We start from the raw sequence: 57,412 nt of genomic DNA on the forward strand, positions 1-57,412 counted from the left end.
GCGGATATCCCGGGTGTCGCTTCGCTCACCCGGGCTATGCGTGCCTATCTCAGTGATTATCCCGCGCCACGCCGAACGTGCCGGCGACGTTCTGGTAGCGGGTGGCCAGCTCCATGCAGGCACCGGTCGATTGCTGGCCGACGGTGTTGCGATAGATCTCCTGCCACGGCGTCTGGTTCGGCGGGTGCTTGAAGCCGCCATTGGCCTTGAGCTCGGCGTGACGCTTCTTCAGTTCCTCGTCCGAGATCAGGATGTTGGCGCTGCCCTTGTTGAGGTCGACGCGGACCTTGTCGCCGGTCTTGAGCACCGCAAGGCCGCCATTGGCTGCAGCTTCCGGCGAGGCGTTCAGGATCGAGGGCGAGCCCGAGGTGCCGGACTGGCGGCCGTCGCCGATGCAGGGCAGGGACAGGATGCCGCGTTTGATCAGCGCTGCCGGCGGCTGCATGTTCACGACTTCGGCTCCACCGGGATAGCCGATCGGCCCGGTGCCGCGGATGAACAGCACGCAGCGCTCGTCGATGTCGAGCGAGGCATCATCGATCCGCGCGTGATAGTCCTCGGGTCCCTCGAACACGATGGCGCGGCCCTCGAAGGCGTTCAGGTCCTTCGGATTGCTGAGATAGCGGTCGCGGAATTCCTTGGAGATGACCGAGGTCTTCATGATCGCCGAATCGAACAGATTGCCCTTCAGCACCAGGAAGCCGGCATCCTTCACCAGCGGCTTGTCGTAGGCCCAGATCACGTCGTTGTCGGGCTTCGGCGCATCCTTGCAGTTCTCGCCGATGCCGCGGCCGTTGACGGTGACGGCGTCCTCATGGATGCGCTTGTGCTTCATCAATTCGCGCACCACCGCCGGCACGCCGCCGGCGCGGTGGAATTCCTCGCCGAGATAGAAGCCGGCAGGCTGCATGTTGACCAGCAGCGGCACGTCGTGGCCGACCTTCTGCCAGTCCTCGATGGTGAGCTCGACGCCGATGTGGCGGGCCAGCGCGTTGATGTGGATCGGCGCGTTGGTCGAGCCGCCGATCGCCGAATTGATCACGATGCAGTTCTCGAACGCCTTACGGGTCAGGATGTCCGAGGGTTTGAGGTCTTCCCACACCATCTCGACGGCGCGCTTGCCGGTCTCGTAGGCGATCTGGCCGCGCTCGCGATAGGGCGCGGGGATCGCAGCACATCCCGGCAGCGAGAAGCCGAGCGCTTCGGCAAGACCGTTCATGGTCGACGCCGTGCCCATGGTGTTGCAATGGCCGACCGACGGCGCGGAAGAGGCCACGATCTCCATGAACTCTTCATAGTCGATCTCGCCCGCGGCAAGCCGCTCGCGCGACTTCCAGACGATGGTGCCGGAGCCGGTGCGCTCGCCGGCGTGCCAGCCGTTGAGCATCGGGCCGCCCGACAGCACGATCGCGGGGAGGTTGACGGTCGCAGCCGCCATCATGCAGGCCGGCGTGGTCTTGTCGCAGCCTGTGGTGAGCACGACGCCGTCCAGCGGATAGCCGTAGAGGATCTCGACCAGGCCGAGATAGGCGAGGTTGCGGTCGAGTGCCGCGGTCGGGCGTTTGCCGGTCTCCTGGATCGGATGGGTCGGGAATTCCATCGCGATGCCGCCGGCCTCGCGGATGCCCTCTCGCACGCGATGGGCAAGCTCGATGTGGTGGCGGTTGCAGGGAGAGAGGTCGTTGCCGGTCTGGGCGATGCCGATGATCGGCTTGCCGGACTGCAGCTCGGCACGGGTGAGGCCGTAATTGAGGTAGCGCTCCATGTAGAGCGCGGTCATGCCCGGGTTATGCGGGTTGTTGAACCATTCCTGCGAGCGAAGATGGCGGCGGGAGCCGTTGCCGGCGGGCACATGCCCATTGGTTGGTTTTTTTGTCATTGGTTTCTCCTGCAATGCAAACGCACTGGCGTCCGTCCACTTACATCAGCCTTGGGGCGTCGGCTTGCGCGATGCCCAACGGTGCGAATGACGGATCGCTGGCCCGCTGGCGGGTCGTTTCCTCACAAAAGCGATACTAGTCACGGCTACTTGGTAACGCTACCATTTTGTTCGTCCCGCCCGCGCCTGAAACGGCTGGCCTGCTGTCCGAATGGCGCGGCAACGAGCTTTGCCGTTCGATCACCCTGAAGCCGAGATCGAGCACCGGCTGCTCCGGGCGATGTCCGTCGATCGCCTCGATGAGCATGGTGGCGGCCGTTTTGCCCATCTCGTAGCGGTTGGTGCGCACGCTGGTGAGGGTGGGGACGGCGGAGGCCATGAATTCCAGGTCGTTGAAGCCGACGATCGCGATCTGCTCGGGCACGGCGATCTCGCGGCGCCGGCATTCGAACAGCACGCCGAGCGCGAGGTCGTCATTGGCGCAGAACACCGCATCGAGATCGGGCTCGCGCGCCAGGAGATCGGTGAACAGCGCGCCGCCCAGCGTCACCGAGGTCGGCGTCGCCGTGGTGACGACGAGGCGCTGCTCGAACGACCCGGCGTCCTTCATGGCCGAGACATATCCGTCCAGCCGCCGCTGCACCCTGGGATCCATGCGCGCCCCGACGAAGCCGATCTTGCGGCGGCCCTGTTCGAACAGGTGCGCAACCGCTGCGCGGGCTGCATCATAGTGCGAAAAGCCGATCATCATGTCGACCGGGTCGGGGCCGATCTCCATGATCTGAACGATCGGGCAATCGGCGGCCTCGAGCATGGCGCGCGATTCCGGGGTCTGGTCGATGCCCGTGACGATCAGCCCTGCAGGCTGTTGCGCGAGAAACAGCCGCAGCAGCTTTTCTTCCTGGAGAATGCTGTAGCGCGTGTTGGACAACTGGATCGAGTAGCGGCTGCCTTCGGACGCGTCGTAGATGCCGCGCAGCACGTCCGAGAACACGTTGTTGGTGAGAGAGGGAATCAGGACGCCGATAACTTCGGTACGCTGCGAGGCCAGCGCGCGTGCAGCAAGGTTAGGCACATAGCCGAGCTCCTTGGCCGCGCTCTCCACCCGTGTCCGCTTGCCGATCGACAGGGCCTCCGGATTGCGGAAGAACCGGGACGCCGTGATCGGGCTGACGCCGGCAAGCTCGGCGACTTCGGCCAGCCGGATCTTGCCTGACTTGGTGCGTTTTCGACCCATTTGTTGCTCTTAACACAGTCATTCCTGCAAACAAAGGAACGTTGACAGCGCTACCAGCAACGACTAACCAAAGACAAATTGCCAAAACCGCACAAACTGCCGACAATGTTGCTCGCTAAAAGTGGGCCGTGTTCGGTAAAGTCTGAAAAAACAAGACGGTCGCGGCGCTAAAGGCGTCGGGGACTTTCGAGGAGGGAGCTAGATGTCGTCTGTGCAAATCCGCGACGTGCGGAAATCGTTCGGTAATTTTGAAGTCCTGCACGGCGTAACTGTACCGATCGAGGACGGCCAGTTCGTCGTTCTGGTCGGCCCCTCCGGCTGCGGCAAGTCGACGCTTCTGCGCATGCTCGCCGGTCTCGAGAACATCACCTCCGGCACGATCTCGATCGGTGACCGCGTCGTCAACAATGTCCAGCCCAAGGAGCGGGACATTGCGATGGTCTTCCAGAACTACGCGCTCTATCCGCACATGACGGTCGCCGACAACATGGGTTTCTCGCTGAAGCTGCGGAATGCAGGCGCCGACGAGATCAACAAGCGCGTCAAGCGCGCCGCCGAGATCCTCGCGCTGGGGCCGCTGCTCGATCGCTATCCGCGCCAGCTCTCCGGCGGTCAGCGCCAGCGTGTCGCGATGGGCCGCGCCATCGTGCGTGATCCGCAAGTCTTTCTGTTCGACGAGCCGTTGTCCAATCTCGACGCCAAGCTGCGCGTCGCCATGCGCACCGAGATCAAGGAGCTGCACCAGCGGCTAAAGACGACGACCGTCTACGTCACCCACGACCAGATCGAAGCCATGACCATGGCCGACAAGATCGTCGTCATGCATGACGGCATCGTCGAGCAGATGGGCACGCCGCTCGAGCTCTATGACAAGCCCGACAACCAGTTCGTCGCCGGCTTCATCGGCTCGCCCGCGATGAACTTCCTGAAGGGGCATGTGCGGGTCAACGGCGTTGCGACCTTCGAGGGGCCGAACGGCGTCAAGCTGCCGCTCAAGACCGCGCCCGCGGCATCCGACGGCCGTCCCGCGGTCTACGGCGTGCGGCCCGAGCATTTCACCATCGCCGACGACGGCGCCGAAGCCGAGATCGTGGTGGTCGAGCCGACCGGCTCGGAGACGCAGGTGTTCGCCAAGATCGGCGGCGAGCAGGTCGTCGCGGTGTTCCGCGAACGCCACCAGTTCAATCCGGGCGACAAGATCCGGCTGAAGCCCGAGCCGTCGCTGGTGCATCTGTTCGACGAGACGACGGGAAAGCGCCTGAACGCGTAGCGTAAGACCAAGTCGAGACAATAAAAAAGCATCACAGGGAGGACACCATGCAAGACTTTACCCGCCGGACTCTGCTTCAAGGCGGAACGGCATTGGCTGCGACCGGCATGCTCACCGGGCCGGCACTGTTCGATTTCGCCAAAGCCTGGGCACAGAGCTCGCCTTGGAAGGCGGAGCCCGGCGCCAAGCTGACCGTGATGCGCTGGAAGCGCTTCGTGCCGGCCGAGGACGATGCGTTCAACGCCATGGTCGCCGCGTTCAAGACCGCCACCGGCACCGAGATGAATGTGTTCAGCGAATCCTTCGAGGACGTGCAGCCGAAGGCCTCGGTTGCGGCCAACACCGGCTCCGGACTCGATCTCGCCTGGGGCCTGCACACGCTGCCGCAGCTGTTCCCCACCAAAGTGCTGAAGATGAACGACGTCGCCGATTATCTCGGCAAGAAATACGGCGGCTGGACCGATGCGGCCGCCAAGACCTGCAAGCAGGGCAACGACTGGCTCGGCATTCCCGTCGCGACCAACGGCGGTTACATGACGTACCGCAAGTCCGCGCTCGAAAAGGCCGGGTTCAAGGAATTCCCGAAGGATTTTCCGGGCTTCCTCGAGATGTGCAAGGCGCTGAAGAAGAACAACACGCCGGCCGGCTTCGCGCTCGGGCATGCCTCGGGCGACGGCAATTCGTGGCTGCACTGGGTCCTCTGGGGACACGGCGCCTACACCGTCGACCAGAACGACAAGATCGTCATCAATTCGCCGGAGACGGCGAAGGCGCTGGAATATTGCAAGGCGCTGTACGACGCCTTCATCCCGGGCACGGCGTCCTGGAACGATTCCTCCAACAACAAGGCGTTCCTCGCCGGCGAGCTCTATTGCACGGCGAACGGCATCTCGATCTACGTTGCCGCCAAGACCGATGCGAGCAAGAAGGAGCTGGCCGAGGACACCTATCACGCGCTCTGGCCGGTCGGACCGGTCGGCAAGCCGACCGAGCTGCAGCTTGCGCTGCCGATCCTCGCCTTCAACTTCACCAAATATCCGAATGCGGCAAAGGCTTTCATCGCCTTCATGCTGGAGAAGGAGAACTACGAGAAGTGGCTGGACGGCGCGCAGGGCTATCTGACCCAGACCCTGAACGCCTATGAGTCGGCGCCGATCTGGAAGGCCGATCCCAAGAACGAGGTGTTCTCGCAGGCCTCCAAGCGCACGCTGCCGGCGGCCGGTATCGGCACTGTCGGCGAAAAGGCGGCAACCGCGATCGCCGACTTCATTGTCGTCGACATGTTCGCCAATTACTGCACCGGCACCAAGGATGCGAAGGGCTCGATGGCGGAAGCCGAGCGCCAGCTCAAGCGCATCTATCGCTGATAGTCACGGGGCGGCCGGCCCATCCGGCCGGCCGCTCTTCAACATTTCGATCAGGGATATCGGGCATGGCTGATGTCGCACTTCCCCGGGCCAAGCCTCAGATGATCGAGGACAGCGCCTGGACCCGGCTCAAACACAATCGTAACTGGCTCGGCTTCTGGTTCATGGTGCCGGCCATGGCGTTCCTGATCTTCTTCCTGGCCTATCCGCTGGGGCTCGGCATCTGGCTGTCCTTCACCGACACCCGCATCGGCAGGGTGGGGCAGTTCGTCGGCACCGAGAACTATGAATGGCTGTGGGACGATTCCATCTTCTGGCTGTCGGTGTTCAACACACTGCTCTACACCACCGTCGCCAGCGCCATCAAATTCGCGGTCGGGCTCTATCTGGCGCTGCTGCTGAACGAGAACATGCCGTTCAAGGCGATGCTGCGCGCGATGGTGCTGATCCCCTTCATCGTGCCGACGGTGCTCTCGGCGCTGGCGTTCTGGTGGATCTTCGATTCGCAATTCTCCATCATCTCCTGGTCGCTGAAGCATCTCGGCCTGATCAACCAGAACATCAACTTCCTCGGCGACACGACCTGGGCACGCATCTGCGTGATCTTCGCCAATATCTGGCGCGGCGTGCCGTTCGTGGCGATCACGCTGCTGGCGGGCCTGCAGACGGTGTCGCCGTCGCTCTATGAAGCCGCCACGCTCGACGGTGCCACGCGCTGGCAGAATTTCCGCTTCATCACCTATCCGCTGCTGACGCCGATCATCGCCGTCGTGATGACCTTCTCGGTGCTGTTCACCTTCACCGACTTCCAGCTGATCTGGGCGATGACGCGCGGCGGTCCGGTCAACGCCACCCATCTGATGGCGACGCTGTCCTACCAGCGCGCGATCATCGCCGGGCAGCTCGGGGAGGGGGCTGCGATCTCGAGCGCCATGATTCCGTTCCTGCTCGCCGCGATCATGGTGTCATGGTTCGGCCTGCAGCGTCGCAAGTGGCAGCAGGGGGAGAACAATGACTGATCCCCGCTCCGTTTCCGTCTCTTTTGCGCGAACGGGGCAAGCCCCGCGCGTGCCGTCGCACATGGCAACAGGGAGAGAACAATGACCGATCTTCCTGCCTCGAAAGTCGATCTCAAGTCCGTCCTGGCGACGCCCGCGCGCGTCGATAACAGCGAAGGCATGAGCTATCTGCAGTCGGTGCCGCGCCGGCTCGTGACGCTGTATCTGCCGCTCACGATCATCGTCGTCGTCCTGCTGTTTCCGTTCTACTGGATGGCGCTGACCTCGGTGAAGCCGGACGACCAGCTGCTCGATCTCGACAAGTTCAACCCGTTCTGGACCTGGAATCCGACCTTCAAGCATTTCCACAAGCTGCTGTTCGAGAGCTACTATCCGCACTGGCTCTGGAACACGATGTACGTGGCGATCTGCGCCACGATGCTCTCGATCATCGCATCGGTGTTGGCTGCCTACGCCATCGTGCGCCTGCGCTACAAGGGCGCCAATCTCGTCGGCGGGCTGATCTTCCTCGCTTATCTGGTGCCGCCGTCGATCCTGTTCATCCCGCTCGCCACCGTCGTTTTCCAGTACGGCCTGTTCGATTCGCCGCTGGCGCTGATCCTGACCTATCCGACCATCCTGATCCCGTTCTCGACCTGGCTCTTGATGGGCTATTTCAAGACCATCCCGTTCGAGCTCGAGGAATGCGCGCTGATCGACGGGGCGAGCCGCTGGCAGATCCTGGTCAAGATCGTCCTGCCGCTCGCGATCCCCGGCCTGATCTCCGCGTTCATTTTCTGCTTCACGCTGTGCTGGAACGAGTTCATCTACGCGTTGACCTTCCTGCAGTCGACCAGCAACAAGACGGTGCCGGTCGCGATCGTCAACGAGTTCGTGGACGGTGACATCTACCGCTGGGGCTCGCTGATGGCCGGAGCCCTGGCCGGCTCGCTGCCGCTCGTCATCCTTTACGCTTTCTTCGTGGAGCATTATGTGTCCGCGATGACCGGCGCCGTGAAGGAATAGTCGCGGCCGCTGCCACGGGAGCGCGCTGGAGACGGCGCGTTCCGGCCAATAAGAAGGAGTTGAGCTCTTGCACATTCTGGTTCTCGGCGCCGCCGGCATGGTCGGCCGCAAACTCTGTGAACGGCTGCTGCGTGACGGCCGGCTCGGCAAGAGCGACATCACCAAGCTGACCCTGCATGACGTGGTCGAGCCCAAGCAGCCGGAAAAGGCCGGCTTTCCGGTCGAGACGGTGTCGGGCGATTTCGCCGTGCCGGGCGCGGCCGAGAAGCTGATCGCCGGCCGCCCGGACGTGATCTTCCATCTCGCCGCGATCGTCTCGGGCGAGGCCGAGCTCGATTTCGACAAGGGCTACCGCATCAATCTCGATGGCACGCGGATGCTGCTTGACGCCGTCAGGCTCGTCGGCGGCGGCTACAAGCCACGCGTGGTGTTCACGTCCTCGATCGCGGTGTTCGGCGCGCCGTTTCCGGATGCGATCGGCGACGAGTTCTTCCACACCCCGCTGCTGAGCTACGGCACCCAGAAGGCGATCGGCGAACTCCTGCTGGCCGACTATTCGCGCCGCGGCTTCCTCGACGGCATCGGCATTCGCCTGCCGACCATCTGCATCCGGCCCGGCCTGCCCAACAAGGCGGCATCGGGCTTCTTCTCCAACATCCTGCGCGAGCCGCTGGCCGGCAAGGAGGCGATCCTTCCGGTGTCCGAGGACGTTCGTCACTGGCACGCCACGCCGCGCTCCGCGGTCGGTTTCCTGCTGCACGCCGGCACCATGGACCTCGACAAGGTCGGCCCGCGCCGCAACCTGACCATGCCGGGCCTGTCGGCGACGGTCGGCGAGCAGATCGCCGCCTTGAAGCGGGTTGCGGGCGACAAGGTCGCCGCGCGCATCAAGCGCGAGCCTGATCCGTTCATCGTCGGTATCGTCGGCGGCTGGCCGCGCAATTTCAATGCGAAGCGGTCGCTCGAACTCGGTTTCACCACCGCCGAGAAGACCTTCGACGACATCATCCGCATCCACATCGAAGACGAGCTCGGCGGCAATTTCGTCGCCTGATCTCCGGCAGGGCGGGTCTCCGAGATGGCGAGCGTTGCTTGCATCGGCGAATGCATGGTCGAGCTCAGGCAGGCGCAAAGTGGCGCATCTGCCGGGCAGGGCGGCGGTCTGTACTCGCGCGGCTTCGGCGGTGATACCCTCAACACCGCCGTCTATCTGGCGCGGCTGGAGGTCAAGGTCGACTATCTCACCGCGCTCGGCGACGATGCTCTGAGCGACGAGATGATCGCGGCCTGGACCGCGGAGAACGTCGGCACACGCCGCGTCGTGCGGCTCGCGGGCAAGCTGCCCGGCCTCTACATGATTCAGACGGATGCAAAGGGGGAACGCCAGTTCTTCCACTGGCGCGACAGCGCGGCGGCGCGGCTGCTGATGAGCCTGCCGGAGACCGGCGAGCTGCTCAACTCGCTGATGAGCTACGACATCATCTATCTCTCCGCGATCACGCTCTCGATCTACGACGCTCCCGGGCGCGAGCGCCTGTTCGCGGCGATCAAGCGCGCGCGCCTGCTCGGCACCCGCTTCGTGTTCGACACCAATTTTCGCGCACGCGGCTGGCCTGATCGCGACGTCGCCCGCGAGGTGTTCGATGCGGCCTTCGCGGCCGCCGACATCGTGCTGACCTCGACCGAGGACCTGCTCGCGCTCTATCCCGGCGAAAGCAACGATCAGCTGATGGCGCGCATCCCGACGCCGGAGCTGGTGTTCCGCCTCGCCGAACCCGTCAGCCTGCTGCGTTTTCCGGGGACCACCCATGAGGTCCGCGCCGAACCGATGACCAACCCTGTGGTCGACACCACGGCGGCCGGCGACAGCTTTGCCGCGGCTTATATCGCGGCCCGGCTCGCCGGTTCCGACCCGGTCGAGGCCGCCCAGGCCGGGCATCGCCTCGCCAGCGTCGTGATCTGCTATGCCGGCGCCATCATTCCGGGCTATGCCATGCCGCCGAAGAAACGGCACCGGCCGGGGGCCCCGCGTCAAGCCACCAAGTGAACGACCAAATAAAGATCGAGACCCATGACCACGACCGCCCAACAGAACCACCTTGCCGCGCTGTTCAAGGCGGCGACCGTGATCCCCGTGCTCACCATCGAGCGCATCCAGGATGCCGTCCCGCTGGCGCGTGCGCTGGTCGCCGGCGGCGTCCGCACGCTGGAGGTGACCATGCGCACGCCCGTTGCGATCGAGGCGGCGCGGGCGATGATGGCCGAAGTCCCCGAGGCGGTGGTCGGCATCGGCACGATCCTCAATCCGGCCGATTTCGTCCGTGTCGAGAAGCTCGGCGTCGCCTTCGCCATCAGCCCGGGCCTGACCCCGGATCTCCTCAAGGCCGCAGCCCACAGCTCCCTGCCGTTCGCGCCGGGCATTGCCACGGCGTCCGAGCTGATGATGGCGCTGTCGCACGGCTTCGACGTCGCAAAGTTCTTCCCGGCCGAGCAGGCCGGCGGCATCAAGGGCCTCCGTTCGCTCGGCGGACCGTTCCCGAACGTGCGGTTCTGCCCGACCGGCGGCATCGGCGAGGCCAATGCGGCGAGCTGGCTCGCCGAGTCCAACGTGGTCTGCGTCGGCGGTTCCTGGCTGTGCCCGGCCGCCGAGATCAAGGCCGGGAACTGGGCCGGCATAACTGCCATCTGCCAGCGCACCCTCAAGGCCCTGAAACCCGCGTGAAGTCTTGCCATCCCTGAGCTAAGACTTAGCTCAGGAAGAGACCCCCAGGGAGAGATGACCATGACCGCCAGCATCGTCGGATGGGCGCATACGCCGTTCGGCAAGTTCGACACCGAGACCGTCGAGAGCCTCGTCACCCGCGTCGCCAATGAGGCGATGGCCGATGCCGGCATTTCGGCGTCCGACGTCGACGAGATCGTGCTCGGCCATTTCAACGCCGGCTTCTCGGCGCAGGATTTTACCGCCTCGCTGGTGCTGCAGGCTGACCCGAAGCTGCGCTTCAAGCCGGCGACCCGGGTCGAAAACGCCTGCGCCACCGGCTCCGCCGCCGTGCACCAGGGCCTGCGCGCGATCGCCGCGGGCGCCGCCAAGATCGTCCTGGTCGTCGGCGTCGAGCAGATGACGCGCACGCCGGGCCCCGAGATCGGCAAGAATCTGCTCAAGGCGTCCTACCTGCCCGAGGACAGCGACACCGTCGGCGGCTTTGCCGGCGTGTTCGGCAAGATCGCCAGCTCCTACTTCCAGAAATACGGCGACCAGTCCGACGCGCTGGCGCTGATCGCGGCCAAGAACCACAAGAACGGCGTCGCAAATCCCTTCGCCCAGATGCGCAAGGATTTCGGCTTCGACTTCTGCCGCGCCGAGAGCGAGAAGAATCCTTTCGTTGCCGGTCCCCTGAAGCGCACCGATTGCTCGCTGGTCTCCGACGGCGCTGCGGCGCTGATCCTGGCTGACGCCGAGACCGCCAAGGGCATGACCAAGTCGATCGGTTTCCGCGCCACCGCGCATGCCCAGGACTTCCTGCCGATGTCCAAGCGAGACATCCTCCAGTTCGAGGGCTGCACCGTCGCCTGGCAGCGCGCGCTGGAGCAGGCCGGCGTGACGCTCAACGATCTCTCCTTCGTCGAGACCCATGACTGCTTCACGGTGGCCGAGCTGATCGAATACGAAGCGATGGGCCTGACGCCGAGGGGGCAGGGCGCCCGCGCCATCAAGGAAGGCTGGACGCTCAAGGACGGCAAGCTGCCGGTCAATCCGTCCGGCGGCCTGAAGTCCAAGGGCCATCCGATCGGCGCCACCGGCGTTTCCATGCATGTGATGACCGCAATGCAGCTCGCAGGCCAGGCCCCCGAGGGCATGCAGCTCAAGAACGCCAAGCTCGGCGGCATCTTCAACATGGGCGGCGCCGCAGTCGCCAACTACGTCTCCGTGCTGGAGCCCTTGAAGTAGGCTCTCGTAGCCTTGTAGGGTGGGTTAGCCGCAGGCGTGACCCACCTCTTTCGTCTCTGCGGAGACAGGGTTGGTGGATTACGCCTGCGGCTAATCCATCCTACGATCTTTGCGTTAAATCATGGTGGACCGGCCTCGGCTCGCCTTAATGCTCCTGACTGACTTGCAGGGAATGCATCATGAGCACTGATTACGAAGACTCGCTGTCGATGGACGCCCTCAACGATCGCATCGCGATCCTCGAGGACAATATCAGGCAGCTGATCGAGCAGGCGGCGGCCGCTTCAGGCGAGCAGAACGAGTCGCGTATCGCCGACCGGATCAGCCAGCAGAACGAAGAGCTCGACCGGCTGCTCAAGATCCGCGAATCCCGCCAGAAGAAATAGCGGCCGATATCACCGCGCTACGCATGCGGCCATACGCGGGCCGCCCTTGCGCGTGCGGCACCGCTGCCCTTAGCTGGACCGAAATCGCGGGGCCACGCCTTGGCTCCCGCGCAATCGGGAGTGAACGAATGGGGCCGCTGAAGGGCATCAAGGTCATCGACATGACCACCGTGCTGATGGGGCCTTACGCGACCCAGATGCTCGGGGACTACGGCGCCGATGTCATCAAGGTGGAGTCGCTCGAGGGCGACGTTACCCGCCTGATCGGCCCGATGCGCCACGCCGGCATGGGCCCGGTGTTCCTCAACACCAACCGCAGCAAGCGCTCGATCTGTCTCGATCTCAAGAAGCCCGCGGGCCGCGAGGCCGTGCTGCGGCTACTGAAGGACGCCGACGTATTGGTCTACAACGTCCGTCCGCAGGCGATGGCGCGGCTTCAGCTCGGCTACGACGTCGTCTCCGCGATCAATCCGCGCCTCGTCTATGCCGGCGTGTTCGGCTTCGGCCAGGACGGACCTTATGCGGCAAAGCCCGCTTATGACGATCTGATCCAGGGCGCCACGGCGCTTCCCGCGCTGATGGCGCAGACCGGCGACGGCGTGCCACGCTATGTGCCGAACGCCTTGGTCGACCGCATCGTCGGCCTCACCGCGGTCGGCGCGATCTGCGCCAGCCTGGTGCACCGGGACCGCACCGGCCGCGGCCAGCGTCTGGACATCCCGATGTTCGAGACCATGGCGGGCTTCGTCATGGGCGACCACATGGGCGGGCTCACCTACGAGCCGCCGCTCGACAAGGGCGGCTATGCCCGCCACCTCTCGCGCGACCGCAGGCCCTACAAGACCTCGGACGGCTATCTCAGCGTCATCGTCTACAACGACAAGCAGTGGGAGAATTTCTTCAAGGCGACGGCGCGTGATGATCTGCGCGCCGATCCCAAATTCGCGACCTTCGCCGGCCGCGCCGCCAACATCGATGTCGTCTATGCCGAGCTCGCGCGCATCTTCGAGACGCGCCCCACCGCCGAGTGGATCGACCTGCTCACCAAGGCCGACGTGCCTGTCATGCCGATGCACGATTTACAGGGTGTGCTCCACGACGAGCATCTGGAGGCGACGAAGTTCTTCCCGGTCGTGACCCACCCGACCGAGGGGCCGATCCGCAGCATGAAGGTGACGGCGAGCTGGTCGGAGACGGAGGCCGAGCCGGTGCGGTTGGCGCCGCGGCTGAACGAGCACGGCGCGGAGATTCTTGGTGAGATTGGCTACTCCCCAGGCGAGATCGCCGCCATGGTCCGCGACGGCGTCACGCGATCAGTGCCGGAGTAGGGAATGACTTTAGCTCTCTCATCCGTCATTCCGGGGCGCGACGAAGTCGCGAGCCCGGAATCCATCTATGCTCCGCGCATGCCGCTCGATGGATTCTCAGATGCGCAATTGCGCATCGTAGCTCGACCCTCCGGGCCGCCCCGGAACGACGAGGAGGAGAGAACATGAGCTTCATCACCGGCGTCGGCCTCACGCCGTTCGGCAAGCATGAAGGCTCGTCCTCGCTCGACCTGATGAGCAAGGCGGCACAAGCCGCGCTCGACGACGCAGGCCTGAAGCGCTCCGACATCGACGGCATCCTTTGCGGCTATTCCACCGTCTCGCCCCACATCATGCTGGCGACCGTGTTCGCCGAGCACTTTGGCATTCGCCCGTCTTACGCCCACGTAGTGCAGGTCGGCGGCGCCACAGGCCTTGCGATGACGATGCTCGCGCATCACCTCGTCACATCGGGCGTCGCGCGCAACGTGCTCGTCGTCGCCGGTGAGAACCGCCTGACCGGGCAGAGCCGCGATGCCTCGATCCAGGCGCTCGCACAGGTCGGCCATCCCGATTACGAGGTGCCGCTGGGGCCGACCATCCCCGCCTATTACGGCCTCGTCGCCACGCGCTATATGCACGAATACGGCGTGACCGAAGAGGACCTGGCCGAATTCGCCGTGCTGATGCGCGCCCACGCCTGCACCCATCCCGGCGCGCAATTCCACGATCCCATCACGGTCGCCGAAATCATGGCCTCGAAGCCGGTGGCGTTGCCGCTGAAACTGCTCGATTGCTGCCCGGTGTCCGACGGCGGCGCGGCTTTTATCATCAGCCGCGAGCGGACCGGTGAAGCCGGCGTCCGCATCCGCGGCTGCGCCCAGGCCCACACGCATCAGCATGTCACGGCGGCGCCGGCACTCAGCGAGCCCGGCGCGGAAATCTCCATCGCGCGCGCCAAGGAAGTTTCCGGCCTCGCGATATCCGACGTGCGCTACGCCGCAATCTACGACAGTTTTACCATAACGCTCGCAATGCTGCTGGAAGACCTCGGCCTCGCCGGCCGCGGCGAGGCCGCAGCCCGCGTGCGATCAGGCCATTTCAGCCGCGACGGCGAGATGCCGCTGAACACCCATGGCGGCCTGCTCAGCTATGGCCATTGCGGCGTCGGCGGCGCGATGGCGCATCTGGTCGAGGCGCATTTGCAGATGACGGGGCGGGCGGCGACCCGCCAGGTGCGCGATGCTTCGATCGCGCTGCTGCATGGCGACGGCGGCGTGCTGTCGTCGCATGTGAGCATGTTCCTGGAGCGGGTGCGATGAGTGAGCGGATCGTGGACTGGACCAGGGGCGGGGAGGCCATCACCTACCAGGCCTGCGGCGCCTGCGGCCATGTGCAGTATTTCCACCGCGCCTTCTGCGCGGTGTGTGGCGAATCGAATCCGCGCGACCAGCGCGCCAGCGGCAAGGGCACGGTCTATGCGACCTCGCTGGTCTGCCGGGCCGCGACGCCCGAGACGCGCGCGCACGTGCCGTACAACATCTTGCTGGTCGATTGCGCAGAAGGATTTCGTATGATGGCTCACGGCGAGAATGATCTCGCGATCGGCGATTCGGTCGTGGCGGGCTTCAAGCCGTTTGCCGGCAAGCTCGTGCCGTTCTTCACGAAGGAAACGTAAGTGGATTCGTCATTCGGGGGCGGTCATAGGACCGAGCCTGGAACGGGTATTCTGGGCCTGGCCCGCCAGGCCCGCGCTTTGCGCGGTCCCGGAAGGGCCACCCCGGAATGACGAAAACTTCAAAACTCCAACTCAACGCCCGTAGAACAAGATGCTGGCGATGACGAGCATCGCTGTCACCGCCAGCATATGCGCGAGCGCTCCCGAGGCCGCCCCCTTGGTGGCTTCCTTCATCCATTTTCTCCCTAGACTTGGGCGTGACTCATCGTTGTGCGGCTAGCGCACCCGACGGCCAATTGTTTTACTCGGAACACCCCATTTGCGAGTACTCACCGCGATTTGTCCCCACGCGGCGAATATCGACTGTCTCAGGGTCGATCAGCAATGCGGCGGCATTTTGACTCGATGTTGTTGCTCCCAAGGACGCGCAAGAATAGAGTTTCGTGGAACTTTCGCCGCTGGCGACAAAAAGCATCAAAAGCTCAGGGAAAACTTCAGGAAAATCATGGCCCGCATCAACTACAGCGACCCGTCCAAGGCATCCGATCGCACCCGCGAAATTCTCGACAAGAACCGCAACGCCAACATCTTCCGCATGATGGCGCACTCGCCGAGCTACTTCGAGCAGTACTGCCGCTTGGGCGGCGCCATCCGCCACAAGGGCGAACTCGATCCTGTTGTCCGCGAGCTTGCGATCACCCGCACCGGCATCCTGTGCGAGGCGCCGTATGAGATCGTCGCGCACAAGCGGATCGGCAAGAATGTCGGCGTCACCGACGCGCAGAACGAAGCACTCGAGAACTGGCAGGCCGCGACCTGCTTCGACGAGATCCAGCGCGCCGCGCTCGCCTTCACCGACGAGATCGTCAAGCTGAGGAAGCCGACGGATGCGACCTTCAAGGCGATCGCAGCGAAACTGACGCCGGCCGCGCTGGTCGAGCTGCAGCTCTCGGTCGGCTTCTACATCATGACCTCGAAATTCCTGGAGACGTTCGAGATCGATCACCAGCCCGTCACCGAAGTGGTGGGCTGAACCCAAACATGCGGCGAGGGATGCCGATGACGATCGACGAATATGCGGCCTGGGCCGCAACCATTGCCAAAGTCGACGAACGTCCCTCCAACGAGCTTCTGTCCTATCTCGGGCTCGGCCTTGCCGGTGAATCCGGCGAGGTGGCCGAGCACATCAAGAAGCTGCTGCGCGATGACTGGCTCGACAAGGCGGGACTCGTCGATGAGCTCGGCGATGTCGTCTACTACTGGGCCTGCCTGTGTGCCGCGACCGGCCAGACACCGTCCGAGCTGCTGGAGAAGAGCGCGGCGAAGATCAAGCGGCGGCTCGGCGAAGCGGCGAGCCGCTGAGGCTGGGTAGGGGGCGACCGACCACCTCCCTGTGGGCCATCCTTCGAGACGCCCGCCGGTGGCGGGCCCTCAGGATGAGGACTGGAGTGCGCGGCAGCAATTTCGACGAGCTCCGATGTTCCTTAGCCTCATCCTGAGGAGACCGCGGAGCGGTCGTCTCGAAGGATGAGGCGTGCGCTCACGTCGACGTCAGGATGTCCACCTTCGCATTCGCCACGATCAGGCGATCGGCCAGCAATTGCGCCAAGTTGCGCATGATGCGCTCGCTGGCGCGCGGGTGCTGCTTGCGGAAGCGTTCGAACGCCTTCAGCGGCACTTCGTAGGCGGTCGCTGCCATGTCGGCGAAGACGTCGGCCGAGCGCGTCGACTCCAGCAGCGCCATCTCGCCGAACGCCATGCCTGCCGTCAGCGTCGCGAGCCGCACGCCGTCGGGAAGTGTGACGTGCACGGCACCGCTGCGCAGGAAGAACAGGGAATCGGCGGGATCGCCCGTGGTGAGAATCTTGGTGCCGGACTGATAGGTGCGGATGGTGCAGATCGAGGCGAGGTCCGTCAGTTCGTCCTCGCCGAGGCCTTCGAGCAGCGGCTGCTCGGCAAGCTCGGTGGTCTCGTGGAAGTCGATCGAGCCGCCGTAGCGATAGACGATCTGGTCTTCCGCCCATTCGATCGCGGTGTCGAGCAGATAGAAGTCGCGGACGTTCTTCAGCTCGGCCGTCCATTCCCGCAACGTATCCCACTCCCTGGATGCGCGCCTGACGCCTGACAGCACCACCGTGACGTTGAGTGCGGCGAGCTCCTCGAACGCCTCGGCGACGAGCCGCGCGCCGGCGCGCGTGGTGGAGGTGACGCGGTGCAGATCGAAGATCACGAATTGGGGACGGGGCCGGGCGGCGAGCCGCCGGGAGACGTAGTCGACCGCCGACAGCGACAGCGTGCCGACCAGCTCGATGATCCGCACCTCCTGCTCATGGGCGGCCAGGATCTCGCGCTCCTGCGGCCGGCGTACGCGGCGTGACGGGCTCTTGCCGATGTCGTAGTCGGCGATGACGGCGTTGCGGGCGTCGTCGCTGCGGTTGAGCATGTGCAGGTCGTAATGCGCCGACAACGCCTCGCAGACCTTGATGCCACGCACGCTGTTGCCGTGCTTGTCGAGCTTCGGCGAATAGCTGCCGAGCCCGAGGCGAGCGGGGAGCGCGGCGAGGATGCCGCCGCCGACGCCGCTCTTGGCGGGGATGCCGATCCGGTAGATCCATTCGCCGGCATAGTCGTACATGCCTGACGAGGTCATCACCGACAGCGTGCGGGAGATCGCGTAGGCGCTCAGTACCTGCTCGCCCGTGACCGGATTGACGCCGCGATTGGCGAGCGTTGCCGCCATCACCGCGATGTCGCGCGCGGTGACCAGCACCGCGCATTGCCGGAAATAGACGTCGAGGACACCTGCCACATTGTCGGAGATCACCGCGTTGGTCTTCAGGAGGTAGCCGATGGCGCGGTTTCGGTCGCCGGTCTGGCTCTCAGAGACGTAGACGGCTTCGTCCACGGTGAGATCGCGGCCTGCGAAGCGGCTCAGCGCGAGGCGGATCTGCTCGAAGGCCTCGGGCCCCTTGCTGTCGTAGATCAAGCCCGTACAGGCGATCGCGCCGGCATTGACCATCGGGTTGAACGGATGGTTTTCGGCATTGAGCCGGATCGAATTGAAGGGATCTCCCGACGGCTCGACGCCGATCGCACTCTCGACCAGGCCTGCGCCGAGCAGGTCCAGCGCCAGCGCGAACACGAACGGCTTCGACATCGACTGGATGGTGAAGGGCACCCTGGTGTCGCCGACTTCGTAGACATGGCCGTCCAGTGTCGCGAGGCTGATGCCAAAACAGGCAGGATCAGCCTTGCTCAGTTCGGGAATGTAATCGGCGACGCTGCCTGAAGTTTCAGCAGAGAATTCGTTGAGGCAATTGTCCAGAAACCGCAGCAAAGGCGGCTTCGAGCGGATCCAGGCGGCGGCGGGAGGCGAGAGCGGGGTCATCGCCTCTCTTGTGCAACGCAATCAGGGTATGCGCAACCCGTTCGGCACCATGGTCTGCCGTCGGACCAGCAGCAGGGCGATCAGAACCGTGGGCAGGAGGATGCCAAGGCCGAGCAGCGTCACCTGTATCTGCGACAGCGGCATGATCCCGCCGCCCGGCGTCGCCACCACGAAGCCGCCGATCACCAGCAGCACGCGGATCGGCCATTCCAGGCTGCCTGCGCCGCGCAGATCCCCGACGAAGGGCTGGTAGCCCTGGATGCCGCTGCAGATGAACAGCGTGCCGAACGCAGCGAGTCCCATCAGGCCGAGGCCGGCCAGATACGGGCTCGGTCCTTGCAGCACCAGCGCCGGATTGAGCACGAAGAAGAACGGGATGAAATAGATGATGCTGCCGACCCACATCGACTCCCAGCCCGTCTTCATCGCCGGTGAGCCGGCAATGCCGGCCGCGGCAAAGGAGGCGATCGCGACCGGCGGCGTGATCGACGACAGCATCCCCCAATAGAAGATGAACATGTGCACCGCCATCCTGTTCAGCCCGAGCTTCTCCAGCGCGGGCGCGACCAGGATGGCGAGGAAGATGTAGCAGGCGGTCGTCGTCAGCCCGAGGCCGAGGATCAGGCTGGTGAGAGCGCACATGCCGAGCAGCAGGAAGGGATTGTCGCCAGCAATGTGCAGGAGATCGTTGGCAAGGCTCGACACCACGCCGGTCATCGAGAATGCGCCGATCAGGAGGCCGCATCCGGCGAGAATGCCGACCAGCTCGACGAAGGTGCGGCCGTTGACCTCCAGGAATTTGCCGATGGTCGCAAAGGTCCAGCGCGTGTCCTTGGAGAAGAGCTGGTTGAGCACCAGCAGAAGCGCGGTCGCGTAGAACGGTGCGTGGCTCTCGCGCTTGAAGTAGAGCAGCATCACGATCAGCAAGGCGATGACGAAGACGTAGTACCAGCCGTCCTTGATCGTATCCATGATCCGCGGCAACTCGGCGCGCGGAATGCCCTTCAGCCCGTGGCGCGCGGCGTAGGAATCGACCTGCATGAACAGCCCGATGTAGTAGAGCACGGCCGGAATGATCGCGGCGAGCGCGACGTCGGCGTAGCTGACATTGAGGAACTGCGCGATCACGAAGGCGGTCGCGCCCATCACCGGCGGCGCCAGCACCGCGCCGGTCGAGGCGCAGGCCTCGATCGCGCCGGCATAGGAGGCGCGGAAACCGCTCTTCTTCATCACGGGAATGGTCATGGTGCCCGCGGTCAGCACGTTGGAGATGATCGAGCCCGACATCATGCCGAGCAGGCCGCTGGCGAAGATGCAGACTTTCGCGGCGCCGCCGCGGAAGGTGCCGCACAGCGCGAAAGCGAGGTTGATGAAGAACTTTCCGGCGCCGGTCATCATCAGCGCGGTGCCGAACACCAGAAAGCCGATCACGGTGTCGGCGAAGGCCTGAATGGGGATGCCGAGCAGGCTTTCGCCCGACAGCACGTGATAGGCGGTTGCCTGCTCCAGTGTCGATTGCGTGCCGCGAAACGGCCCGAGCCAGCCGGATTCGGCGAACAGCGGATAGACGGTGAAGGGGAGCACGCTCAACAGCAGGCTCCAGCCGCCGGTGCGCCGCAGCGCCTCCATCAGCATCGCCCACATCACGAGGCCCGCGGCGATCACGTTGTTCGGCGCACCGCCGAATTCCCAGCCGGCCTCCGCCGCCTTGCGTACGCTCGACATCAGGAGCAGCGCCGCGGCGAACGTCGCGACGAACAGGACGAGGTCGTACCAGGGAATCCGGTCGAGCGGGGCGCGCTCGGAGGCCGGAAAGATCACGAACGTGAACGGCAGCATCAACGCGATCAGGAGATAGAAATATTCCGTGTTGAGCTGGGTGTAGCCGATGAAGAATCGCAGCGAGAATTGCTGGTTGATGCAGAGCAGGATCGTCGCCGCGGTCGCCGCCACCAGAGTCCAGCGCCAGGCGCCGCGCAACGTGCGCACGCGCGTGACCTCGGCTTCCTGCATGTTGCCGGCCGCGCCGTGGGGATCGTCGAACACGACCCGCTTGGGCTCGTCCTGCGGGGCGATTGAGGTGGAAACAGAAGACATCATCGATCCCGAGTGTGGGCTGTTGAACGCAGACTAGGCGAATGGCTGTTGTTTGAATTGCTCGCGCCGCGGGCGCCCCCTCTCCCGCCAGCGGGAGAGGGGGCGCACTTCTCGTGCGGCAGACATCAACCCAAGCAACATCGCGTCCTAATCCTCGAACCCGTTCGGCATGTCGGCTTTCGCAAGCGCCGCCGCGCGCGCCTTCATCCAGCCATCGAGGAATGCCTTGTCGTCCGACGGCGGGTTGGACTTGCCGTACTCCGTCCATGCCGCGCCGAGCACCTCTTGCCGTTTGATCAGTCCGTTGTTGTGCGCTTCCTGCGCATCGCTCCATTGCCCGGCTTCCTTCAGCGCTTTCACCGAGCCGGGATGCACGGGCACCACCCAGTTCTTGGTCTGACGATTGGCCGCGAGCCCGCCGGCGCCAGGCGCCGAATCCTTGTAGGCGTCGTAATTCGTGATCATCGCCTTGGTGATCGCATAGACCTGGTCGGCCGGCTGCGATGCGTAGGCGACGAAGATCGGGTAGGGGTAGTTGCCGAGTTCGACCGGCTTGTCCGGCGAGATGCCAGCCCCGCAGGTCGCCGTCTGCGGGAAGAAGAACGAGCCGACCTTCTGCATCCGCGCCCAGCCTTCCTTGTCCTTGGCGGGCAGCGGCGGCCAGATCAGGCCGCGCGGCGAGGACTCGGCTTCCTTGGCGGGGCCGGTGATGGTGGTGCCGAAAGCGGCATCGACGTCGTTGTTGATCAGCCCTTTCCACATCGCGCCGTAGCTTGCGAACTCGACGGCCTTGACGTCCTTCTGCGTCAGCCCGGCGAACGCGAGCACGGCGAGCGAGTTCTGGTTCAGCGCGGGCGAGCCGACCACGAAGCCGACACGCTTGCCCTTGAGGTCCTTCAGCTCCTTCACGCCGGTGTCGGCGGCGACGCCGAGCGAGCCGCAATTGCAGTCGACGGTCGACAGCAGGATCTGGAGCGGCTGCGGGCCCCATTCCTTCGCGCCGAACTCGAACATGCCCTCCTGCGCGAAGTAGGTGCCGGATCCCATCGCCGAGGAGGCGGCGCGCTTGGCGCGCAGCGGCGCGAGGCGGGCGACGTCGTTGCCTGCGGGCAGCACGCGCACGTCGGTGCCGTATTTGTCCTTCATCATCTTGCCGACGCCGACGGCGATGTTAAAGCCGGCAGTTCCGGTGTCATAGGCGGTGAACGTCAACGTCGCCGGCAGCTTGATGTCCTCGGCGAACGAATAGCGTGTAGACGCAAAAGAAATGCCGGCCACCAAGGCAGGCGCGAGCATGAGCAGCCCACGAAGCATGTTTCCCTCCAATGATCTCCGCGTTCGCCGCGAAGATTTTCGTTCTTTGTTTGAAACAGAGTTTTGTTTGAGACGGATCATGTCATCCGCATCAGGCAATGGCAACGCTGTACCGCGCATGCAGGAATGAGACTGACAGATTGCCGCGGACGCGACGGATAACGCAGTCAGCTCGCGACGATTTCAATTTCATTGCCATCCGCAGCGGTTCCTCCAACTTGCGCGGGAGCTGCGCAGATGCGCACGGCGGCGTCCGCGACGATCTTAATTTCTGGCATGCCATCCCTTTTTGTTGTCGTTGCAAAATGAGTGAGGTAGCGTCGTCTCCAAGTGGAATTTAATTCCGCACAGCGGAACAGACGGTAGGGAACATGGGAAGACGATCCGAGCGGTTGAGTAAGCAAGGCGTGCTCGCTGGCGATGCCGGTGAGGGTGATGTCATCCAGGTGGTCTCGCGCGCGTTCGACGTGTTGCGATGCTTCGAGGGCCACGAGGCCAGGCTCGGCAATCTCGAGATTTCAAATCGCTGCGGCCTGCCGCGCTCGACGGTGTCGCGGCTCACGCACACACTGACGCGGATGGGCCAGCTGGTCTATCTGCCGCGTGATCAGAAGTATCGGATCGGTCCGAGTGCGGTGGCGATGAGCGCTTCGATGATGAAGGGCGCGCAGCTGCGCAGCATGATCCGGCAACGGCTGCAGGAAGTCGCCGAGCAGCTGCCTGGCACCGTCGGCTTCGTCGTGCCCGACCGCTTCCATCTGGTCTATCTGCAGTTCGCACGCTCGGCGGCCGCGCTCGGCCTGCACGAGGGCACCGGCAGCCGCATCTCGATGGCCTCGACCGCCGCGGGTGCGGCCTACACCGCCGCGCTGGCGCCGGAGATCGGCGATGCCTTCATCGCGGACGTCGAACGCGAAGCGCCCGAGGCCGCCAAGATCCTGAAGCCCCGCATCGAGGCCAACCGGCGGATGTTGCGCGAGCGCGGCTATGTCGTGGCCTGCGGCCTGTGGAGCCCGCACATCAACGGGCTCGCGGTGCCGATCTGGTCGCCGCAGTACCAGACCTTCGTCGTCATCACGATCGGCCTTCTGTCCACGATGTATGACGAGCAGCGGCTGCATGCCGAAGTCGCACCCTTGATGCTCGAGCTCGGCCGTTCGCTCGGCAGCCTGATGGAGGGCGCGGAAGGCGACGCCTTCAACAACCGCATCTCGCGTAAACCGGTCGCAATGGCCGTGCACAACAATAACAAGCCGATCAATTCGGAGGGCGTGAATGAACTGGAAGCCGGAACTCGACGAGCTCGCCCGGCGCGAAGCCTTCGCGCGGGAGATGGGCGGCGTTGACAAGGTCAAGCGACAGCATGACCAGGGCCGGCTGACTGTTCGGGAGCGTATCGACAAGCTCACTGATCGAGGCAGCTTTCACGAGATCGGTGCCGTCTCCGGCATCGGCGAGTACGATTCCAGCGGCGAGTTGCAGAAACTGACGCCGGCGAACTGCGTGTTCGGCCGCGCGCGCGTCGACGGCCGCACCGTGGTCGTGGTCGGCGACGATTTCACGGTCCGCGGCGGTTCGGCGGATGCGTCGATCTCCGCAAAGCCGCTGATGGCGGAGGAGATGGCGCACGATCTCCGCCTGCCCATCGTCCGTATCATCGAGGGCTCCGGCGGCGGCGGCTCGGTCAAGACCATCGAGACCAAGGGCGCAGCCAACCTGCCGGGCGGCATCGGCGGCACGCGCTGGTATCGCTTCACGACGGAGAACCTGTCGCGCGTGCCGGTGGTCGCTCTCGGTCTCGGCTCGGTTGCAGGGCTCGGCGCCGCGCGGCTTGCCGCCAGCCATTATTCGATCATGACGCGGAAGTCCGCGATGTTCGTCGCCGGCCCGCCGGTGGTGAAGGCGCTGGGGCAGGACCTCTCGAAGGAGGAGCTCGGCGGCGCCGACATCCAGACCCGCGCCGGCGCGGTCGATCATGCCGTCGACACCGAGGAAGAGGCCTTCGCCTGCGCACGGCGCTTCCTGTCCTATCTGCCGTCGTCGGTTTACGAGCTGCCGCCGACCTTGCCCTGCGCCGACAACCCTGAACGCAGCGACGAAGCGCTGATGAAGGCGGTGCCGCGCAACCGCAAGCAGGTCTACAAGATGCGCCCGATCATCGAGTCGGTCGTCGACAGGGGTTCGTTCTTCGAGGTCGGAAAGAATTTCGGCAAGCCCATCATCGTCGGCCTCGCCCGGCTCGAAGGCAGGGCGGTGCTTCTGCTCGCCAGCGACAGCTTCCACTATGGCGGCTCCTGGACGGCGGATGCCTGCCAGAAGGTGGTGCGCTGGGTCGACTTCGCCGAGACCTTCCATCTGCCGGTCGTCTATCTCATGGATTGCCCCGGCTTCATGATCGGTCTGGATGCCGAGAAGGCGGCGACCATCCGTCACGGCGTCCGCGTCATGGCCGCAGTGAACCAGACCACCGTGCCCTGGTGCACCGTGATCCTGCGCAACGCGTTCGGTGTTGCCGGTGTCGTGCACCAGCCGGCCGACCGCTTCTCGATCCGCTACGCCTGGCCTTCGGCCTATTGGGGCTCGCTGCCGCTCGAGGGCGGCATCGAGGCCGCCTACCGCGCCGACATCGACGCGGCCGAGGACAAGGCGGCCAAGCTGGAGGAAATCCAGGAGCGCCTCAACAAGCTGCGCTCGCCGTTCCGCTCGGCCGAGAAATTCTGGGTCGAGGAGATCATCGATCCCCGCAAGACGAGGTCGCTGCTGTGCGAATTCGCGCGTCTCGCCGAGCCGCTGCGGAAAGCGGGGCCGCCGGAGAATTTTTCGATCAGGCCGTAGGCGCGCCCGAAGCACAACTCTATCACCGTCATCCTGAGGTGCTCGTCCTGCAACGCAGGACGAGCCTCGAAGGACGACGGCCCGGCTGCATCGGGGCCGTGCATCCTTCGAGGCTCGCCGCGCGAGCGCTTCAGGATGACGGGTCGATAGACGCAATCAAGTCTTCCATCGCTTCGCAATGCCGAGCTATTCTCTCTGAAACAAGAACAACAGGAAACGCCAATCGTGTATGACTTCATCATCGTGGGCGGCGGCTCGGCGGGATCCGTGCTGGCCCACAGGCTTTCGGCGAAGAGTGCCAACAAGGTCCTGCTGTGCGAAGCCGGGCAGGACACGCCGCCCGGCAACGAGCCGGCCGAGATCAGGGACAGCTATCCGGGCACGGCCTATTTCGATCCGCGCTTCCACTGGACCGAGCTCAAGGTCACGACCCAGGTCGTCAGCCACAACAATCCGAACGAAGCCCGCCCCCCTTTACGCAAATACGAGCAGGCGCGCGTGCTCGGCGGCGGCTCGTCGATCAACGGCCAGATGGCCAACCGCGGCGCGCCGACCGATTACGACGAATGGGACGCGCGCGGCGCCGAGGGCTGGCGCTGGAACGACGTGCTGCCGTTCTTCAAGAAAGTCGAGCGCGACCTCGATTTCGACGGCCCCTACCACGGCAAGGACGGCAGGATCCCGGTCCGCCGCATCCCGCGCGAGCACTGGACCAAGCACTCGCAGGCCTTCGCCGATGCCTTCCAGCAGGCCGGCCATCAGTTCCTGCCGGATCAGAACGGCGAGTTCGTCGACGGCTTCTTCCCGGTGACGCATTCGAACCAGGCCGAGCAACGCGTCTCGGCCGCGATGGGATATCTCGACCGCGACACCCGCCAGCGCGCCAATCTCACCATCTCTACCAACACGCAAGTCCGCGAGCTGCTGTTCGAAGGCACGCAATGCGTCGGCGTGAAAGCCGTGGTGAACGGACGCGAGCAGGAATTCCGGGGCCGCGAGATCATCCTCTCCAGCGGCGCGATTCATTCGCCCGCGCATCTGCTCCGTGCCGGCATCGGGCCGGTGGGTCACCTCAAGGATATGGGCATTCCCGTGCTGATGGGACTGCCCGGCGTCGGGCAGCGCCTGATGGATCATCCCTCGATCTCGCTGTCGTCCTTTGTCCGCCGCGGCGCGCGCATGAACGAGCATACCAGGCGCCACATGCAGCTCGGCCTGCGCTATTCCTCCGGTCTCGAGGGCGTGCCGAAGGGCGACATGTTCGTCGTCCTGCTCTCCAAATCGGCCTGGCACGCGGTCGGCGAGCAGATCGGCTCGCTGCTGACCTTCGTCAACAAGACCTATTCGGAGACCGGCCAGGTCAAGCTGGCCTCGCGCGATCCCACCGCGGAGCCAATCGTCGAGTTCAATCTGTTGTCCGACCGGCGCGATCTCGATCGCCTGATGAGCGGCTTCCGCAAGATGGCGGCCATCCAGATGAGCGACATCGTGAAGAAGGTGACGGACAAGCCGTTCCCGGCCGCCTATACCGACAAGGTCCGCAAGATCGGCGTGGTCAACAACAAGAACAGGATCCTGACCAAGATCGCCGCCACGCTGATGGACGGACCGGCGGCGCTGCGTCACTACATGATCGACAATTTCGTGGTCGAAGGGTTTACCTTCGATCAGGTGATCAACGACGACGAGGCGCTGGAAGCTTTCGTGCGCAAGGCAACCATAGGCGTCTGGCACGCCTCCTGCTCATGCCGCATGGGCCGGGCCGATGATCCCATGGCCGTGGTCGACAATCAGGGACGCGTCAGGGGCGTCCAGGGCCTGCGCGTCGTCGATGCCTCGATCTTCCCGGTGGTGCCGTGCGCCAACACCAATTTTCCGGTGCTGATGTCGGCGGAGAAGATCGCGGCTGCGATCATGCAGTAGGCCGGGACGGACACGCGCGGCGACACCGCGTGAGGTCGTCATTGCGAGGAGCGAAGCGACGAAGCAATCCAGACAGCCGCCGCAGGACGAGTCTGGATTGCTTCGCTGCGCTCGCAATGACAGCGGGCCTACAGCCGCAGCACTTTGCCGGGATTCATGATATTCTGCGGATCGAGAGCGCGCTTGATGGTCCGCATGATGTCGAGCTCGGTCTTCGAGCGGTAGTGGCTGAGCTCGTCGAGCTTGTCGATGCCGATGCCGTGCTCGGCGGAGATCGAGCCGCCCAGGGAGGTGACGAGGTCGTTCACCGCGCGCGTGATGGCGCCCTTGTATTGCGCCAGCGTCTGCTGGTCCATTCCTGATGGCCCCATGAACGAGAAATGCAGATTGCCGTCGCCGATGTGTCCCAACGGGTAGGGCCGGATGGTCGGGAGAATGTCGAGCGCGGCCTCGAGCCCACGCGCGATGAACTCCGGAATGCTGGAGATGGCGACCGAAATGTCGAAGCTCATCCCCGGTCCCTCGGCCCGTGAGGCTTCGGCAACGCTTTCCCTGATGCGCCACATGTTGCGCGACTGGTTTCCGGTCTGGGCGATCACCGCATCGAGCACGCGGCCGGCCTCGAGTTGATCGGCGAGAAACTGCTCCATCTTCTCGGACATGCCCTCCGCGCCGTCCTGGCGCGCCCGCGCGGACGACCATTCCAGCAGCAGGTACCAAGGCGTGTCCGCCTTCAGCGGATCCTGCGTGCCGGGAATGTGCCGAAGCACCATGTCCACTGCGGCGCGGCTCATCAACTCGCAGGAGCCGACATTGTCCTCTGACGCGCTATGGGCTTCCGACAGGATCTCCAGCGCCGCGCGGGGGTCGCGGATCGCCAGCCACGCGGTGCAGACGTCCTTGGGCGCCGGCCACAGCTTGAGCACGGCCTTGGTGATGATGCCGAGCGTGCCTTCGGCCCCCATGAAGAGGTGCTTGAGGTCGTAGCCGGTGTTGTCCTTCTTCAGCGCACGCAATCCGTCCCAGACCTCGCCGCTGGGCAGCACGACCTCGAGCCCCAGCACGAGATTGCGGGCATTGCCATAGCGCAGCACCTGCACGCCGCCGGCATTGGTCGACAAATTGCCGCCGATCATGCACGAGCCCTGGGCGCCGAGGCTGAGCGGCAGGAACCTGTCGTGCCGGCTTGCCGTCTCCTGCAGCGTCTGCAGCACGCAGCCGGCCTCGACCGTCATGGTGTAGCCGACGGGATCGACGTCCAGCACGCGGTTCATGCGGCCGAGCGACAGCACGATGCCGGTGTGCGCGGGCCACGGCGTGGCCCCACCCATCAGGCCGGTGTTGCCACCCTGCGGCACGATGGCGATGCCGTGCTGATGGCAAAGCCGGACCACTTTCGCGACTTCCTCTGTGCTGCCGGGCCGGACGACGGCGCCGGCACCGCCCACCAGCAATCCCCGCCAATCCGTCACGAACGGCCGCTTGCCGTGCTCGTCCTCGATGAGGCCCTTCTCACCCACGATTGCGCGCAACGCATCGCGCATCTCGGCGGTCAAGGGAGCGGTCGGAATGGCGGGATCGGACGACGGGAAGGCAGCCGGCATTTTCGTTTCCTCTGGCGCATCTTGCTGTGCACTGCGCACGTGACGTGCCCTTCTATTGTTCACGTTTGGCGCGGGGAGTCTAACGGCAAGATGTCTCGAATCTCGAGCCGGTGGCGAGTGATCCGGCTACTGTGCATGGGGTTGTTTTCGCGATTCAGTGGCGGGGCCCGCTTCAACTCATAATTTCGCTTTACAAGAATTCGGATATACCGTATGACTTGCCCATCCCGCCCGCCGCAAGGGGCGTTTCGCGATCGTCACGAGACGCGGGCCGGGAAGCGGTGGCCGCGACGGCGTCGGCGCGCTGGGCAGGCTGCAGGGCGGGGAATCCTCGTGAGCAGCGGCACGCGCGGTACGACACGGCGCTGACAGCTTCCTCGTTCGGTCCCGGTGGCGAGCGCACGCCAGCCATCGGAGACAGGGGCGGGGATGTGCGCGGCGGCAAAATCGTGTGGTCCTGACGCCCGGGGTCTGTGCGTCAAGTCTGTGGTGATGTCGCGGCCCAACCGGGTCGGGACATCAGTCATCCGCAAGGCGACGGGGGCAATAGTGCATCGCTCCCCGGGGAGAGCGCGACATAAGCCGTAAAACCATCCGCGCAGGGAAGGCCGGGCGACCGGCAACACCTGTGGTCCACCCCGTGCGCGTCTTCGTTCGCACACGGGACTGCGGGTGCCAGCCGGCGCCCGGCCTTCCCTGTGCCCTTTCTGAACGTGGGGCGCAACGACGAGAGCAAAGCTCGGGCGAAATGAGCCGCGAGAATGCGGGCGTGTGTCCGCATCCCGGCGGAAGCGGCTCTCTCGCAAAGCTTACTAGGTCGAGGCCGCCGCTGGCTGTAGCTTCGGTTGCCGCGCGAGCGCCAGCACGATCAGCGCGGCGAACACGCAGAGCGCACCGGCGATGAAGAACGCGGGCAGGTAGCTCTGGAGAAGCGTGCGCGAGAGACCGGCGCCGAACGCCGCGGTGCCGGCGCCGAGCTGATGGCCGGCAAAGATCCAGCCGAACACCAGATTGGCGCGTTCGGGCCCGAACTTTTGCGCGGTGAGCCGCACCGTCGGCGGCACCGTCGCGATCCAGTCGAGCCCGTAGAACATCGCGAAGATCGAGAGGCCATAAAATGAGAAATCGCTGAAGGGCAGGAAGATCAGCGAGAGCCCGCGCAGGCCGTAGTACCAGAACAGCAGATAGCGGTTGTCGTAACGGTCCGACAGCCAGCCCGACATGATGGTGCCGAAGAAGTCGAAGATGCCCATCGCCGCGAGCAGGCTGGCGGCCTGCACCTGCGGGATACCGAAATCGAGGCACATCGGAATCAGGTGCACCTGGACGAGACCGTTGGTGGAAGCGCCGCAGACGAAGAAGGTCGCGAACAGGATCCAGAACGCGCGCGACTTCGACGCATCGCGCAGCGTTCCGAGCGCCACACCGGTGATCGAGCCGTGGCTCACGGGCGGAGCGGGCAGGGGCTCGGTGCCCTCGTCGCCGAACGGGCGCAGGCCGACATCGCTCGGACGGTCGCGCATGACGAGGAGGACGCCCAGTGCCGAAACGCCAAGCGCGATGCAGACGAAGCCGAGCGCCAGCCGCCAGCCGTAGCGCTCGGTGAGGCTCGCGAGCAGCGGCAGGAACACGAGCTGGCCGGTGGCGACGCTCGCGGTCAAAATGCCGACGACGAGACCGCGCCGCGCGGCGAACCAGCGCGTGGCAATCGTGGCGCCCAGCACCAGCGCGGTCATGCCGGTGCCGATGCCGATCACGACGCCCCAGAGTGCGACGAGTTGCCAGACCTGAGTCATGCCGAGCGAGGCGAGCAACGCCGAGACGACGATAAGCTGGGCCAGTAACGTGACGTTGCGCAGGCCGTAGCGGTTGAGCAGGGCGGCCGCGAACGGCGCCATCAGGCCGAACAGGATGAAGCGGATCGACAGCGCCGAAGAGATCTCCGCCGTGCTCCAGCCGAACTCCTTCTGCAGGGGAATGATGAACACGCCGGGCGCGCCGACCGTGCCCGCGCTGATCAGCGCGGTGAGGAAGGTGACGCCGACCATCACCCAGCCATAGTGGATATTGCGGCGGGACAAAGCTGCCGCGAGCCAGTTCGAGATCATTGGGCCTCAATGTGGGTTGGCGGGCCCCGAGGGTCCCACGTCATCGTTGCAGTCTGGCACGACCAAGGAAAGTCTGAAATGACAGACTTCCCTCTATTACGGACAAGGCGTTCAGCGCACCAGCCGCTCCACCGCGATCGCCGTGGCTTCGCCGCCGCCGATGCAGAGCGCGGCAATGCCGCGTTTGAGGTTGTTCGCCTCGAGCGCATGCAGCAGCGTCACGATCAGCCGCGCGCCGGTGGCGCCGATGGGATGGCCGAGCGCGCAAGCGCCGCCATTGATGTTTAGCTTGTCACGGGGAATGCCGAGGTCACGCTGCGCCGCCATTGCGACCACGGCAAACGCCTCGTTGATCTCGAACAGGTCGACGTCGGAGGCGGTCCAGCCGACCTTGTCGCGCAGCTTGCGGATCGCCGGGATCGGCGCCGTGGTGAACCATTGCGGCTCCTGGCTGTGAGTGGCGTGACCCTTGATCTCGGCGAGAACGGGCAGGCCGTCCCGATCGGCGAGCGAGCGCTTCGTCAGCACCAGCGCGGCCGCGCCGTCGGCATTGGCGGAAGAGGCGGCCGGCGTGATGGTGCCGTTGGCGCGGAATGCCGGCTTGAGGCCGGGGATCTTGGCCGGATCGACCTTCAGCGGATGCTCGTCATTGGCGACGATGCGAGGACCTGCCTTTTCCGCGAGCGTGATCGGCGCAATCTCGGCCTTGAACGCGCCGCCCTCGACCGCCTTGCGCGCGCGGCTCAGCGTCTCCATGGCGTAGGCGTCCTGGTCCTTGCGGGTGAACTGGTAACTCTCCGCGGTGGCCTCGCCGAAATCGCCCATGGAACGGCCGGTCTCGTAAGCGTCCTCGAGGCCGTCCATCATCATGTGGTCGATGATGCGGTCGTGACCGACGCGATAGCCGCCGCGTGCCTTGGCCAGCAGGTAGGGCGCGTTGCTCATGCTCTCCATGCCGCCGGACACGACGATGTCGGCCGAGCCGGCTCGGATGATGTCGTGCGCCAGCATGGTCGCCTTCATCCCGGAGCCACAGACCTTGTTGACGGTTGTCGCGCCGGTGGCGTCGGGCAGACCCGCTGCGCGCGCCGCCTGCCGCGCCGGCGCCTGGCCTTGTCCTGCCGGCAGCACGCAGCCCATGAAGACCTCGTCGACCTTCTCCGGCGCCAGCCTCGCGCGCTCCAGCGCAGCGCCGATCACGTGCGATCCGAGCTTGTGCGCGGGGAGCGGCGACAACTCGCCCATGAAGCGGCCGAGCGGGGTGCGGGCGGCGGAGACGATGACGACGGGATCGGCGGCTTCGGCCATGACGGGTTTCCTGGCGATGACGGATAGGATTATGGTCATCATATGATGCGGCGCAAAAAATGCAACCGCGGCTGGGATGAGAAATTGTCGTGGGTGGGATGACAATTGCTCGTTCGATTGGAGGAGGCGCCTACCGCTTCCGGTTCACGAACGCGCCCATCAGCCGCGTCGGCTCGTCCGTCAGGAACGACTCGCCGAACACTTTCACGCTCAGATTCACCGACTCCGTCAGCGGCAGTTCCTCCCACTGCCGCAGCAGCGCCTTCTGCGAGCGCAAGGCTTCGGGGCCGCATTCCAGCAGCGCGCTGATAAGGTGCTCGACCGCGGCATCGAGCTCGCCCGCGGGGGCGACCTTGTCCACCAGTCCCCAGGCCAGCGCCGTCGGCGCGTCGATGTTCTCGGCGGTCATCACCAACCAGCGCGCGCGGGCCCAGCCGATCAGGCGCGGTAGCAGCGCGGCGTGGATAACCGAGGGGATGCCGACGCGCACCTCCGGCATGCCGAAATGCGCGTCATGCGCGGCGACGCGAAAATCGCAAGCCGCGGCCACTTCGAGCCCGCCGCCGAGGCACCAGCCCGGCATGCGCGCGATCATGGGGGCCGGGAACTGGCGCACGGCTTCGCAGAGATCGCGCAGGCGGCTGATGAAGACTTCGGCGGATCGCTGGTCGAGCCTGGCCATCTCCTTGATGTCGGCGCCGCCGATCATGCTCTTCTCGCTTTGGCCGCGTAGCACAACGACGCGGATGCTGCGGTCGGATGCAAGTTGCTGCAGGCCTTCGCGCACCGCGTCGGTCACCGGCGAGCCGAGAATGTTGAGCGGGCCCGCGTTGCAGATCGCGAGATGAACGACACCGCGCGCGTCGCGCGTCACGCCGCAGTGGGGGTTGAGCATTTCCATCTTGGCATCTCGAAGGTTTCGTGGACCGGCGCGAGGCGCGCGGGTCGGTGCCACTTCCGGGCCGAAACGGCCTTGTTGTCAAGCGGGTGGGGGTGCGAGTTGCAAGTGCGAAGTCCGTGGCATAGTATGATGAACATCATATAAAAGAGGTCCCATGACTGAACCCGATCAACTCGATCTGTTTGCGCCCGCACAGCGGCGTGAGCGCGTGGTGGACTGGCAGGTGCCGGCGCCGGTCGCGAAAGTGGCGATGGTTCTGTCGGGCATGGACGCGATGCTGGGCATTCGCGACGGCCGGCTGCCGCCGCCGCCTTTTGCGAAACTGATCGGCTTCACCATGGCCGTCGTCGAGCCGGGCCGGATCGTCATGGAGCTGGAGCCGCGCGAGGATCTCGAAAATACCATCGGCCTCCTGCACGGGGCGACGGCGGCGGCACTGATCGACACCGCGATGGGATGCGCGATCTCGACCCGGTTGGAAGCGGGGCAGAGCTCTGTGACGCTCGACCTGAAGATGACCTTCCTGCGTCCGCTCTCGGTTCGCTCAGGCGTGATTTCGGCCGAAGGCAAGGTGATCAAGCTCGGACGGCAGACCAGCTATACCGAAGGCTTCGTCCGGGACGGCAAGGGAGGCCTTGCGGTGCATGCAACTGCAACGTTTTCCATGATCGGAAGCAACTTAACTTGAATTAATGCACCGATTTCGTCATTTGCGTGTTATGAGATGACCCACGACATCCAATGAGAGCTGCATGCGCTACTCCCGGGAACACAAGCAGGAAACCCACGATCGCATCGTGAAGAAGGCCTCCGTGCGGCTGCGCGAGAAGGGGGCCCATGGTATCGGCGTCGCCGACCTCATGAAGGAGGCCGGGCTGACCCATGGCGGCTTCTACGCGCATTTCGATTCCCGCGAGGCGCTGGTGATCGAGGCGTTCGGTTATGCGATGGACCGCTCGATGGAGCACTGGCGCAAGCTCACCGACGAGGTCTCGCCGGACAAGCGGCTGGCGATGATCGCTGACGCCTACCTGTCGACACTGCATCGCGACAATCCCGGCCATGGCTGCTCGATTCCCGCGCTCGGTGCCGAGATCGCCCGCGAAAGCCCGAAGGCGCGAAAGGCATTTGCCGGCAAGCTCGACGAGATGATCGAGCAGCTGGCGGACAACATCCCGAACGTGCCGCGCAAGTCCGCGCGCAAGCAGGCGGTTGCGACGTTGGCGACGATGGCCGGCACCATGCTGCTGGCGCGCATCGCCGGGTCGAGCGAGCTCTCGGACGAGGTGTTGAAGGTGGGCCGGGACAGTGCGCTGGAGTCTTCGAAGCGCGAGCCGAAGGCGGCGGCAGTGAAGAAGACGAAGACCTAGGCGAGATGCCGTAGGGGTGGGCAAAGGCGCGTCAGCGCCGTGCCCACGATCTCTCCTCGGTCGCGAAAAATGCGTGGGCACGCTTCCGCCTTCGCTCTTTGAGCTACGACGGACAAGTCGCTTTGCTCACGCCACAGGAGCGCCGTTTACCGCCCCGCAAACAACGCCCGTTCGCGCTCGACGATCTCGCCGATGTAATCCGCTACCGCGCGTATCCGCGCCAGATCCTTGCTGTCGGCGTGCATCAGCATCCAGAATGTCCGCGTGATCGAGATCTCCTCGGGCAGCACCGGAACGAGTTGCGGATAATCGCTCGCCATGAAATGGGGCAGCACCGCGATGCCGAAGCCCGACAGCGTGGCGTTGAGCTGCGCGATCAGATTGGCGCTGCGGAAGCGCGCGGAGATCCGCGGCGACACCTGCGGCAGATAATCGAGCTCCGGCGTGAACAGGAGTTCCTCGATGTAGCCGACGAAGCGGTGCTGCGGCAGGTCCTGCCGCGAGGCGATTTTCGGGAAGCGGTCCAGGTAAATGGGGGCGGCATAGAGGCCTAGGCGGTAGTCGAGCAGCTTGCGACCGACGATGCGGCCTTCCTTCGGCATCGTCAGGCTGATGGCGATATCGGCCTCGCGCTTGGAGAGACTGAACAGCCGCGCGGTTGCCACAAGTTGCAGATCGAGATCGGGATACCGGTCGGCGAAGGGGGCCAGCCGCGGCGCCAGGAAGGCGGTGCCGAACCCGTCAGGCGCGCCGATCCGCACCGTGCCGGTCAGCCGCGCCACCGAGCCGCCGACCTGTTCCTGGTTGGCGACGATGGTCGATTCCATCGCTTCCGCGCTGTCGGCGACGCGCTGGCCGGCCTCGGTGAGGAGGTAGCCGGTCTTGCGCCGGTCGAACAGCTTGGCCGAAAGGTGCTTCTCCAGCCGGTCGACGCGGCGGATCACCGTGGCGTGGTCCACGCCGAGCTGTTTTGCCGCAGCCGAAACCGAGCCGCCCCGGACGATGGCCAGCACAAAGCGAAAGTCGTCCCAGTCGATGCTACCTTGATCCAGCATTTTCGCACATCTATGGTGCATTATCTCAGACTTGAATCCTATAAAATGCAGGTCGATAGGATTTGTCAAAGCGTTCAAGCTCGGCCTCAAGGAGATCATTCATGCGTTCAGTCGGACATTTCATCGGTGGCAAGGAAGTCAAGGGCACCTCTGGCCGTACCGCCGACGTTTTCGAGCCGATGACCGGTGACGTGCAGGCCAAGGTGGCGCTGGCGTCCAAGGCCGAGGTCCGCGCCGCTGTCGAGAACGCGCGCGCCGCGCAGCCCGAGTGGGCCGCGACCAATCCGCAGCGCCGCGCCCGCGTCATGATGAAATTCGTCGAGCTGGTGCAGCGCGACTACGACAAGCTCGCCGAACTGCTCGCGCGCGAGCATGGCAAGACCGTGCCCGACGCCAAGGGCGACATCCAGCGCGGCCTCGAGGTCGCCGAGTTCGCCTGCGGCATTCCGCATCTGATGAAGGGCGAATATACTGAAGGCGCCGGCCCCGGCATCGACATCTATTCGATGCGCCAGGCGCTCGGCGTCGTCGCCGGCATCACGCCGTTCAACTTCCCGGCGATGATCCCGATGTGGAAGTTCGCGCCCGCCATCGCCTGCGGCAACGCCTTCATCCTCAAGCCGTCCGAGCGCGATCCAGGCGTGCCGATGATGCTCGCCGAGCTGATGATCGAGGCGGGCCTGCCGGCCGGCATCCTCAACGTCGTCAACGGCGACAAGGAAGCCGTCGACGCGATCCTCGACGACCCCGACATCAAGGCCGTCGGCTTCGTCGGCTCCACGCCGATCGCGCAGTACATCTATGAGCGGGCCGCCCAGACCGGCAAGCGCTGCCAGTGTTTTGGCGGTGCCAAGAACCACGCCATCATCATGCCCGATGCCGACATGGACCAGGCCGTGGACGCGCTGATCGGCGCAGGCTACGGCTCGGCCGGCGAGCGCTGCATGGCCGTCTCCGTCGCGGTCCCGGTCGGCAAGTCCACCGCCGACCGTCTCATGGAAAAGCTGATCCCGCGCGTCGAGTCGCTCAAGATCGGCACCTCGATCGATCCGTCCGCCGATTACGGTCCGCTGGTGACGCGCGAGGCGGTCGAGAAGGTCAAGGGCTACATCGACATCGGCATCAAGGAAGGCGCTACGCTCGCCGTCGACGGTCGCGGCTTCAAGATGCAGGGCTACGAGAACGGCTTCTATCTCGGCGGTTCGCTGTTCGACAACGTCACCAAGGACATGCGGATCTACAAGGAAGAGATCTTCGGTCCGGTGCTCTCGGTGGTGCGCGCGCACGACTACAAGGAAGCGCTGGCACTGCCGTCCGAGCACGACTACGGCAACGGCGTCGCCATCTTCACCCGCGACGGCGACGCCGCGCGCGACTTCGCGGCCAAGGTCAACGTCGGCATGGTCGGCATCAACGTGCCGATCCCGGTGCCGATCGCCTATTACACCTTCGGCGGCTGGAAGAAGTCGGGCTTCGGCGATCTCAATCAGCACGGCCCGGATTCGGTCCGCTTCTACACCAAGACCAAGACGGTGACCTCGCGCTGGCCGTCCGGCGTCAAGGAAGGCGCGGAGTTCTCGATCCCGCTGATGAAGTAGGGCCGTAGCCCAGCCCGTCATTGCGAGCGCAGCGAAGCAATCCAGACTGCCAACGCGCAAAGACTCTGGATTGCTTCGTCGCTTCGCTCCTCGCAATGACGAGAACAAAGAGCAGGCACCTATGCAATTCGCTCTGAACGAGGATCAGATCGCAGTTCGCGACATGGCGCTGGCGTTTGCGGCGGAAAAGATCGCGCCGCACGCGTTGCGCTGGGACGAGGAGAAGCATTTCCCCGTCGACGTGATGCGCGAGGCGGCGACGCTCGGCATGGGCGGCATCTACATCCGCGACGATGTGGGCGGATCCGCGATGACGCGGTTTGATGCGGCGCTGATCTTCGAGGCGCTGGCGACGGGGTGCCCGACCACCTCGGCCTTCATTTCCATTCACAACATGGCGAGCTGGATGATCGATGCCTATGGCAGCGACGCCCAGCGCCAGACATGGCTGCCGAAGCTCTGCACCATGGAGCTGATCGCGAGCTATTGCCTGACCGAGCCGGGCGCCGGCTCGGACGCGGCTGCGCTGCGCACCCGCGCGGTGCGCGACGGCGACACTTACGTCCTCAACGGCCAGAAGCAGTTCATCTCGGGCGCCGGCGGCACTGATCTGCTGGTCGCAATGGTGCGCACCGGCGGCGATGGCCCTGGCGGTATCTCCACCCTCGTCATCGACGGCAAGACTCCGGGCGTCAACTATGGCGCCAACGAGCGCAAGATGGGCTGGAACGCGCAGCCGACCCGCGCCGTGATGTTCGAGAACGCGCGCGTACCGGTAGCCAATCGCCTCGGCGAGGAAGGCATCGGCTTCAAGATCGCGATGGCCGGTCTCGACGGCGGCCGCCTCAACATCACCGCTTGCTCGCTGGGTGGTGCGCAGACCGCGCTCGACAAGGCGCGCGCCTACATGAAGGAGCGCAAGGCTTTCGGAAAGCGCCTCGACGAATTCCAGGCGTTGCAGTTCCGCCTCGCCGACATGGCGATCGAGCTCGAGGCCGCGCGCACGTTCCTGTGGCGGGCGGCTGCGGCGCTGGACCGGAAAGACCCCGATGCCACCATGCTGTGCGCGATGGCCAAACGCTTCGGCACCGATGTCGGTTTCGAGGTCGCCAACCAGGCGCTGCAGCTCCACGGCGGCTACGGTTACCTCAGCGAATACGGCATCGAGAAGATCGTGCGCGATCTGCGCGTGCACCAGATCCTCGAAGGCACCAATGAAATCATGCGGCTCATCGTGGCGCGCAAGCTGATCGAGGGCGCGCGATGAGTTCGGTGGAAGAGGGCGATCTGGTCGCCCGCGTCGAGGGCGCGGCTGGCGTCATCAGGCTCAACCGTCCGAAGGCTATCAACGCCGTGACGCTGGAGATGTTTCGCGACATCGACAAGGCGCTCGACCGCTTCGAGGCCGATCCCGCCGTCGCATTGATCGTGCTGGAAGGTGCCGGCGAGCGCGGCCTGTGTGCCGGCGGTGACATCCGTACGCTCTGGGAGAGCTCGAAGGCCAAAGGCGATCTCGGCAAGATCCTTTGGCGCGAGGAATACATCCTCAACGCCCGGATCAAGAAATTCCCGAAGCCGTATATCGCGTTCATGGACGGTATCGTGATGGGCGGCGGTGTCGGGCTCTCAGCCCATGCCAGCCACCGCATCGTCACCGATCGCACCCGGCTCGCGATGCCCGAGGTCGGGCTCGGCTTCTTTCCGGATGTCGGGGGAACCTATCTGCTGTCGCGTTCGCCCGGCGAGGTCGGCACTTACTTCGGCCTGACCGGCCAGACCATGAACGGGCCCGACGCCATCCATGCGAAGTTCGCCGACTCCGTGGTGCAGGTGGCCAAATGGCCGGAGCTTCGCGAGGCGCTGACCAGGGTACGTCCAGGCGCAACTGCGGCCGAGGTCGGCAAGCTCATCAACGGCTTTGCGACCGGCGAGACCGCCGGGCCGGTGGCCGCGAAGGAGCCTGCTATCGACGCGTTGTTTGGCTTCGACCGCATGGAAGACATCTTTGCCGCACTGAAACGCGACGGCTCGGAGTTCGCGCTGGCGACCCTGAAGACGCTGAGCGAAAAATCGCCGCGCGGCATGGTGGTGACGCTGAAGCTGCTGCGGCTCGCGCGAGAGGCGTCAAGCCTGGAGGAATGCCTGGTCCGCGAATATCGCGCCGCACTCGAAGTGTTCCGCAGCGACGATTTCCGCGAGGGCGTGCGCGCGGCCGTGATCGACAAGGATCGCAACCCGGTCTGGTCGCCGCCGCGGATCGAAGATGTGACGCCAGAGATGCTTGCGCCGTATCTCGCCGAGATCGGTGCCGACGAGCTGAAATTCAACTAACAACGATTGAAGCGGAGGAAACGACAATGGCCACGATCGCATTCATCGGTCTCGGCAACATGGGCGGCCCGATGGCCGCCAACCTGGTCAAGGCCGGCCACAAGGTGGTGGCGTTCGATCTCGTCGAAGCCTCCCGCAATCAGGCCAAGGCCGATGGCGCGGGCATCGCCGACAGCGCCGCCGGCGCGGTGAAGGGCGCCGATGTCGTCGTCACCATGCTGCCGGCTGGCAAGCATGTGCTCGGCGTCTGGAACGAAATCCTTCCCGCCATGACCAAGGGCGCGCTGGTCATCGACAGCTCCACCATCGACGTCGAGAGCGCGAGGGCCGCGCATGCGCTCGCCGCCAAGCACGGCGTGCTGTCGGTGGATGCGCCGGTCTCCGGCGGCACCGGCGGCGCCAAGGGCGCGACGCTCACCTTCATGTGCGGCGGCGAGGAGAACGCATTCGCGGCGGCCAAGCCGGTGCTGGAGAACATGGGCAAGAAGATCGTGCATTGCGGCGGTGCCGGTGCAGGGCAGGCGGCCAAGATCTGCAACAACATGATCCTCGGCATCTCCATGATCGCGGTGAGCGAGGCGTTTGCACTGGCTGAAAAGCTCGGGCTCTCGCACCAGGCGCTGTTCGACGTCGCCTCGACCTCGTCGGGCCAGTGCTGGTCGCTGACGACCTATTGCCCGGTGCCGGGCCCGGTGCCGACGTCCCCCGCCAACAACGACTACAAGCCGGGTTTTGCTTCCGCGCTGATGGTGAAGGATCTGACGCTGGCGCAGGACGCTGCGAAGGCCGCGGGCGCGGCCACCCCGCTCGGCAAGCATGCGCAGGAGATCTATCAGTCTTTCGACGCAGCAGGCCAGGGCGGGGTGGATTTTTCCGGAATTATCAAGCACGTTAGGGGGCTTGCTCGATCGCCGTCATCCTGAGGTGCGAGCGGAGCGAGCCTCGAAGGATGAAAAGACGGTATCTGTGGCGATCCTTCGAGACGCCGCTTCGCGGCTCCTCAGGATGACGACAGTGAACGTGGTAAAGCCGGATGACGACATTTCAGGAAGCGCGCGCGTTCCTTCTGCAACACCGGACGGATTACGAAGCGGCGGTTAAAGGATTCCGCTGGCCTGATCCGGTTCCCTTCAACTGGGCGCTCGACTGGTTCGACGAGCTGGCGAAGGACGCCGAAGCCAAGGACCGGCCGGCGCTCTGGATCGTCGACGCCGCGCAGGATCGCCAGACGAAACTGTCCTTTGCGGTGCTCTCGAAGCGCTCGAATCAGGTCGCGAATTTCCTTCGCGCGCAGGGTCTGAAGCGCGGCGATCATCTCCTGTTGCTGCTCGGCAATGTGGTTCCGCTGTGGGAGACGATGCTGGCGGCGATGAAGCTTGGCGTCGTCGTGATCCCCGCGACCACGCTGCTCACCGCCGATGAGCTGCGCGACCGGCTCGACCGCGGCAAGGCGAAGGCGGTGGTGGCGGCCGAGGACCAGGTCGCGAAGTTCGCAAGCCTCGGTGCGGAGAATATCGTCCGCATCGTGGTCGGCGCGGCCCACGACGGATGGCTCTCCTACGATGATGCCGCAAAGGCCTACGAGAGTTTTACCGCCGACGGCCCGACCAATGCCGACGATCCGATGCTGCTCTATTTCACCTCGGGGACGACGGCAAAGCCAAAACTCGTCCGGCACAGCCAGCGCAGTTATCCGGTCGGCCATCTCTCGACCATGTACTGGATCGGGCTGAAGCCCGGCGACGTCCATCTCAACATCTCCTCGCCCGGCTGGGCCAAGCACGCCTGGAGCTGTTTTTTCGCACCGTGGAATGCGGGCGCCACCGTGTTTGTGGTCAACCAGCCGCGCTTCGATGCCAAGGGGCTGCTCGCCACCATCGGTCGCTGCGGCGTCACTACGCTGTGCGCGCCGCCGACAGTGTGGCGGCTGTTCATCCAGGAGAACCTTGCGTCCTTCAAGGTTGCTTTGCGCGAGGTCTGCGGCGCCGGCGAGCCGCTGAATCCTGAAGTGATCGACCAGGTACGGGCGGCCTGGGGCCTCACCATCCGTGACGGCTATGGCCAAACCGAAACCACGGCGCTGGCCGGCAATTCGCCGGGCCAGAAGATCAAGATCGGTTCGATGGGCCGGCCGCTGCCGGGCTATCGCGTGCAGATCAGCGACGCCGACGGCAACAGAGCGAAGGAAGGCGAGGTCGCACTGGTGCTTGGAGCGAGCCGTCCCGCCGGTCTGATGCAGGGCTATCAGGGCGACGACGGCAAGCTCTCCGGCGCCGAGGGCGAGCTCTATCGCAGCGGCGATGTCGTGTTCGAGGACGACGAGGGCTATCTCACCTTTGTCGGCCGCTCCGACGACGTATTCAAGTCGTCGGATTACCGCATCAGCCCGTTCGAGCTGGAAAGCGTTTTGCTCGAGCACGAGCTGGTTGCGGAAGCCGCGGTGGTGCCGAGCCCGGATCCGATCCGGCTCGCGATCCCCAAGGCGTTCGTGCTGTTGACCTCGGGCGCCGAGCGGACGCCGGAGACCGCGCTGTCGATCTTCCAGCATCTGCATACGCGCCTTGCGCCATTCAAGCGCATCCGCCGCCTCGAGATCGTCACCGAGCTGCCGAAGACGATCTCGGGAAAGATCCGGCGTGTTCAGCTGCGGCGGCTCGAGCGCGACGGCGACCGCGAGGATCCCCAGCGCGGCCGCGAATTCCGGGAAGAGGATTTTCCCGAATTGCCGAAAACACGGAGTGAGACCTAAGTGAACGAAATCTGGAAGAAGCCGCCGATCACGCTTCAGGCCTATCAGGCCATGGTCGGCAGGGAGATCGGCGTGTCGTCGTGGCACCTGATCGATCAGCCCCGCATCGACACCTATGCCGACGTGACCGATGATCACCAGTTTATCCACGTCGATCCCGAGAGGGCGAAGGAGACTGCGTTCGGCACCACCATCGCGCACGGCTTCCTGACGATGTCGATGCTGTCGGTGATGTCCTACGAAGTGATGCCGGCGATTGCGGGCACCACGATGGGCGTCAATTACGGCTTCGACAAGCTGCGCTTCATCTCGCCGGTCCGCTCGGGCAAGCGTATCCGCGGCCGTTTCGTGCTGGCCGAAGCCAAGCTGCGCAAGCCGAACGAGTTGCAGTCCCGCACCAACGTCACGGTGGAGATCGAGGGCGAGGACAAGCCGGCGCTGGTCGCGGACTGGTTGGGTCTGATCTATTTCGCCTGACCTGGGGCGTCGTTGCCGGGCTTGACCCGGCAACCCATCGCTGCTCAAAAGCTGACCAAATCTGCGCGGAGGGCTCTCACCCTCTCCCCTTGTGGGAGAGGGTGGCTTCGCGGAACGCGAAGCCGGGTGAGGGGTCTCTCTCCGCGAGCGCATCTGTTGCGAGAGACCCCTCATCCGGCGCTTCGCGCCACCTTCTCCCACAGGGGGAGAAGGAAGAAGAGGCAGGAAGTTGCACAATGGCAATCAGGTTCGACGGACGCGTCGCTATCGTCACCGGCGCGGGCAATGGTCTCGGTAAGGCACATGCGCTGGGGCTGGCCAGCCGCGGCGCGAAGGTCGTGGTCAACGATTTCGGCGGCGCGCGCGACGGCAGCGGCGGATCGCTGTCGCCGGCCGAGGCCGTGGTCGAGGAAATCCGCAAAGCGGGCGGTACCGCGATGGCCGACGGCGCGGACGTCTCCAATTTCGAGCAGGTCACAGCCATGGTCGAGCGCGCCACGAAGGAGTGGGGCAGCGTCGATCTGATGTGCGCCAATGCCGGCATCCTGCGCGACAAGTCGTTCGGCAAGATGGAAGCGGCGGATTTCCAGAAGGTGCTCGACGTGCATCTCGTCGGCACCTTCTATTGCTGCAAGGCGGCCTGGGCCGGCATGCGCGACCGCAATTACGGACGCATCGTGCTGACGACGTCGTCCTCCGGCCTCTACGGCAATTTCGGCCAGGCCAATTACGGCGCGGCGAAGTCCGGCATGGTCGGCCTGATGAACGTGCTCGCGGAAGAGGGCCGCAAGAACGATATCCGCGTCAACATCATCTCGCCGACGGCGGCGACCCGCATGACCGAGGAGCTGCTGCCGCCGCAGGCGCTGCAGCTGATGAAGCCGAACGCGATCACGCCCGCGGTCGAGTACATGCTCAGCGAGGACGCTCCGACCCGCACGATCATGGGTGCCGGCGCCGGGTCCTTCGCCGTGATCAAGATACTGGAGAGCGAAGGCATCAACCTTCCGGAATCCGAATGGACGCCGGACGCGGTCGCCGCGCATTTCGCCGAGATCAGCGACATGTCGAAGGCGAGGGCGCTGACCGGCGCGTTCGAGCAGACACAGAAATACGTGGCGCAGGCCGCGGCACGGGCAGGGATCAAGCTCTGACCGACGTCGCCGTCATCGGGGCCGGTCCCGCTGGGCTGATGGCGGCGGAGGTGCTGGCGCAAGGCGGCTCCCGCGTCACCGTCTATGACGCGATGCCGTCCGCGGGCCGCAAATTTCTGATGGCGGGCCGGGGCGGGCTCAATCTCACCCACAGCGAGCAGCTTGCCCAATTCATGGCGCGCTATCGCGAGGCGGCGCCCAAGCTGCAAGCGGCGATCGAGGCGTTTTCGCCCGACGCGTTGCGGGCGTGGAGCGAAGCCCTGGGTGAGCCCACCTTCGTCGGCAGCAGCGGGCGGGTGTTTCCAAAAGCGTTCAAGGCTTCGCCTTTGCTGCGCGCCTGGCTGCGGCGGCTCGATGCGAGCGGCGTGCGGTTTGCGTTTCGCCATCGCTGGGCCGGTTGGGACGGTGAGGGACGGCTGCTGTTCCGGACGTCTGAGGGCGTGGCGCCCGTTAGTGCCAATGCGACCGTGCTGGCGCTTGGCGGTGCAAGCTGGCCGCGGCTCGGATCGGATGGCGGCTGGGTCGAACTCCTCGCTGCGAAGGGGGTGACTATCTCAAAGCTTCGGCCGGCCAATTCCGGCTTCACGGTCGCGTGGTCCGACGTGTTTCGCGATCGTTTCGAGGGCCAGCCGCTCAAGGGCGTGGCGCTGACGCTTCGTGCGCATACGGTGCGCGGCGAAGCCATGATCACCCGGAGCGGCATCGAGGGCGGCGCGATCTACGCGCTGTCGGCGGAGCTGCGCGAGGCGGTACTGGGTCTCGGGCAGGCCACGCTGATGATTGCGTTGCGGCCGGATCTCGATATTGCAACGCTGATCACCCGGCTGTCAGGCACGCGCGGCAAGCAATCGCTCGCGAACTTCCTGCGCAAGGCGGCGCAATTGTCGCCGGTCGGCATCGGCCTGATGCAGGAGGCCGCGCTCGCGTCCGGCCGGCCGCTGGCCGCGTTCTCGCCGGCGGAGCTTGCGCATCTGATCAACGCAATCCCGGTCAAGCTCACCGGCGTTGCTGCGATCGAGCGCGCCATCTCGACGGCGGGCGGAATTGCCTTCGACGAACTCGACGAGCACTTCATGCTGCACAAGCTGCCCGGCCTGTTCGCCGGCGGCGAGATGCTGGACTGGGAGGCACCGACGGGCGGCTACCTGTTGCAGGCGTCGTTTGCGACGGGCGCTGCGGCGGGCAGGGGTGTGCTCGACTGGTCGAAGCGTTCGTAGAGCGCCGCCGCCCTTCGAGGGCCGCTGAAGAAGCGGCCACCTCAGGGGGACGGCTGCGAGAGAGCGACGCTCCTCCCCGAGCACAGACAAGAGAGAGCGTCGTCCTGAGGTGCGAGTGGCGCGATGCAAAGCATGGCATCGGGAGCCTCGAAGGATGCGCGGGCGCCGACCCCCTACCGCAACTTCCCGCGCGCCGCCACCGGCAGCGTGCCGATGATCTCCTCGCCGCGGACCATCAGCACTTCGTCCATCATGTTGACGACGACGCAGACGTGGTTCGGCACGATGCGGACGACGTCGCCGATATTGGGGCGCGTGTTGCTGCGCGAGAGATCCAGGAAGCCGTGCTCCTCGGCGAATTTCGCGATCTTGGCTTCGGGGTGCTCGAGGATCAGGCCGTGGCCATCGAGCCCGCCGGTATCCGTTGTCAGCGTCTTCGAGCCGGCGTCGAGGATGCCGCGCTCGGGTGCGGCGCGGCTCACGACGGTCGAATAGATGTGCAGCGCGCAGTCGTCCCAGGTCGCCGAGCCCGCTGCGACCTGCATACGGTCATTGTAGATGTAGGTGCCGAAGCGGTGCTCGGTGCCGCCCTTGAGCTTCCCGATGTTGACGAGGTTCGGCGTGCCGCCGGTCGAGACGATCTTCGCGTCCAGCCCGTGCGCGCGCACGCCAGTCAGTGCCTCGTCGAGGAATTTCTGCGCATCGGCCCAGCCCGTCTCCGTCGGGTACATCATGAAGCCGGCGAACTCGAGCCCCTTCGACCCCGCGATCTCGCGCGCAAGTGCGATGGCTTCTGCCGGCGTTTCGACGCCGGCGCGCTTGCGGCCGGTGTCGCATTCGACCACGACGGAGAGCGGACGGCCCGACGCCGCAGCAGCCTTGGGCAGGCCGGCGACGACGGTGGAATTGTCGGCGGCGACCGTCATGTTGGCTTTGGCATTCAGCGCGCCGAGCCGCGCCATCTTCTCTTCGCCGAGCAGGTTGTAGCTGATCAGGATGTCGTCGATGCCGGCATTGGCCATGATCTCGGCCTCGCCGATCTTCTGGCAGGTGATGCCCTTGGCGCCGGCCGCGACCTGGATCTTCGCGAGCGTCGGGTTCTTGTGCGTCTTGATGTGGGGACGGTTGGCGATGCCGGCGTCATCGCAGGCCTTCTGGATCCGCGCGATGTTGCGCTCGACCCTGTCCATGTCGATGACGGCGCAGGGCGTGCCGTATTCGCGGGCGATCTTGGCGGCGAGGGTCGTTGTCATGGGACGTCTCTTGAGTTGGCGCGCATTCTGATCGCAAAACCGGTGCCCACTTTTGCGGAATGCGTGCTAGGCCTGTTCAATCTCTTCACGAAGCATTTCAAGCTCAAGCCAGCGCTCTTCAGCAGCGGATAGTTCGTCATGCGCCTTGGCGATGGCGGCGGAGGTATCGTCGAATTTCTTGCGATCCTTGGTGTAGAGATTGGGATCGTCGAGCACGCGCTGCAGTTTTGCTATATCGGCCTGCAACGCTTCCATCTTCTTCGGCAGCGTCTCCAGCGCATGCTTGTCGTTGAAGCTCAGCTTGCGCTTCGGTGCGGAGGCGGGGGCAGCGGAGCGTCCCTCTTTCTTCTCGGCAGCCGGCGCTGCTTTGGCCGTTTCCCGCTTCAAATCCGCACCGCGCTGGGTCAGCATGTCGCTGTAGCCGCCGGCATATTCGGTCCATTTGCCGTTGCCCTCCGGCGCGATCACGGAGGTGACGACGCGATCGAGGAAGTCGCGGTCATGGCTGATCAGGATGACGGTGCCCTCGTAATCGCCGAGCATGTCTTCGAGCACGTCGAGCGTTTCGAGATCGAGGTCGTTGGTCGGCTCGTCCAGCACCAGCAGGTTCGACGGCTTCGCCAGCGCACGCGCCAGCATCAGCCGGCCACGCTCGCCGCCCGAGAGCACCTCCACCGGCGTGCCGCGCTGCTCTTGCGCGAACAGGAAGTCCTTCATGTAGCCGACGACGTGTTTCGGCTTGCCGCCGACCATGATCTGGTCGCCGCGGCCACCGGTCAGCGCTTCCGCCAGCGTCGATTTCGGATCGAGGCTTTCGCGGTGCTGATCGAGGGTTGCGACCTCCAGATTGGCGCCGAGACGTATCGTCCCGGAATCCGGTTGCATGCCACCGGTGAGCAAATTGACCAGCGTGGTCTTGCCGGCGCCGTTCGGGCCGATGATGCCGAGCCGGTCGCCGCGCTGGATGCGGGTGGAGAAATTGTCGACGATCATGCGGTCGCCGTAGGCCTTGGTGACGCCCTTTGCCTCGATCACCAGCTTGCCGGATTGCTCCGCTTCGCTGGCTGCAAGACTGGCGCTGCCGGTCGTGCCGCGATAATTGCGCCGCTGGTCGCGCAGCGCATGCAGATTGCCGAGACGCTTGACGTTACGCTTGCGCCGGCCGGAGACGCCATGGCGCAGCCAGTGCTCCTCGTCGACGATCTTGCGGTCGAGCTTGTGCTGGTCGCGCTCTTCTTCCGCCAGCACCTCGTCGCGCCAGCTCTCGAACGAGGCGAAGCCGCGGTCGATCTGCTTGATCTTGCCGCGGTCGAGCCAGGCCGTGGATCGCGACAGATTGGTCAGGAAACGGCGGTCGTGGCTGATGATCACCAGCGCGCTGCGCCTGGAGTCCAGCTCCTGCTCCAGCCACTCGATGGTGGCGAGATCGAGGTGGTTGGTCGGCTCGTCCAGCAGCAGGATGTCGGGCGATGGCGCGAGCACAAAAGCCAGCGCCGCGCGGCGCGCCTCGCCGCCGGAGAGATTATGCGGATTCTCTTCGCCGGTCAGCCCGAGTTGCTCCAGCAGATAGCGTGCCTGGTGCTGGTCGTCGCCGGGCGCGAGCCCGGACTCGACATAGGCCAGCGTGGTCTTGTGCTCACCGAAGTCAGGTTCCTGCGGAAGATAGCGCACGGTGGCGCCCGGTTGGACGAAGCGTGTGCCGCCGTCGGGCTCGACGAGACCGGCCGCGATCTTCAGCAGGGTCGATTTGCCGGAACCGTTGCGCCCGATCAAACAGACGCGCTCGCTGGGCGCGACGTTCAGCTCGACACCGCTCAAAAGCGGCGTGCCGCCGAAGGTCAGCCTGATGTCTTTCAGTTGGATCAGCGGGGGCGCCATGATCAGCCTTGATGTGTTGCGGCCTGATCGGCACGGCGGCGCTGGATCCGGCGCAGCGTCTGGTCGAGCGCCGAGAGGAAGGCGGAGCGGTCGCGCGGGGAGAACGAGCGCGGGCCGCCGGTGACCTCGCCGGCCGAGCGCAGGTCTGTCATCAGATTGCGCACCGCCAGCGTCATACCGATCGATTCCTCGGTGAACGGCTTGCCGTTCGGCGCGATCACGTCGGCGCCGGCCTTCACGCAGCGGCTCGCGAGCGGAATGTCCGATGTCACGACGACGTCGCCAGGCTTGACGCGCTCGACGATCCAGTCGTCGGCGGCGTCCATGCCGGCGCCGGCCGCGATACGCTCGATCAGCGGGTCCTGTGGCACGCGGATGAAATTGCCGGCGACCACGCTGACGGGCACGCCGTGCCGGAGCGCGACGCGATAAATCTCGTCCTTGACCGGGCAGGCGTCGGCGTCGACATAGATGCGGGTGGGAGTGTCAGTCATTCGCCGCGTGGTACCCCATTCGGGCCGCAAAGGCGAGGGGATTGACCGGTGTTCCCCGGGGCTTACGATCGTCCCGAAACAACAAGAACAGGGAAGATGACCCCATGCCGAACCGGCTCGAAACCTGGCGCGTCGAGGCCTACAACACCGCCAAGCAATCCGAAAACAAGATGCATGACGACACCGTCGCGCGCCGGTTCGGCTTTTCCGGCGGGCTGGTCCCCGGCGTCGATGTCTTCGCCTACATGATGCACGTGCCGGTGGCGCGGTGGGGCCGAGATTTCCTTGAGCGCGGGCTGATCGAGGCGCGCTTCATCAAACCGGTCTATGACGGCGAAACCGCCGATGTCGACGCGACCGAGCACGACGGCTTGCTGACCATCGAAGTGTTCAGCCGCACCGAGCTTTGCGCCACGGGGACGGCCTCGCTGCCGGCGGCGGCGCCTGTGGTGTCACTGAACGACTATGTCGCGGTGCCCGTGGTGGCTGAACGTAAGCCGGTCAGTCCCGCGACGTTCGAGACCGGCAAATGGCTGGGCACCACGCCCCGGCGCTGGGCCGGGCAGGATGCGGCTGACTACCTCGCTGACATCAGGGAAACCGATCCGATCTTCGCGCGCGAAGGGCTCGGCCATCCCGGCCTGATCCAGCGGGTGATGAACCGCGTGCTGGTGGACAACACGATTCTGGGTCCATGGATCCATGTAGGCAGCCGCATGCAGCTGCTGTCGGCGGCGCGCGCCGGCGACGAGATTACCGCGCGGGCGCAGGTCACCGCGAACTACGAGAAGAAGGGCCACCGCTTCGTCGAGCTCGACGCGCTCGTCGTCGCCAACGGCACGACGCCGCTCGCGCACTGCCAGCACATTGCGATCACCCAGCCGCGCGAGCAAGCGGCGGCGTAGGCGGAAGTAGGCACATCGTCACGCCACCACGTCGTCATGCCCGGGCTTGTCCCGGGCATCCACGTTCTTCGTGTATCGAGGTAAGGCGTGGATGGCCGGGACAGGCCCGGCCATGACGGCAGAGAAAGAAAGTCCCTTACGCCGCCTTCGCCTTCGCGTCCTGGATCGCGCGCCACACCCGCTCCGAGGTCAGCGGCATGTCGATGTGCTTGATGCCGTACTCGGACAAAGCGTCGAGCACCGCGTTCACCACCGTCGACAGGCTGCCGGCGCAGCCGGCTTCGCCGCAGCCCTTGCTGCCGAGCGGGTTGGTGGTGGCGGGCACCGGGTGGTCGCCGACTGTCATGTTGGGCACGTCCTCGGCGCGCGGCAGGGCGTAGTCCATCAGCGAGCCCGTGATCGGCTGGCCGCTCTCGTCGTAGCGGATGTGCTCCATCAGCGCCTGGCCGATGCCCTGGACGACGCCGCCATGGAGCTGGCCTGCGACCAGCATCGGGTTGACCACCGTGCCGAAATCGTTGACCGCGCTGTAGCGCACGATCTGCACCACACCGGTCTCCGGATCGATCTCGACCTCGGCGACGTGGCAGCCGTTCGGAAACGCCGAGGCGACCGGTTCGCTGGTGTGGTCGACGTCGAGGCTGTCGGGCACGCCATCCGGCGTCTTGCCGTCATGCAAGCGCTTGGCGAGCTCCATGATGTCGATGCTGCGGTCGGTGCCGGCGATGGTGAAGCTGCCGCCTTCGAATTCGATGTCGGCTTCGGAGGCTTCGAGCATATGCGCAGCTGCCCGCTTGCCCTTTTCGATGACGAGCTTGGCAGCGCCCACGATGGCCTGGCCGGTCGCGGTGATCGAGCGCGAGCCACCGGTACCGTTGCCGGTGTGGACGATGTCGCTGTCGCCCTGCACGAGCTTGACACTCTCGAAGGGGACGCCGAGCTGCGCGCTCAGCACCTGTGCGAACGGCGTGGCATGGCCCTGGCCGTAATCGAGCGTGCCGGTGATGAGCTGCACGGTGCCGTCAGCATCGAACACGATCTTGCCGAGCTCCGGGCTCGGCGGCGCGGTGACCTCGAGATAGGAGCCGACGGCGATGCCGCGCAGCTTGCCGGCCTTCTTGCTCTCTTTCTTGCGCTTGGCGAAATTCTCGTGGTCGGAGATTTCGAGCGCCTTGTTGAACACGGCCTGGAAGTCGCCGCTGTCGTAGGTGATGCCTGAGGAGGCCGCGAACGGGATCTGGCTCGGCTTGATGAAGTTGCGCTTGCGCAAGGTCAGCCGGTTGATGCCCATCTCGTCGGCGGCGCGGTCGATCAGCCGCTCCATGTAGTAGTTCGCCTCGGGCCGGCCGGCGCCGCGATAGGCGCCCATCAGCGTGGTGTTGGTCAAGACCACCTTGATGTCGACGGCCATCAGCGGGGTGCGGTAGACGCTGGAAAAGTTCTTGCCGGTGTTGAGCGAGAGCGGCCCCGGCGCGACGCCGGTGATGTAGGCGCCGAGATTGCCGAAGCCTTCAAGCTTGGCCGCGAGGAAAATCCCCTCGGCATCGAGCGCGAGCTCGGCATGGATCTTCTGCGCGCGGCCGTGGCTGTCGGAGAGGAACGCGGTCGAGCGCTCGTCGAGCCACTTCACCGGCTTGCCCAATTCCTTCGCCGCGTACAGGATGCACATGTACTCGGGATAGTTGATGTTCTTCATGCCGAAGGAGCCGCCGACATTGGCGGTGAGGATGCGCACCTTCTCGTTCGGCACTTTCAGGTTCTTGGCGAGGTTGGCGCGGTTGCCGGCGACGCCCTGCGTCGGTACCTGCAACGTGTAGCGCTCGGTCTTCCTGTCGTAGGAGGCAAGGCCAACGCGCGGCTCCATCGAGACCACGGCGACACGGGTGTTCTCGATGTCGACCTTGGTGACATGGGCAGCGCTGGCGAAGGCCGCGTTGACCTTGTCCATGTCGCCATAATGGTAGTCGAGCACGACATTCCCGGGGATGTGGTCGTAGAGCTGCGGCGCGCCGGGTTTGGCGGCTTCCTCGGGATCGGTCACCGCCGGCAGCGGCTCGATGTCGAGCTCGACCGCCTCGGCGGCATCGCGCGCCTGCGCCAGCGTCTCGGCGACCACGAAGGCGACGGGATCGCCGACGAAGCGGACCTTGTCGGTCGCGAGCGGCTGGCGGTTGGTCTGGAGCAAAGGCGAGCCGTCGCGGCTCTTGAGCGGCAGGCCGCAGGTGAAGGGACCGTAGCCGGCGGCGTCGAGATCCCTGCCGGTCCAGACCCCCAGCACGCCAGGCATGGCCTTGGCTGCGTCGATGCCGATGCTGCGGATGGCTCCATGGGCATGGGTGGAACGAACGACCACTGCATAGGCCTGGCCGGGCAGGTTGAAATCGTCGGTATAGCGGCCCTTGCCGCGCACCAGGGTGTCGTCCTCCTTACGGCGGACGGGCTGCCCGACGCCGTATTTTTGCAGTGCAATAGCGTTTTCGAGCGTGGACGATGAGGTGTGATCTTGCATGGAATTGACCTGAAAAGCCGGCATTTGCGCAATTTCGCGGCAGCGGGGCACCGGGCTCTCCTCAAATAACCCACCGCCCCGTTCACGACAACGCACGAATGGGCATGGTCCCATGTGATGGGTTGTTGCGCATGCCCGCCGCGCTGCTAAGGTTTCAGGCGAAAAATCAATTCCAGACCGGCCCGACCGGCCGCGGAAAGACAGTTTGTATGAATGACCACACGCGGCTCCGCGACGGCCATGGGACGCACCTTGGGCCGCACGGTGAGCTGGAGGGGTCGATGGCGGCGGTGGCGTTGGCCACCGGACCGGCCGTCGGCGCGCAGGCGCCGGGAACCGGTGTCTACGCGGCGCTGGACCTCGGCACCAACAATTGCAGGCTCTTGATCGCTTGTCCGACCCAGGACGGCTTTCGCGTGGTCGATTCCTTCTCGCGCATCATCCGGCTCGGGGAGGGGGTCTCGTCGACCGGGTGCATCAGCGAGGCCGCGATCGAGCGCGCCATCGCCGCGCTCAGCATCTGCCGTGACAAGATCAATTTGCGCAAAGCGCGCCGGTTGCGTCTGATCGCGACCGAAGCCTGCCGTGCGGCCTCGAACGCGGAGGGGTTCCGGAACCGCGTCGCGGCCGAAACCGGTATCGAGCTGGAGGTGATCGATCGGGAGACCGAGGCCGCACTCGCCGTGCTCGGTTGCTCGCCGCTGGTCGATCCCAGGGGACGTGGCGCGATCCTGTTCGACATCGGCGGCGGTTCGACCGAACTGGTGCGGATCGAGCGCGATCCGCAAAATCCCGAGCCGCGCATCAAGGCCTGGATGTCGATCCCTTACGGTGTGGTCACGCTCGCCGAGCAGTTCGGCGGCCGCGACGTGACGTCGGAGATCTACGCCGCGATGGAGCAGGAGGTTGCCAACCACGTCGCGCCGTTCGCCGAAGTGCACGGCGGCGATCTCGCCGACATGCACCTGCTCGGCACCTCGGGCACGGTGACGACGCTTGCCGGCATCCACCTCAACCTCGCGCGCTACGACCGCCGCCGCATCGACAGCATCTGGATGAACGATTCCGACATCACCGCGACCATCAGCAAGTTGCTCGGCATGAGCTACGAGGAACGCGCCAACAACAGCTGCATCAGCGTCGAGCGCGCCGATCTCGTGCTCGCCGGCTGCGCCATTCTCGATGCCATCAGGCGGTCCTTCCCGCTGCCGCGCCTGCGCGTCGCCGACCGCGGCCTGCGCGAGGGCATGCTGGTCGAGATGATGCGCGAGGACGGCGCCCTCAGGAGCTGGTGAGATGGCCAAGGACACCACCGGCCGCTTGCACGTCCAGGTCAAGACCGGCGGCAAGCGCAAATTGTCGTCGAAGCTGTGGCTGGAGCGGCAGCTCAACGACCCCTATGTGGTGAAGGCGAAGGCGCTGGGCTATCGCTCGCGCGCCGCCTTCAAGCTGCTCGAGATCGACGACAAATATCGCTTGCTGAAGCACGGCATGGCGGTGGTCGATCTAGGCGCCGCGCCGGGCGGCTGGAGCCAGATCGCCGCCAAGCGCGTCGGCTCGGTCGACGGCAAGGGCAAGGTCGTTGCGATCGATCTGCTGGAGATGCCCGAGATTGCGGGTGTCGATTTCGCCCAGCTCGACTTCATGGACAACGATGTCCCGGAAAAGCTCAAGGCCATGCTCGGCGGCGGCGCCGACTTCGTGATGTCCGACATGGCCGCCAACACCACCGGTCACCGCAAGACCGACCAGCTCCGCATCGTCGGCCTGATCGAGACCGCGGCTGCCTTTGCCTGCGACGTGCTCAAGCCCGGCGGCGCGTTCCTGGCCAAGACGTTCCAGAGCGGCGCCGACGCCGACCTGCTCGCCCAGCTCAAGCGCGACTTTGCGACGGTGCGCCACGTCAAGCCCGCCGCGAGCCGGGCCGACTCTTCGGAGCGCTACGTGCTGGCGACGGGGTTTCGGGGCGAGGCGAAGACTTAGCCGCAGACTCCGTCATTGCGAGGAGCGAAGCGACGAAGCAATCCGGACCGCCTCTGCAGATGCATTCTGGATTGCTTCGCTTCGCTCGCAATGACGAATTGAGCTAACCCAGCCGTTGATCCCGCACATCCTGCGTATCCTCGGTCGCCGCCTTGACGGCTGCCTTGGCCGCACTTTTGTCCGCGCCCTTGCGGCTGGAAATGTCCCCGACCTTGCGGCCGGAGATCTCGTGCCCGGCGTCGACCGGCATCTGCCAGAAGAACCAGCTCGATGCCGCCGAGGTCAGCGCGATCACGAGGAAGGCGGGGGCGAACACGGTGGCGTCGATTTCGCTGACATGGTTGAACCACATCGTCGTTTCCACGCAGGCCGCGCCGACGGCGACGCCGGCGGACACCGCGAGCTGCTGGTTGACGCTGACCAGCGTCGTGGCGCGGCTCATCTGCGTGGTCTCGACGTCGGCATAGGCGACCGTGTTGATCGCGGTGAACTCCAGCGAGCGGAAGAAGCCGCCGACCACCAGGATCACCATGATGATCAGCAGCGGCGTCGTCACCGTGAACAGCGCGCAGACGGCGAGGAAGAACGCGCTGACGATCGCGTTCACGGTCATCAGATTTCGGAAGCCGAAGGTGCGGATCAGGCGCGCCGCGAGCGTCTTCATGCCCATCGCCCCCAACGAGGACGAAAAGGTGACGAGGCCCGAATGGAACGGCGACAGCCCGAAGCCGATCTGCATCAAGAGCGGCAGCAGGAACGGCAGCGCGCCGATGCCGAGCCGGAACAGAAAGCCGCCGAGCACGGCCGCGCGCAACGTCGGCAGCTTCAGAAGCGAAAAATCCAGGACCGGCGATCCCGTTCGCCGTGCGTGAATGACGTAGAGCGTCATCGAGATCGCGCCACCCACGACCAGCGCGGCGACGGTGCTCCACGGCAGCAGGTTGAGACCCGCAACCGACAGGCCGAAGGCGATGCCGGCAAGTCCGATGCCCGCCAGCACCATGCCGTAGAGATCGAACGGCTCGCGCTCGTCGCTCTTGATGGGATCGATGAAGCGCAGCGCCATGAAGATGCCGAGCAGCCCGATCGGGATGTTGATCAGGAAGATCCAGTGCCAGGACGCGTAGGTGGTGATGAAGCCGCCGAGCGGTGGGCCGATCACGGGACCGATCAGGGCAGGGACCGTCACCCAGGCCATGGCGTTGACCAGCGCGCTCTTGTCGACCGATCGCAGCAGCACGAGACGCCCGACCGGCGTCATCATCGCCCCGCCCATGCCTTGCAGGATGCGCGCGAACACGAAATCGGTGACCGAACCCGAGAGCGCGCAGCCGATCGATCCGACCATGAACACGCCGACCGCGATCGCGAACACCATCCGCGCGCCGAACCGGTCGGCGGTCCAGCCGCTCGCCGGGATGAACACCGCGAGCGACAGCAGATAGGACGTGATCGCGAGCTTGAGCGTCAGCGGGCTGGTGCCGATGTCGGCCGCGATCGCCGGCAGCGAAGTGGCGATCACTGTCGAGTCCATGTTCTCCATGAAGAGAGCAGTGGCCACGATCAGCGGAATGACGCGTTGCTTGTCGACCATGACGGATTGGTAATGAAAATCGGAAGAGGGTGGAGTTGCGGCTTACCACCGCTGTCCAGCCGCGACCATTGCGGATCGACGCATAGCACCTAAATCCTGCGTGACGACGGCGTGCCTCTTTCCCTCGGATTCCGGGCGCCGCCCGGAATCCATTGGGCCACACGCTGCGCGGAGGATTCCGGGTTCGCGACTTCGTCGCGCCCCGGAATGACGGCGGATGGGCCAGAGCCGGCTATCCCCGCTGAATTTACGTAAAAAGCCTGTGCATGGCTGGCTAGCCGTCCGAATTGCTTTGATTCGTCACACGGCCGTGCTATCGACCCGCGTCAACCCCACCGATGGGCTCCGATTCTCAGGCGATGCCGCAAGGTACGCCGAGGGTGGCGCTCATCCATAAGCATTTGCGGCAGGGCCGCGGAAGGAGTTGGCACATGGCCACGGTGCAACAAGGCATTCGCGAAGCCCTTACGTTCGACGACGTGCTGTTGAAGCCGGGCCTGTCGGACGTCATGCCGGGCGAGGTCGATATCCGCTCCCGCGTCACCCGCGCCATTCCGCTCAACATTCCGATCATGGCCTCCGCCATGGACACCGTTACCGAGGCGCGCATGGCGATCGCGATGGCGCAGGCCGGCGGGCTCGGCGTCATCCATCGCAATTTCGATCCCGAAGGGCAGGCTGCCCAGGTGCGGCAGGTCAAGCGCTTTGAATCGGGAATGGTGGTGAACCCGCTCACCATCAGCCCCGAGGCCACGCTCGACGATGCGCTGAAGCTGATGAGCGATCACGGCATCTCCGGCATTCCCGTCGTCACCGGCGCCGGCAAGAACACGCCCGGCAGGCTGGTCGGCATCCTCACCAACCGCGACGTGCGCTTTGCCACCGACCCCAGGCAAAAAGTCTCCGAGCTGATGACGCATGAAGGTCTCGTCACGGTACGCGAGAATGTCAGCCAGGACGAGGCGCGGCGGATGCTGCATCAGCACCGCATCGAGAAGCTGCTGGTGGTCGACGAGCAATATCGGTGCGTCGGCCTCATCACCGTCAAGGACATGGAGAAGGCGGTCGCCCATCCGCTCGCCTGCAAGGATGCGCAGGGCCGCCTCCGCGTCGCCGCCGCGACCACGGTCGGCGATACCGGCTTCGAGCGCACCGAGCGGCTGATCGATGCCGGCGTCGATCTCATCGTCGTCGACACCGCGCACGGCCATTCCCGCCACGTGCTGCACGCGGTGAACCGGATCAAGCGTCTCTCCAACTCGGTTCAGGTCGTTGCCGGCAACGTCGCCACCACCGAAGGCACGCAGGCTTTGATCGACGCGGGCGCGGACTGCATCAAGGTCGGCATCGGCCCGGGCTCGATCTGCACCACGCGCATCGTTGCAGGCGTCGGCGTCCCCCAGCTCACCGCGATCATGGACGCGGTCGAGGCGGCGAAGAAGGCCGACATTCCCGTCATCGCCGACGGCGGCATCAAGTTCTCCGGCGATCTCGCCAAGGCGCTCGCCGCCGGCGCCGACATCGCCATGGTCGGCTCGCTGCTGGCCGGCACCGATGAGACGCCCGGCGAAGTGTTCCTGTGGCAGGGCCGTTCCTACAAGGCGTATCGCGGCATGGGCTCGGTCGGCGCGATGGCGCGCGGCTCGGCCGACCGCTATTTCCAGCAGGACATCAAGGACACGCTCAAGCTCGTGCCGGAAGGCATCGAGGGCCAGGTGCCCTACAAGGGCGCGGTCGGCCATGTCATGCACCAGCTCGCCGGCGGCCTGCGCGCCGCGATGGGCTATGTCGGCGCAAAGGACATGAAGGAGCTGCACGAGAAGGCGCAGTTCGTCCGCATCACCGGCGCGGGCCTGCGCGAGAGCCACGTCCACGACGTCACCATCACGCGCGAGAGCCCGAACTATCCGGGCGGGGGTTAGTCCTACGTCTCACGTTTGACGCCGCTCTCGTGCCCCGGACGCAGCGCAGCGCTTCTTCAGCGGTGCGCTGCAGAGCCGGGGCCCAATTCTCTGCTTGGTCGTATGTCGCCTTCTGGGTCCAGGCTCTGCGCAGCAGCGCAAGAGCGCTGCAGCGCGTACGGGACACGCGAGATAAGCGTGGCGAAACGCGATCAACCTCCACCGCTTTTGTATTGACGCGCCCCGCTGCCTCCGCTTCCGTCCTCGTCGAAACGACAATCAGGAGGAAGCCATGTCCCAAGGCAAACGTATCGTTCTCGCCGCGCGTCCTGTCGGCGAGCCAAAGCCGTCCGATTTCCGCATCGA

At 65.2% G+C, this 57,412-nt stretch carries 47 protein-coding genes (1 of these 47 running past the window's edge); 32 read left to right on the plus strand and 15 right to left on the minus strand.

The window, feature by feature from the left end:
* Positions 1-49 precede the first annotated feature (49 nt).
* Positions 50-1,879: an IlvD/Edd family dehydratase gene (locus CIT40_RS14035; protein ID WP_094896535.1), complete on the minus strand. Its 1,830-nt coding sequence runs from the start codon at positions 1,877-1,879 to the stop codon at positions 50-52.
* Between the two features lie 136 nt (positions 1,880-2,015).
* Complete coding sequence (gene gntR / locus CIT40_RS14040) at positions 2,016-3,116, minus strand: HTH-type transcriptional regulator GntR (protein WP_094896536.1); 1,101 nt, start codon at positions 3,114-3,116, stop codon at positions 2,016-2,018.
* A gap of 202 nt (positions 3,117-3,318) precedes the next feature.
* On the opposite strand from gntR, the gene CIT40_RS14045 reads away from it, so the two are divergent.
* From CIT40_RS14045 to CIT40_RS14110, 14 genes are all read left to right on the plus strand, one after another.
* Complete coding sequence (locus CIT40_RS14045) at positions 3,319-4,386, plus strand: ABC transporter ATP-binding protein (protein WP_094896537.1); 1,068 nt, start codon at positions 3,319-3,321, stop codon at positions 4,384-4,386.
* Between the two features lie 47 nt (positions 4,387-4,433).
* Positions 4,434-5,753, plus strand: coding sequence for an ABC transporter substrate-binding protein (locus CIT40_RS14050; protein ID WP_094896538.1), 1,320 nt, complete (start codon positions 4,434-4,436; stop codon positions 5,751-5,753).
* A 65-nt stretch (positions 5,754-5,818) separates the two neighbouring features.
* Positions 5,819-6,772 (plus strand): carbohydrate ABC transporter permease, encoded by a 954-nt coding sequence (locus CIT40_RS14055; RefSeq protein ID WP_094896539.1) that lies wholly within the window; start codon positions 5,819-5,821, stop codon positions 6,770-6,772.
* An 81-nt stretch (positions 6,773-6,853) separates the two neighbouring features.
* Positions 6,854-7,777 (plus strand): carbohydrate ABC transporter permease, encoded by a 924-nt coding sequence (locus tag CIT40_RS14060; RefSeq protein WP_094896540.1) that lies wholly within the window; start codon positions 6,854-6,856, stop codon positions 7,775-7,777.
* Between the two features lie 67 nt (positions 7,778-7,844).
* Positions 7,845-8,831 (plus strand): D-erythronate dehydrogenase, encoded by a 987-nt coding sequence (denD, locus tag CIT40_RS14065; RefSeq protein ID WP_094896541.1) that lies wholly within the window; start codon positions 7,845-7,847, stop codon positions 8,829-8,831.
* 24 nt (positions 8,832-8,855) lie between these two features.
* Positions 8,856-9,824, plus strand: a complete 969-nt coding sequence (locus CIT40_RS14070; protein WP_094896542.1) for a sugar kinase — start codon at positions 8,856-8,858, stop codon at positions 9,822-9,824.
* A gap of 24 nt (positions 9,825-9,848) precedes the next feature.
* Positions 9,849-10,499 (plus strand): bifunctional 4-hydroxy-2-oxoglutarate aldolase/2-dehydro-3-deoxy-phosphogluconate aldolase, encoded by a 651-nt coding sequence (gene eda, locus CIT40_RS14075; RefSeq protein ID WP_094896543.1) that lies wholly within the window; start codon positions 9,849-9,851, stop codon positions 10,497-10,499.
* Between the two features lie 60 nt (positions 10,500-10,559).
* On the plus strand, positions 10,560-11,729 hold the full coding sequence (locus CIT40_RS14080; RefSeq protein ID WP_094896764.1) for an acetyl-CoA acetyltransferase: 1,170 nt from the start codon (positions 10,560-10,562) through the stop codon (positions 11,727-11,729).
* A gap of 179 nt (positions 11,730-11,908) precedes the next feature.
* Complete coding sequence (locus CIT40_RS14085; RefSeq protein ID WP_035674530.1) at positions 11,909-12,115, plus strand: hypothetical protein; 207 nt, start codon at positions 11,909-11,911, stop codon at positions 12,113-12,115.
* 128 nt (positions 12,116-12,243) lie between these two features.
* Positions 12,244-13,443, plus strand: coding sequence for a CaiB/BaiF CoA transferase family protein (locus tag CIT40_RS14090; RefSeq protein ID WP_094896544.1), 1,200 nt, complete (start codon positions 12,244-12,246; stop codon positions 13,441-13,443).
* A 164-nt stretch (positions 13,444-13,607) separates the two neighbouring features.
* Positions 13,608-14,744: a thiolase family protein gene (locus tag CIT40_RS14095; protein WP_094896545.1), complete on the plus strand. Its 1,137-nt coding sequence runs from the start codon at positions 13,608-13,610 to the stop codon at positions 14,742-14,744.
* A complete protein-coding gene (locus CIT40_RS14100) occupies positions 14,741-15,100 on the plus strand; it encodes a Zn-ribbon domain-containing OB-fold protein (RefSeq protein ID WP_094896546.1) in 360 nt (119 codons plus the stop codon). Before CIT40_RS14095 ends, CIT40_RS14100 begins: the two co-directional genes overlap by 4 nt.
* Positions 15,101-15,605: 505 nt before the next feature.
* The gene (locus CIT40_RS14105) at positions 15,606-16,133 is read left to right on the plus strand and encodes a carboxymuconolactone decarboxylase family protein (protein ID WP_094896547.1); all 528 of its coding nucleotides are present in this window, start codon (positions 15,606-15,608) and stop codon (positions 16,131-16,133) included.
* 26 nt (positions 16,134-16,159) lie between these two features.
* Positions 16,160-16,462 carry a nucleoside triphosphate pyrophosphohydrolase family protein gene (locus CIT40_RS14110; protein ID WP_162307490.1) on the plus strand — a complete coding sequence of 101 codons (303 nt, stop codon included), beginning with the start codon at positions 16,160-16,162 and terminating at the stop codon, positions 16,460-16,462.
* A gap of 178 nt (positions 16,463-16,640) precedes the next feature.
* On the opposite strand, the gene glsA is transcribed toward CIT40_RS14110, so the two are convergent.
* The 3 genes from glsA to CIT40_RS14125 all read right to left on the minus strand — a co-directional run bounded on the left by glsA (position 16,641) and on the right by CIT40_RS14125 (position 21,899).
* Entirely contained in the window at positions 16,641-18,488 is a 1,848-nt protein-coding gene (gene glsA / locus CIT40_RS14115; RefSeq protein ID WP_094896549.1) for a glutaminase A, read from the minus strand.
* Positions 18,489-18,509: 21 nt separating this feature from the next.
* The gene (locus tag CIT40_RS14120; RefSeq protein WP_094896765.1) at positions 18,510-20,585 is read right to left on the minus strand and encodes a TRAP transporter permease; all 2,076 of its coding nucleotides are present in this window, start codon (positions 20,583-20,585) and stop codon (positions 18,510-18,512) included.
* Positions 20,586-20,732: 147 nt separating this feature from the next.
* Entirely contained in the window at positions 20,733-21,899 is a 1,167-nt protein-coding gene (locus CIT40_RS14125; protein WP_094896550.1) for a TAXI family TRAP transporter solute-binding subunit, read from the minus strand.
* A 371-nt stretch (positions 21,900-22,270) separates the two neighbouring features.
* Between CIT40_RS14125 and CIT40_RS14130 the strand changes: the two genes are divergently transcribed.
* The 3 genes from CIT40_RS14130 to CIT40_RS14140 all read left to right on the plus strand — a co-directional run bounded on the left by CIT40_RS14130 (position 22,271) and on the right by CIT40_RS14140 (position 26,657).
* Positions 22,271-23,245 (plus strand): IclR family transcriptional regulator, encoded by a 975-nt coding sequence (locus tag CIT40_RS14130; protein ID WP_094896551.1) that lies wholly within the window; start codon positions 22,271-22,273, stop codon positions 23,243-23,245.
* Positions 23,175-24,734, plus strand: coding sequence for an acyl-CoA carboxylase subunit beta (locus CIT40_RS14135; protein ID WP_094896552.1), 1,560 nt, complete (start codon positions 23,175-23,177; stop codon positions 24,732-24,734). Before CIT40_RS14130 ends, CIT40_RS14135 begins: the two co-directional genes overlap by 71 nt.
* 225 nt (positions 24,735-24,959) lie before the next feature.
* A complete protein-coding gene (locus CIT40_RS14140) occupies positions 24,960-26,657 on the plus strand; it encodes a GMC family oxidoreductase (RefSeq protein ID WP_094896553.1) in 1,698 nt (565 codons plus the stop codon).
* A gap of 128 nt (positions 26,658-26,785) precedes the next feature.
* On the opposite strand, the gene CIT40_RS14145 is transcribed toward CIT40_RS14140, so the two are convergent.
* From CIT40_RS14145 to CIT40_RS14160, 4 genes are all read right to left on the minus strand, one after another.
* Positions 26,786-28,261, minus strand: coding sequence for an FAD-binding oxidoreductase (locus tag CIT40_RS14145; protein WP_094896554.1), 1,476 nt, complete (start codon positions 28,259-28,261; stop codon positions 26,786-26,788).
* 812 nt (positions 28,262-29,073) lie between these two features.
* The gene (locus tag CIT40_RS14150) at positions 29,074-30,369 is read right to left on the minus strand and encodes an MFS transporter (protein WP_094896555.1); all 1,296 of its coding nucleotides are present in this window, start codon (positions 30,367-30,369) and stop codon (positions 29,074-29,076) included.
* Positions 30,370-30,480: 111 nt separating this feature from the next.
* Positions 30,481-31,677 carry an acetyl-CoA C-acyltransferase gene (locus CIT40_RS14155; protein ID WP_094896556.1) on the minus strand — a complete coding sequence of 399 codons (1,197 nt, stop codon included), beginning with the start codon at positions 31,675-31,677 and terminating at the stop codon, positions 30,481-30,483.
* A 130-nt stretch (positions 31,678-31,807) separates the two neighbouring features.
* Positions 31,808-32,578 (minus strand): enoyl-CoA hydratase, encoded by a 771-nt coding sequence (locus CIT40_RS14160; RefSeq protein ID WP_094896557.1) that lies wholly within the window; start codon positions 32,576-32,578, stop codon positions 31,808-31,810.
* Between the two features lie 154 nt (positions 32,579-32,732).
* On the opposite strand from CIT40_RS14160, the gene CIT40_RS14165 reads away from it, so the two are divergent.
* Positions 32,733-33,266, plus strand: a complete 534-nt coding sequence (locus CIT40_RS14165; RefSeq protein WP_094896558.1) for a PaaI family thioesterase — start codon at positions 32,733-32,735, stop codon at positions 33,264-33,266.
* A 64-nt stretch (positions 33,267-33,330) separates the two neighbouring features.
* Positions 33,331-33,948, plus strand: a complete 618-nt coding sequence (locus CIT40_RS14170; RefSeq protein WP_094896559.1) for a TetR/AcrR family transcriptional regulator — start codon at positions 33,331-33,333, stop codon at positions 33,946-33,948.
* 146 nt (positions 33,949-34,094) lie between these two features.
* Here the strand turns inward: CIT40_RS14170 and CIT40_RS14175 are convergent, their stop codons facing one another.
* Positions 34,095-35,003 carry a LysR family transcriptional regulator gene (locus CIT40_RS14175; protein ID WP_094896560.1) on the minus strand — a complete coding sequence of 303 codons (909 nt, stop codon included), beginning with the start codon at positions 35,001-35,003 and terminating at the stop codon, positions 34,095-34,097.
* A gap of 101 nt (positions 35,004-35,104) precedes the next feature.
* Here CIT40_RS14175 and CIT40_RS14180 point away from each other — a divergent pair, with 101 nt between their 5' ends.
* The 8 genes from CIT40_RS14180 to CIT40_RS14215 all read left to right on the plus strand — a co-directional run bounded on the left by CIT40_RS14180 (position 35,105) and on the right by CIT40_RS14215 (position 44,529).
* A complete protein-coding gene (locus tag CIT40_RS14180; protein ID WP_094896561.1) occupies positions 35,105-36,601 on the plus strand; it encodes a CoA-acylating methylmalonate-semialdehyde dehydrogenase in 1,497 nt (498 codons plus the stop codon).
* A 121-nt stretch (positions 36,602-36,722) separates the two neighbouring features.
* Positions 36,723-37,868, plus strand: a complete 1,146-nt coding sequence (locus tag CIT40_RS14185; protein ID WP_094896562.1) for an isobutyryl-CoA dehydrogenase — start codon at positions 36,723-36,725, stop codon at positions 37,866-37,868.
* Positions 37,865-38,932 (plus strand): enoyl-CoA hydratase/isomerase family protein, encoded by a 1,068-nt coding sequence (locus CIT40_RS14190; RefSeq protein WP_094896563.1) that lies wholly within the window; start codon positions 37,865-37,867, stop codon positions 38,930-38,932. The genes CIT40_RS14185 and CIT40_RS14190 overlap by 4 nt, the downstream gene beginning before the upstream one ends.
* A 26-nt stretch (positions 38,933-38,958) precedes the next feature.
* The gene (mmsB, locus tag CIT40_RS14195; protein ID WP_094896564.1) at positions 38,959-39,855 is read left to right on the plus strand and encodes a 3-hydroxyisobutyrate dehydrogenase; all 897 of its coding nucleotides are present in this window, start codon (positions 38,959-38,961) and stop codon (positions 39,853-39,855) included.
* A 110-nt stretch (positions 39,856-39,965) separates the two neighbouring features.
* Positions 39,966-41,681 (plus strand): AMP-binding protein, encoded by a 1,716-nt coding sequence (locus CIT40_RS14200; protein WP_094896565.1) that lies wholly within the window; start codon positions 39,966-39,968, stop codon positions 41,679-41,681.
* On the plus strand, positions 41,682-42,158 hold the full coding sequence (locus tag CIT40_RS14205; protein WP_094896566.1) for a MaoC family dehydratase: 477 nt from the start codon (positions 41,682-41,684) through the stop codon (positions 42,156-42,158).
* Positions 42,159-42,394: 236 nt separating this feature from the next.
* Positions 42,395-43,312, plus strand: a complete 918-nt coding sequence (locus CIT40_RS14210; RefSeq protein WP_094896567.1) for an SDR family NAD(P)-dependent oxidoreductase — start codon at positions 42,395-42,397, stop codon at positions 43,310-43,312.
* Positions 43,313-43,350: 38 nt separating this feature from the next.
* A complete protein-coding gene (locus CIT40_RS14215; protein ID WP_244611968.1) occupies positions 43,351-44,529 on the plus strand; it encodes a BaiN/RdsA family NAD(P)/FAD-dependent oxidoreductase in 1,179 nt (392 codons plus the stop codon).
* A 173-nt stretch (positions 44,530-44,702) separates the two neighbouring features.
* On the opposite strand, the gene CIT40_RS14220 is transcribed toward CIT40_RS14215, so the two are convergent.
* From CIT40_RS14220 to CIT40_RS14230, 3 genes are all read right to left on the minus strand, one after another.
* Positions 44,703-45,782: a D-TA family PLP-dependent enzyme gene (locus CIT40_RS14220; RefSeq protein ID WP_094896568.1), complete on the minus strand. Its 1,080-nt coding sequence runs from the start codon at positions 45,780-45,782 to the stop codon at positions 44,703-44,705.
* Between the two features lie 66 nt (positions 45,783-45,848).
* The gene (locus CIT40_RS14225; RefSeq protein WP_094896569.1) at positions 45,849-47,660 is read right to left on the minus strand and encodes an ABC-F family ATP-binding cassette domain-containing protein; all 1,812 of its coding nucleotides are present in this window, start codon (positions 47,658-47,660) and stop codon (positions 45,849-45,851) included.
* A 2-nt stretch (positions 47,661-47,662) separates the two neighbouring features.
* Positions 47,663-48,154 carry a YaiI/YqxD family protein gene (locus CIT40_RS14230; RefSeq protein ID WP_094896570.1) on the minus strand — a complete coding sequence of 164 codons (492 nt, stop codon included), beginning with the start codon at positions 48,152-48,154 and terminating at the stop codon, positions 47,663-47,665.
* A 104-nt stretch (positions 48,155-48,258) separates the two neighbouring features.
* On the opposite strand from CIT40_RS14230, the gene CIT40_RS14235 reads away from it, so the two are divergent.
* Positions 48,259-49,059 (plus strand): hypothetical protein, encoded by an 801-nt coding sequence (locus CIT40_RS14235; RefSeq protein WP_094896571.1) that lies wholly within the window; start codon positions 48,259-48,261, stop codon positions 49,057-49,059.
* A gap of 136 nt (positions 49,060-49,195) precedes the next feature.
* Here the strand turns inward: CIT40_RS14235 and CIT40_RS14240 are convergent, their stop codons facing one another.
* Entirely contained in the window at positions 49,196-51,568 is a 2,373-nt protein-coding gene (locus tag CIT40_RS14240) for a xanthine dehydrogenase family protein molybdopterin-binding subunit (RefSeq protein WP_094896767.1), read from the minus strand.
* Positions 51,569-51,777: 209 nt separating this feature from the next.
* On the opposite strand from CIT40_RS14240, the gene CIT40_RS14245 reads away from it, so the two are divergent.
* Both CIT40_RS14245 and CIT40_RS14250 read left to right on the plus strand, forming a co-directional pair.
* Positions 51,778-52,863, plus strand: a complete 1,086-nt coding sequence (locus CIT40_RS14245) for a Ppx/GppA phosphatase family protein (protein WP_094896572.1) — start codon at positions 51,778-51,780, stop codon at positions 52,861-52,863.
* Between the two features lies 1 nt (position 52,864).
* Positions 52,865-53,551: an RlmE family RNA methyltransferase gene (locus tag CIT40_RS14250; RefSeq protein ID WP_094896573.1), complete on the plus strand. Its 687-nt coding sequence runs from the start codon at positions 52,865-52,867 to the stop codon at positions 53,549-53,551.
* A gap of 103 nt (positions 53,552-53,654) precedes the next feature.
* Here CIT40_RS14250 and CIT40_RS14255 read toward each other — a convergent pair whose 3' ends face one another.
* Positions 53,655-55,145, minus strand: a complete 1,491-nt coding sequence (locus tag CIT40_RS14255; RefSeq protein WP_094896574.1) for a DHA2 family efflux MFS transporter permease subunit — start codon at positions 55,143-55,145, stop codon at positions 53,655-53,657.
* Positions 55,146-55,576: 431 nt separating this feature from the next.
* On the opposite strand from CIT40_RS14255, the gene guaB reads away from it, so the two are divergent.
* Together guaB and CIT40_RS14265 are read left to right on the plus strand one after the other, a co-directional pair.
* Positions 55,577-57,067 carry an IMP dehydrogenase gene (gene guaB, locus CIT40_RS14260; protein WP_094896575.1) on the plus strand — a complete coding sequence of 497 codons (1,491 nt, stop codon included), beginning with the start codon at positions 55,577-55,579 and terminating at the stop codon, positions 57,065-57,067.
* 271 nt (positions 57,068-57,338) lie between these two features.
* Positions 57,339-57,412, plus strand: partial view of an NADP-dependent oxidoreductase gene (locus CIT40_RS14265; protein WP_094896576.1) — the 5' end (the start) only. 949 nt of this gene lie beyond the right edge of the window; the window shows 74 of its 1,023 coding nt (coding positions 1-74); the start codon lies at positions 57,339-57,341; its stop codon lies beyond the right edge, outside the window.

The sequence above is a fragment of the Bradyrhizobium amphicarpaeae genome (genome assembly GCF_002266435.3).
In the GTDB taxonomy this organism is placed as follows: Bacteria; Pseudomonadota; Alphaproteobacteria; order Rhizobiales; family Xanthobacteraceae; genus Bradyrhizobium; species Bradyrhizobium amphicarpaeae.

What these genes read in the sequence shown, in the direction of transcription:
- eda (WP_094896543.1), top strand. Translation starts at nt 9,849, where the DNA reads ATGACCACGACCGCCCAACAGAACCACCTTGCCGCGCTGTTCAAGGCG.
- CIT40_RS14190 (WP_094896563.1), top strand. Translation starts at nt 37,865, where the DNA reads ATGAGTTCGGTGGAAGAGGGCGATCTGGTCGCCCGCGTCGAGGGCGCG.
- CIT40_RS14070 (WP_094896542.1), top strand. Translation starts at nt 8,856, where the DNA reads ATGGCGAGCGTTGCTTGCATCGGCGAATGCATGGTCGAGCTCAGGCAG.
- CIT40_RS14150 (WP_094896555.1), bottom strand. Translation starts at nt 30,369, where the DNA reads ATGATCTCGAACTGGCTCGCGGCAGCTTTGTCCCGCCGCAATATCCAC.
- gntR (WP_094896536.1), bottom strand. Translation starts at nt 3,116, where the DNA reads ATGGGTCGAAAACGCACCAAGTCAGGCAAGATCCGGCTGGCCGAAGTC.
- CIT40_RS14135 (WP_094896552.1), top strand. Translation starts at nt 23,175, where the DNA reads ATGAACTGGAAGCCGGAACTCGACGAGCTCGCCCGGCGCGAAGCCTTC.
- CIT40_RS14050 (WP_094896538.1), top strand. Translation starts at nt 4,434, where the DNA reads ATGCAAGACTTTACCCGCCGGACTCTGCTTCAAGGCGGAACGGCATTG.
- glsA (WP_094896549.1), bottom strand. Translation starts at nt 18,488, where the DNA reads ATGACCCCGCTCTCGCCTCCCGCCGCCGCCTGGATCCGCTCGAAGCCG.
- CIT40_RS14175 (WP_094896560.1), bottom strand. Translation starts at nt 35,003, where the DNA reads ATGCTGGATCAAGGTAGCATCGACTGGGACGACTTTCGCTTTGTGCTG.
- CIT40_RS14060 (WP_094896540.1), top strand. Translation starts at nt 6,854, where the DNA reads ATGACCGATCTTCCTGCCTCGAAAGTCGATCTCAAGTCCGTCCTGGCG.
- CIT40_RS14165 (WP_094896558.1), top strand. Translation starts at nt 32,733, where the DNA reads ATGACTGAACCCGATCAACTCGATCTGTTTGCGCCCGCACAGCGGCGT.
- CIT40_RS14210 (WP_094896567.1), top strand. Translation starts at nt 42,395, where the DNA reads ATGGCAATCAGGTTCGACGGACGCGTCGCTATCGTCACCGGCGCGGGC.
- CIT40_RS14090 (WP_094896544.1), top strand. Translation starts at nt 12,244, where the DNA reads ATGGGGCCGCTGAAGGGCATCAAGGTCATCGACATGACCACCGTGCTG.
- CIT40_RS14035 (WP_094896535.1), bottom strand. Translation starts at nt 1,879, where the DNA reads ATGACAAAAAAACCAACCAATGGGCATGTGCCCGCCGGCAACGGCTCC.
- CIT40_RS14215 (WP_244611968.1), top strand. Translation starts at nt 43,351, where the DNA reads ATGGCGGCGGAGGTGCTGGCGCAAGGCGGCTCCCGCGTCACCGTCTAT.
- CIT40_RS14155 (WP_094896556.1), bottom strand. Translation starts at nt 31,677, where the DNA reads ATGGCCGAAGCCGCCGATCCCGTCGTCATCGTCTCCGCCGCCCGCACC.
- CIT40_RS14055 (WP_094896539.1), top strand. Translation starts at nt 5,819, where the DNA reads ATGGCTGATGTCGCACTTCCCCGGGCCAAGCCTCAGATGATCGAGGAC.
- CIT40_RS14255 (WP_094896574.1), bottom strand. Translation starts at nt 55,145, where the DNA reads ATGGTCGACAAGCAACGCGTCATTCCGCTGATCGTGGCCACTGCTCTC.
- CIT40_RS14095 (WP_094896545.1), top strand. Translation starts at nt 13,608, where the DNA reads ATGAGCTTCATCACCGGCGTCGGCCTCACGCCGTTCGGCAAGCATGAA.
- CIT40_RS14145 (WP_094896554.1), bottom strand. Translation starts at nt 28,261, where the DNA reads ATGCCGGCTGCCTTCCCGTCGTCCGATCCCGCCATTCCGACCGCTCCC.
- CIT40_RS14240 (WP_094896767.1), bottom strand. Translation starts at nt 51,568, where the DNA reads ATGCAAGATCACACCTCATCGTCCACGCTCGAAAACGCTATTGCACTG.
- CIT40_RS14245 (WP_094896572.1), top strand. Translation starts at nt 51,778, where the DNA reads ATGAATGACCACACGCGGCTCCGCGACGGCCATGGGACGCACCTTGGG.
- CIT40_RS14110 (WP_162307490.1), top strand. Translation starts at nt 16,160, where the DNA reads ATGACGATCGACGAATATGCGGCCTGGGCCGCAACCATTGCCAAAGTC.
- CIT40_RS14180 (WP_094896561.1), top strand. Translation starts at nt 35,105, where the DNA reads ATGCGTTCAGTCGGACATTTCATCGGTGGCAAGGAAGTCAAGGGCACC.
- CIT40_RS14170 (WP_094896559.1), top strand. Translation starts at nt 33,331, where the DNA reads ATGCGCTACTCCCGGGAACACAAGCAGGAAACCCACGATCGCATCGTG.
- CIT40_RS14235 (WP_094896571.1), top strand. Translation starts at nt 48,259, where the DNA reads ATGCCGAACCGGCTCGAAACCTGGCGCGTCGAGGCCTACAACACCGCC.
- CIT40_RS14080 (WP_094896764.1), top strand. Translation starts at nt 10,560, where the DNA reads ATGACCGCCAGCATCGTCGGATGGGCGCATACGCCGTTCGGCAAGTTC.
- mmsB (WP_094896564.1), top strand. Translation starts at nt 38,959, where the DNA reads ATGGCCACGATCGCATTCATCGGTCTCGGCAACATGGGCGGCCCGATG.
- CIT40_RS14130 (WP_094896551.1), top strand. Translation starts at nt 22,271, where the DNA reads ATGGGAAGACGATCCGAGCGGTTGAGTAAGCAAGGCGTGCTCGCTGGC.
- CIT40_RS14225 (WP_094896569.1), bottom strand. Translation starts at nt 47,660, where the DNA reads ATGGCGCCCCCGCTGATCCAACTGAAAGACATCAGGCTGACCTTCGGC.
- CIT40_RS14100 (WP_094896546.1), top strand. Translation starts at nt 14,741, where the DNA reads ATGAGTGAGCGGATCGTGGACTGGACCAGGGGCGGGGAGGCCATCACC.
- CIT40_RS14125 (WP_094896550.1), bottom strand. Translation starts at nt 21,899, where the DNA reads ATGCTTCGTGGGCTGCTCATGCTCGCGCCTGCCTTGGTGGCCGGCATT.
- CIT40_RS14105 (WP_094896547.1), top strand. Translation starts at nt 15,606, where the DNA reads ATGGCCCGCATCAACTACAGCGACCCGTCCAAGGCATCCGATCGCACC.
- CIT40_RS14200 (WP_094896565.1), top strand. Translation starts at nt 39,966, where the DNA reads ATGACGACATTTCAGGAAGCGCGCGCGTTCCTTCTGCAACACCGGACG.
- CIT40_RS14085 (WP_035674530.1), top strand. Translation starts at nt 11,909, where the DNA reads ATGAGCACTGATTACGAAGACTCGCTGTCGATGGACGCCCTCAACGAT.
- CIT40_RS14045 (WP_094896537.1), top strand. Translation starts at nt 3,319, where the DNA reads ATGTCGTCTGTGCAAATCCGCGACGTGCGGAAATCGTTCGGTAATTTT.
- CIT40_RS14120 (WP_094896765.1), bottom strand. Translation starts at nt 20,585, where the DNA reads ATGTCTTCTGTTTCCACCTCAATCGCCCCGCAGGACGAGCCCAAGCGG.
- CIT40_RS14250 (WP_094896573.1), top strand. Translation starts at nt 52,865, where the DNA reads ATGGCCAAGGACACCACCGGCCGCTTGCACGTCCAGGTCAAGACCGGC.
- CIT40_RS14185 (WP_094896562.1), top strand. Translation starts at nt 36,723, where the DNA reads ATGCAATTCGCTCTGAACGAGGATCAGATCGCAGTTCGCGACATGGCG.
- CIT40_RS14220 (WP_094896568.1), bottom strand. Translation starts at nt 45,782, where the DNA reads ATGACAACGACCCTCGCCGCCAAGATCGCCCGCGAATACGGCACGCCC.
- CIT40_RS14160 (WP_094896557.1), bottom strand. Translation starts at nt 32,578, where the DNA reads ATGGAAATGCTCAACCCCCACTGCGGCGTGACGCGCGACGCGCGCGGT.
- guaB (WP_094896575.1), top strand. Translation starts at nt 55,577, where the DNA reads ATGGCCACGGTGCAACAAGGCATTCGCGAAGCCCTTACGTTCGACGAC.
- CIT40_RS14230 (WP_094896570.1), bottom strand. Translation starts at nt 48,154, where the DNA reads ATGACTGACACTCCCACCCGCATCTATGTCGACGCCGACGCCTGCCCG.